Source organism: Nitrospirillum amazonense, assembly GCF_007828035.1.
GTDB classification, from domain to species: domain Bacteria; phylum Pseudomonadota; class Alphaproteobacteria; order Azospirillales; family Azospirillaceae; genus Nitrospirillum; species Nitrospirillum amazonense.
Window position 1 is genome coordinate 738,548 of record NZ_VITV01000004.1, and the last position, 41,624, is coordinate 780,171.

Sequence of the window (41,624 nt, forward strand, 5' to 3'; positions counted from 1 at the left end):
TCGACAGAGGATTGGATCGTCGCCACCGGTTTCGATTCCTCGCGGCTGTCGGATGGTTGGCGGAACATCACGATCGACGACCTGGATGAGTTGTTCGATCATGCTCCCGCGGAAAAGCAGAACCCGGTTTTCATCGCGTCGGGGTCGGGTCACACCACCTACGCCAACCGCCGGGTCCTAGTGATGGCCGGCGTGCCCGAATACAACCCGCCCAAGCTGGAAGGGGGCAAGATCGCCACCTTCTTCGAGGACGGTAAAGATACCGGCCGCACCTCCGGCATCTTCATTGAATATCCCGCCCAGAAATATGTCCTGGGTGCGCTCTCCAGCAGTGGTCACACGGGCTTCCCCGAGGACCCGACCACGCTGGGCGTGAATGTGGCCGAGATTCTGTACACCGCGCTGGCCAACGGCAACACCATGGTGAACGAGGCGGCGCTGGGCATCGCGATGGGCGCCGCCGATATGGAGAAGGCGGCCATCGACGCGGTGTCGCTTTTCACGGCCCGTCCCCGCTTCGCCAGCGCCCGCTATGTCAGCCAGTACCTGGTGGGCGACCATCAGGTGCACTGGCAGCACCCCGACCTGACCGACCCCATGTTCCTGCAGCAGGCCGTCAAGCTGTTCGCCGATGGCTCCAACCAGGGTGTCACCGGGTTGCAGCGCGAACCCTACACCCCCTGGGCCATCCTGCAGACGGAGCGGGACTATCTGGGCTTTGACGTGAAGGGCAACCAGAACCTGCCCGTCAGCGGGTTGGCCGCCTTGGTCGGCCCCGCCAATGACGCCGGCTGGCAGGTCATCACCCACGCCAACGGCGACGCGGCCATCGACAACATCCTGGCGGCTTACCAGAAGTCGAAGGAGGACAATCCAGCGTCCGCCGCCCTGCGCAACCGGGTGGAGCACTGCTCCATCCTGCAGGATGACCAGATCAAGCGCATGAAGGACCTGGACGTGGTGCCGTCCTTCCTCATCCAGCACGTGGCGGAGTGGGGATACGTGCTGAAAAAGCTGCTGGGCGACCGCGCCGACCTGCTGGACCGATGCGCGTCCGTGGAAAAGGCGGGCCTGCGCTTCTCCTTGCACAGCGACTACACCGTCAGCCCGCTGGAGCCGCTGCGCCGGGTCCAGACCGCGGTCACCCGCATCATGGACATGGACCCCGACCACGGGGTGCTGAGCCCCGATGAACGCATCAGCGTGGTATCGGCCCTGAAGGCCCAGACCATCGACGCCGCCTGGCAATGCCATGCCGACCAGTATGTCGGGACGTTGCAGGCGGGGAAGTTGGCTGACCTGGTGATCCTGGACAGCGACCCCTGCACGTGTGAACCGACCCGCATCGGGGACATCAAAGTGAGTGAGACCTGGGTCAACGGTGCCAAGGTCTTCCCGCTGGTCCCGCAAGGCGAGGTTCCGGCGGCGTAAGTCTGACTCAGGAACGGCGGGCCGCGCGCCAACGGTCGGCGCGCGGCCCGTCCGTTCGCGGAGCCCTCAATCAGTTCTTCAGCGGATTGATCTCTTCCGTGCCCAGCGCGTCGGCCAGGCGCAGCTTGGCGCTGCCGCGGCGTAGGGGTTTCTGCTGGCTTTCGTCGGGGGCCCAGCCGGCCAGATACAGCACTTGGAAGCTGGCCTCGATGCCGCCCTCGCCATCGGGATACAGGTCCTGGTAACGCTCTGCGGCCCGGGTGAACAGGTCGCTGGGGCTCACGGCCTTGCGGCTGTCCAGCACGGCGTTGGTCTCGCCCATGCCGCGCAGGTCCTGGATCAGGCGGAAGGCGTGGGGGTAGCTGACGGTCAGCATGTCGCTGTCCACCACCGGCAGGGCGAAGCCGGCGCGCTGCAGCAGGCCGCCGGCGTCGCGCACCTCGGCCATGGGGCTGATGCGGGGCGATAGGCCGCCCAACAGGTCCATCTCGGCCTCCATCAGGCTGCGGCGCAGCTCGAACAGCGTCTCGCCGCCCAGGATGGCGCCCAGGAACAGGCCATCGGGCTTCAACGCGCGGCGCACCTGGATCAGGGCGCCAGGCAGGTCGTTGACCCAATGCAGGCTGAGGGCGCTGACCACCAGGTCGAAGCTGCCCTCGGCGAAGGGCAGGAACTCCTCATCAGCCGCCACGGTCGGTAGGCCGGGCATGCGCTTGGCCGCCTCGGCCGCGAAGCGGGGGGACAGGTCCGTGGCCACCACTTGGGCGATGCTGGGCACGGCTGCCAGGGCCCGCGCCACCTCTCCGCCATGGCAGCCCAGGTCCAGGGCCACGCGGAAGTCGCGCTTGATGTCGGCCAGGCGTTCCACCAGGCGGCCGACCACCTCGGCCTTCAGGAAATCGAAGCCGGTCCACCCGGCGGCGGCCCGGTCGCGATGGGCCCGCACGCGGCGGCGGTTGAAGACGGTCATGCTGTCGGCGTCGCTCATGGGGCCGGTATAGGCCCTTCCTGGGCCGGAGCAACAGGAATTTACGGGGTACGCGCGGCTTTGCGCTATCATGGCGCGTGCTTCTTGGAGGACATGCGCGTATGGGCGATTGGGGGCGGGCGATGGGGGCCAGGGTGCGCGACACCGGCGTGCGCCTGCTCGACCTGGTGCTGCCGCCGCGCTGCCTGGGCTGTGGCGAGGCGGTGGCCGCTGCCGGCACGCTGTGCGGCGCCTGCTGGCGGGGCGTCAGCTTCATCACGGCGCCGCAATGCGCCGCCTGCGGCCGGCCCTTTCCCCATGACATGGGCGCCGATGCCCTGTGCGCCATCTGTGTCGCTGCACCCCTATCCTTCGGCCGGCTGCGCGCCGCCGTGCTGTACGACGATGCCAGCCGCCCCCTGATCCTGGGCTTCAAGCATGGCGACCGGACGGAGGCCGTCCCCCTGTTCGCCGGCTGGATGGCGCGCGCCGGGGGGGAACTGCTGGCCGGGGCCGATCTCGTGGCGCCGGTGCCGCTGCACCGCTGGCGCCTGTTCGCCCGGCGCTACAATCAGGCGGCCCTGCTGGCCGCGCGGCTGGGGACCATCAGCGGGGTGAAAGCGGCGCCCGACCTGCTGGTCCGCCGCCGCCGCACGCCCAGCCAGGGCAGTCTGTCGCGGGGGGGACGGGCGCGCAACGTGGCGGGCGCCTTCGCCCTGCGCCCCGGCCGCTCGGTCAAGGGGCTGCGCGTCGTGCTGGTGGATGACGTCTACACCACCGGCGCCACGGTGGCGGAGTGCGCCCGCGTGCTGCTGCGGGCGGGTGCCGCCGGGGTGGAGGTGCTGGCCCTGGCCCGGGTGCTGAAGGCCGAAGATATTTAGAAACACTCTAAACTCAGGGCTGGGTTGCGCACCCACCCTTGGCGCTGCGCCGCCGATGCGCCAATATTTCAGGTAAATCATTTCCTCAGGAGTTTGGGCCCATGCCCCGCGTTGAGATCTACACCAGCCCCTACTGCCCCTATTGCCACCGCGCCAAGCGCCTGCTGGACAGCAAGGGCGTGCAGTATGAGGAGATCGACGTCATCGCCAACCCGTCGCGCAAGCCGGAGATGATCCAGCGCGCGGATGGCCGCACCACGGTGCCCCAGATTTTCGTGGATGGTGAGGGCCTGGGCGGCAGCGACGACATCCACGCCCTGGACCGCGCCGGCAAGCTGAACGCCAAGCTGGGCCTGGACCAGTTGGCCTCCGGCACCGCCTGACGCGCATGACGGCGGCCCCTTCCTCAGGTGTCCTGCGCGCGGCAGTCCTGCAGATGACCGCCGGGCCGGAGATATCGGCCAACATGGATGCGGTGGCCGACCTGCTGCGCCAGGCCAGGGACCAGGGGGCGGCGTTCGCCACCCTGCCGGAAAACGTGGCCCGCATGGTCCAAGGCCGCGAGCGGGTGCTGGCCGGCGCTTATGAGGAAGAGGCGCATCCGGCCCTTGGCCGGTTCCGCGACCTGGCGGTAGAAACCGGGCTGTGGCTCATGACCGGCACCCTGGCCTGTCTGACGAAGGATGGCCGCGCCGCCAACCGCTGCTTCGTCATCGACCCATCGGGCCAGGTGCTGGCCCGCTACGACAAGCTGCACATGTTCGATGTGGAGCTGGCGAATGGCGAGCGTTATCGCGAAAGCGCCACCTTCCGCCCCGGCGACACCGCGCGCGTGGTCGATACCCCGTGGGGCGGGCTGGGCCTGACCGTCTGCTACGACGTGCGCTTTCCCCAGCTCTACCGCGCCCTGGCCAAGGCCGGCGCCCGCATCATCACGGTACCCTCGGCCTTCACCGTGCCCACCGGCCGCGCCCACTGGCATGTGCTGCTGCGCGCCCGCGCCATCGAGACCGGCTGCTGGGTCCTGGCCCCTGCCCAGGTGGGCACCCACGACGGCGGCCGCCAGACCTACGGCCACGCCCTGATCATCAGCCCTTGGGGTGAGGTAGTGGCTGACGCCGGTGGCGAGGCCTCCGGTGTGCTAGTCGCGGACCTGGACCTATCCAAGGTGGATGAGGCGCGATCCATGGTGCCCAGCCTGTTGCACGACCGGGCGTTCCAGGGACCTTAGAGCTCCCGCCCCATGGCCGCTCCAAAGTCCAAACAAAAAGGCGGCACCCTCGCGGATGCCGCCCTTCGTTTCGTTACAGAAACAGACCTTATTCGGCGACCTTCAGCACGCCGCGGCGGATCTGGTCGCGCTCCATGCTGACGAACAGGGCGCGGAAGTTGCCTTCGCCGAAGCCCTCGTCGCCCTTGCGCTGGATGATCTCGAAGAAGATCGGGCCGATGGCCGTCTCGGTGAAGATCTGCAGCAGATAGCGGTTGTCCTTACCGTCCAGCAGGATGCCGCGGCTCTTCAGTTCTTCGACCGGCTGGCCGTGGCCGGGCAGGCGCTCTTCCAGCATCTCGTAGTAGGTGTCGGGCGGCGGCGTCATGAACTTCACGCCGGCGGCCTTCAGCTTGTCCCAGGTGGCGATGATGTCATCGGTCAGCAGGGCGATGTGCTGGATGCCCTCGCCCTTGTAGGCCTCGATGAACTCCTGGATCTGGTCCAGCTTGTCGGCACCCTGCTCGGACTTCGACTCGTTGATCGGAATGCGGATCTTGCCGCAGGGGGCGGTCAGCGCCCGGCTGGTCAGGCCCGTGTACTCACCCGTGATGTCGAAGTAGCGGATCTGGCGGAAGCCGAAGATCTTGCCGTAGAACTCCGAGATCGGGTCCATGCGGCCCTTGCGGACGTTATGGGTCAGGTGGTCGATCAGCTTCAGGCCGGCGCCCACGGGGTTCTGGTCCGCACCCTCGATGGGCACGAAGTCGATGTCGTAGATGCTGGGGCTGTTGTACCGGTCCACCAGGTACAGCAGGCTGCCGCCGATGCCTTCGATGGCCGGGATGTTCAGCTCCATGGGGCCGACCGTGCCCTTCACCTCCTTGGCGCCCTGGGCCACGGCGTGCTTCAGGGCCTCGCCCGCGTCCTTCACGCGGAAGGCCATGGCGCAGGCGCTGGGGCCGTGCTCACGGGCGAAGCGCTGGGCTAGGCTGTCCGGCTCGGCGTTCACGATGAAGTTGATGTCGCCCTGGCGGTACAGCACCACGTTCTTGGAGCGGTGGCGGGCCACCTTGGTGAAGCCCATGGCCTCGAACAGGCGGCCCAGGGCCTCGGTGTCCTCCGCCGTGTATTCCACGAACTCGAAGCCATCGGTGCCCAGCGGGTTCTCCCACAGGTCGCCGCCGGCGACGGCTTCGGCGACGGGCCCAGAGGAGGACGGGGAGGAGGGGGTGGTCGGGGTGGACGCGGTCGGGGTGGACATGGCGGGTCGCTCTCCCTGTTAGAAGCAACAATCCCCCTGATGATACGCCCGGCGCCCGGGCATTTCCTTGCGAAGTCTGCCGCATTTGTTCAAGATTGAGCAACGTTGTGCTCAAGAAACCCTTAAGGCGGCATCACTATGGGTAAATCCAGTCTGGACGCGGCAGATCTGCGCATCCTGGATACGTTGCAGCGCAACGGGCGCCTATCCAACGTCGACCTGGCGGAAGCCGTGGGCCTGTCGCCCTCGCCCTGCCTGCGTCGGGTGAAGGACCTGGAGGACCAGGGCTACATCCAGGGCTATGCCGCCCTGCTGGACCGGCGCCTGTTGGGCCTGGGGGTCGTCGCCTTCGTCGAGGTCAAGATCGATCAGAACGCGGAAGGCGACGCCGTGTTCCGCCGCCTGGTCAGCCAAATCCCCGAGGTGGTGTCCTGCTTCGTCATGACCGGCACCATGGACTATCTGGTGCAGGTGGTGGTCAGCAACCTGGAGGCCTTCGCCGAGGTCTCCATGAAAAAGCTGCTGCAGATCCCGGGCGTGAAGGACGTACGCTCCAGCTTCGTGCTGGACGTGGTCAAGCACTCCACCGCAGTACCCTTGCCGTCGGTCGCCGAACTGGCGCGGGACTGAAATTTCTTCCCGGCACAAGATTGCTAAACCGGTCGTTCAAACGGCAGGAAGTGGTTTTGAGCTAGGGCTAACGGGGCATGATCGCAAGGAAATGGTGCTGATCCAGCGATAAAATGGTTTCACAAACCCAGCCAGGGAGATGGAGCCATGAGCAGCAGCGCGCCGGTCAACACCACGGGCAAGTCCGACACCCCCCTGCGCGGCGACTACAGCGCCATGGCGGCTGACTACACCGTGCCCCAGGGCTGGGAAAAGATCACGGCGGAGGAGCACGCCCGCTGGCGCACGCTGTATGAGCGTCAGTCGGCCCTGCTGCCCCGCTATGCCGCGCCTGAGTTCATGGAAAGCCTGGCCCGGCTGGACGCCCGCGACGGGGTGCCCCATTTCAATCGCGCCAGCGAGGTGCTGCACAAGGCCACGGGCTGGACCCTGGTGGCCGTGCCCGGCCTGCTGCCCAACGACGTCTTCTTCAACCACCTGGCCGAAAAGCGATTTCCGGTGACCAACTGGATCCGCCGGGCGGATGAGATGGATTACCTGGTGGAACCGGACGTGTTCCACGACTTCTTCGGCCATGTGCCCCTGCTGATGCATCCGGTCTTCGCCGACTATCTGCAGGCCTATGGCAGGAAGGGCGCCGAGGCCGAAGCCCACGGCGGGCTGGAGCGCCTGGCCCGTCTCTACTGGTACATGGTGGAATTCGGCCTGATCAATACGCCCCAGGGCCTGCGCGCCTATGGCGCCGGCATGCTGTCCTCGCGGGGCGAGACGCAGTACTGCATCGAAAGCCCCGAGCCCAACCGCGTGGGCTTTAATCTGGAACGGGTGATGCGCACCCGCTATCGCATCGACGACTACCAGGAAACCTACTTCGTCTTGGACAGCTTCGAACAGCTGTTCCAGGCCACGGCGCAGGATTTCGCCCCGCTCTATGCCAAGCTGGCCGCCCTGCCGGATCTGCCGGCCGACCAGATCCAGCCGGGCGACACCGTGTTTACCGCAGGCCGCAAGGCGGCTTAGGCTTAGCCCAGCAAGTGCCCTAGGGGCTGGGTCGCAGCGTTTGCCCGATCATGGCATAGGCGTCGTCGCTGGCCAGGAAGACGTAGGCGGGTGTGATGCCAGCCCAGTCTTCCTCCTCGCCATCCGCGTCGGGCGGCAGGTGGCCCGGGCACACGCAATTGGCGGTGATGTCGTTGTCGCCGAACTCATGCACCAGGCTGCGGGTGAAGCCCAGCAGGGCGGAGGCCGCGGCGCCGTAGGCGGTCATCCCGCGCGCCCCTTCCATGGCGGTGCTGTCCACCGTGGTGACGATGCGGCCATAGCTGCGCGCCCGCATCAGGGGCAGCAGATGGCGCACCATCAGGAAGGTGCCGCCCATGTTGGCGGCCATGGTGGCCTCGAACAGTTCCAGCGTCATGCCGTCGAAAGGCTGTTTCAGGCGGAAGCCGGCGTTGTTGACCAGGATGTCGACATGGTCGAAGGCAGCGATGGCCGCTTCGGCCACCGTATAGGCGCCGGCCGGCTGGGTGATGTCGGCCTGCACGACGATGCCGGTGCGGCCCAGGGCCTGCACCTGGCGGGCGGTTTCCGTGGCCGCCGCCTGTTCATCGGGCAAAAGGTGGTGGAGGACGACGTTGGCCCCCTCCTGCGCCAGGGCGACCGCGACGGCGCGGCCCAGGCCGGACGCCGCCCCCGTCACCACCGCTGTCCGGTTCGCCAAACGCCCCGCCCGCTGCATCGCCGTTCCCCAAAACCCCGAGTTCAGGCCCGGCGGATCAGCTCCGCGGGCGTGGACAGGATGAGGTCGCGGGGGGCCAGCTTCTCCAGGAAGGCGGCGAAGCCACCGTCCTTACCCCCGCCCCCTGAATTACCGCCCCCCGGGCCCGCCCCGTCGCCGGCCGCGTCCGCCTGTCCCGTCTCATGGTAGGCATCGAACAGGTCTTCGTACAGGCGCAAATCCTTCAATATTGCAATCTTCTGCTGCAGCGAGGCCTGGCTGACCAGCGCCAGGTGCAGCAGCACGAGGCCGTTCGGTGTCCAGTTGGGCTCGCGCATCAGGGGCAGCAGCGCCAGGGTCTGGGCGCCGCTGGCCCCGCCCGACAGCACGCCCCGGCCCAGGCGCAGGGCGCGGCGCTTGCCGCCCGTGGCCGGCGCCGGCTGGTCGTGGCGCGAGGCGACGCCTTTGGCCCGCCCGCTGCGCTCCACCGCCTGCAGCAGCGGCGTGCCATCCGCGCCCTCGCCTGCAGGCCCGCCGGCTGGGTGATAGCGCACGCCACCCTCCACCCCGATGACCAGGGTCGACAGGGCGATCAGCAGCTGGCGCTCAGGCTCCGCCAGGTCGGCAGGGGTGGCGCCCAGGTCGGCCAGGGCCGCCAGCAGCAGGGGGCTGATCTCACGGCCGGGGCGGGAGATGCCCACGGTCACGGTCTTGGCTTGGTGGCGGATGGTGTCGATGGGGCGCGACGTCTCTTCGAACACCAGGCGCAGCAGGTCCTGGCCTCGCGTGATGACGACCGTCCGCTCCGGCTTGCCGCCTGGCGTGTCCAGCATGGGCAGGGCGGAGGTCAGCTTGGCCAGGCGGGCGGTGTAGCTGGCGGGCAACGCGGCGTCCAGCTGCCCATCGGCGATGCGGTCGATGATGGCGGCCAGACTGGTGGCCACCGGCGTCACCGGCCGCTCCGGGTCGGCCAGCGCCTGGTCCAGCACCGCCGACACCTCGCGGAAGGGGCGGGATTCGGCGTCGATGGCCAGGGCGGCGTGGAAACCCCACAGGTGGCCCGCCACCGTGGCCATGATGAAGTCCAGGCCGGCGCCGGCGGAGGGCAGGTGCACCACCGCCTCGGCGTAGGGGGCGAAGCAGGTCTCGCCCTTGGCGGCGAAGACGATGGGCTTGCCGTTGTGCGCCTTGAAGATGGCCACTTCCTTGGCGGTGTCCTGGGCCAGCAGGGGGGCCAGGTCGTTGGCCACCACCAGGGTCAGCGGCTCGGTCGACAGGTCGATGTGCTTCTTGTCCTCGGTGTAATCGACCGGGATGGACTTGTAGCAAAGCTCCGACAGCTTGATGCGGATCTCTTCGGCCGCGACCTTGTTGGCGCCGTTGCCCACCACCGCCCAATAGCGGTTGCGGGGGGCATAGGCCCGGGCGCAGGCGGCAATGGCCCCCTCGTCGTCCAGCACCTCCTGGATGCGCTGGGGCAGGGCCTCCAGCGCCACCATCTCGTCATGGATCTGCTGGGCCGGCAGGGTGCCCAGCGCGTCGGCCAGGCACAGGGCGGTCAGCTTGCCCGCCGCCACCTGGCTGTAGAAGGCCTTGGTGGAGGCGACGGCCATCTCGATGTCGCGGCCGTCGCTGGTGAACAGGTGGCTGTCCGACTTGCGCACCAGGGGGCTGTTGCGGCGGTTGACGATGGCGTGGATCCAGGCGCCGGCGGCGCGGGCGAGGTCCACCGTGCGGTTGGTGTCGGTGGTGGTGCCGCTCTGGCTGATGGCGATGACCAGGGCGTCGTCCAGGCTCTTGCCGTCCAGGTTGGTGGACAGTTCCGAGGCCTTGGCGCTGGTCACCGTCACCGGCGCCTTGTCCAGCGCCAGGCGGATCAGGTGCTCGATGCCCATGGCGGCGATGGCGGCGGTACCCTGGCCCGTCACCAGGATGCGGCGGATGGGCGGCTTGGCCGGATCGGCCAGGCGGGCGCGCAGGCCGGCCCACGGCCCCGTGTCGGTGCCCCCGGCGAGGCTGAGGTCGAAGCTGACGCGCCGGTCCTGGCGGCGGTAGCGGCCCGTCAGGGTCTTGCGCACGCTGGCCGGGGCCTCATGCACCTCCTTCTCGAAGAAGTGGTCGTGGCGGCCGCGGAAGATGTCGCGGGAGAAAATCTCGATGGCGTCGGCCTTCAGGCTGGCCGGGGCGCCGTCGTCCACCGTGCGGGCGGTCAACGCCGGCTCGCCCGCCGCCGTCGACAGGACGACGGCCAGGCCGCCGCGCTCTACCTGCGCCAGGGGAATGGACCGCCGGGCGCGCGGCGCCAGGCCGTAATTCTCAGACGCGACGATCAGGCCATCGTTCACCTCGGCCACGAACAGGCTCTGCCCGCTGCCCTTCTGGCCAAGTTGCAGGCGCTCCGGATCGGTCGGGTGCTGCAGGATGATGGCCATGGACCCGTCCAGCCGCCGGAGGGTAGCCAGGAAACGGTCGGCGTTACCGCCGCCGTTACCCGTCGCGCCCTCCAGACGGAACAGCACGGGAATGACCTTGGTGTCGGTGGTGGTGTCGGTAGGCAAGGCGTGGCCGGTGCCCTCGATGGCGCTTTCGGTCAGGGCCCGGTAATTGTCGATGTCGCCGTTCAGGGCCACCATGGCGTCGGCATCGGCGTCCAGTGCCGTGGCGGCCTTGCCGGTGCCCGTCTCATTCAGCAGCCGGGCGTTCAGCGGATGGCAATTGGGCAGGCTGATGGCGCCGTGCGAGGCCCAGCGGGTGTGGGCGATGGCGCTGAAGCCGTCAGCGTGCCGCGCCACGGCCCACAGCACGGCGTCGGCGCGCATGCGGGCGCGCAGGAAGGCGCCGTTGTCGCCCAGGCGGCCGATCAGGGTGGCCACCTTGTAAGTGAAGCGCACGGTGGTGCGGCCGTCGGGCAGGATGTGCAGCGCCAGGCCCTCGTGCCGGTCGCCCACGGCCAGCCGCTCGGCGGCGCCGGCGCGCAGGGCCGCCGGCAGGTCGTCCAGGGTGTAGCGATGGTCGATGGTGATCTGCAGGGCGATGCCGGCGCTGTCCCGCCCGCGCACCTCCAGCCGGTCCAGATTCTCCAGCACCTGTTCGGCGGCCCAGGCCACCGCATGCTGCGGCCGGGTTGCGGCGGCACCGTCCGGCAGCAGGGCCAGGGTGCGGCCGATGTTGCCCAGAACCTCGGTCCGCAACTGCCAGGAATAGTCGCGCAGGCGCTCGGCCGTGCGCTCCACCGCCACGTCGCGGGCAGCCTCGCCGGACCGGAGCATCGTCTCCAGCGCGTCGATGCGATCGGCCACCGCCGTCAGCAGGGCGGTGGCAGCCGTGTCGGCCACGGCGGCCATGTGGGTGGGAAAGGCCATCAGGTCGGTGAAATGCGCCACCAGATCGTCTAAGGCGGCATCGATGGCGGCGGGCTCGCCCGCCTGGGCCAGCCGGTCGGCCACGGCCTTCAGCCACGAAAGGTCCGCCGTGCGGGTCCAGTTGCGATTACCCAGGAAACCGGCGATGCCGCACATCGTTCACCTCACTCAAGCAAGATCGCAGTCATAGTCCAGGCCGGGGCTGGGGTGGAAGGCTGAAAATGTAACGTTACACGTGGCCTGACTTGGGCGTCCGACTTGGGGAGCCGGCCTGGGGGGCCGGCCCTGCCTTTCCGGCGGATGGCCTCTTGCCGGGCGCGCGGCTATGGTGCCCGCTTCCCGCCAACCCACCCTGGAACCATCGCCCATGATCGTGACCCTCTGGCACAACCCCAAATGCTCCACCTCGCGCCGGGTGCTGGCCGATCTGCAGGCCGGCGGACATGAGGTCCAGGTGGTGGAATACCTGAAGACCCCACCCGACCGCGCCGCCCTGGTCGACATGCTGGCCGCCCTGAAGGCCCGCCCGGCCGACATCCTGCGCCGCCGCGGGAATGATGACCTGCTGGCGGGCGAGCCCGCTGGTGGCTTTGGCGACGAGGCCCTGCTGGACCTCATGGTGAAACACCCCATCCTGATCGAACGCCCCATCGCGCGCAGCCCCAAGGGCGCCGTGCTGTGCCGCCCGGTGGAACGGCTGGCCGAGGTGCTCTGATTTCCCCGTCTGCCAGGATGGCCAAGCCAGCGGATGCTGCCGCCCGGCGATCGAGGGCGTGCCAGTTCAACGCGGGGCGGCGGCCAGCGGCACCGTGAAGCTGACGGTGGTGCCCGCGCCCGGCTGGCTGTCGATGGCCAGGACGCCGCCGTGGCGGGCCACCAGGTCGCGCACCAGGGTCAGGCCCAGGCCGGTGCCGACCTCCCCCAGGGTGCCGGGGCGGCTGTCCTGCGCCTCGCGGCGGTACAGCTGGTCCAGCTGTTCGGGATCCATGCCGATGCCCCGGTCGGACACAGCGATCTCCAGCCGGTCGCCCAGCGCCCGCGAGGTCACCTGGACACCCTGGTTGGGGTGGCTGAACTTGATGGCGTTGGCCAGCAGGTTGCGCAGGATGGCCAGCACCATGGTGCGGTCGGCCAGGATGTGGCGGTCGCCCGAGGCGTCGAGGATGCGGATGCCCTTGGCATCGGCCGTGGGGCCCAGGTCATGGATGGCGGCGGCCACAACCTCGCCCAGCGGCATGACCGACGGGCTGAAGGGCGTGCCCGACATCTGCACCCGCGACCAGTTCAGCAGGTTGTCCAGCAGGGTGTGGGCGGTGACCGCGCTCTGGTGCACCGACGCGGCGAAGTCGGCCACATCGGCCGGTGCCATGCGGGTACCATAGTCTGCCAGTTCCTTGGTCATGCCCAGCAGCACGTTGAAAGGACCGCGCAGATCGTGGGAGATCAGCGAGAAGAAGCGCGTCTTCTCCCGGTTCAGGAAGTCCAGCTCATCATGGGCGGCGCGCAGCTCGGCCAGGGCCTGTTCCGTGGCCGCCCGCGCCTCCCGCTCCGCCGCGGCGGAGCGTTCCTGAGAGCGCACCATGCGCCGCACCACCATGTTGAACAGCAGCACCACCGCCAGCAGCACGCTGGAAAACCCCGCCATGGACCCGGCGGTGTGCATGACCAGTGACCAGGTGAGGGCCGCGCGCGGGGCCACGTGCACCAGGCGCCAGGGGGCGTTGGCCAGGGGGCGGGTGGTGATGAGATAGCCCGCATGCTCGGCCGTGGCCGCTGTTTTGCCCATCACCGCCGCCAGACCGACGGGGGTGGGCCGGCCCTGCTGAAACAGGTCGGCGGGCGGGGTGCCGGCAGCCGACAGCAGGCGATCATCCGATCCCAGCAGCAACACGGCGCCGCCGGCGGCGGTATTGGCCGTGGGCAGGGCCAGCAGGGCGGGATCCAGGTCGAAGGCCACCACGCCCAGGAAACGCCCCTGGTCATCGATGGGGGCGGCGACGGTGGGCAGCGGCTGGGCTGGCGCCTCATCCCGCGCCGCTCCCTGCGGCGGCGGGGCGGGCGTCTCGGTCCACAGCACGCGGCCGGCGGGGTTGGCGGCCAGGGTGGACAGGCGATAGGCGCTGCGCTCGAAGACACCCGTCATCAGCCCATGGGCATTGTCGGCGGCCCGCCAGGGCGCCACCGCCACCAGGCCGGAGGTGGCGATGAAATAGCCGCGCCCCAGGCCTGGCTGGGTGCGCACGTCCAGCGCCAGTTGCTGGGCCAGGGCCACGGCGGTTGCCACCTCGGCCCGCCAATGGGCGCGGTCGGGGCGCGACAAGCCCTCATGCCGAGCCAGGCCCCGGTTGGACAGGGCCAGCAGGGCGGCGGGCAAGGGGCCGTCCAGCGGATTGGCGTCGGCCGGGCCGACGCGATCCAGCATCGGCACCTCATCCGCGCCGGCCTGATCCACCCTGTCCAGAAAGGCATTCAGTTGCGGGGTGTCGGCAGGCGGGGCCAGCAGCGCCCGCCGGGTCCACTCCCGCAGGCGCTCCACCCGGCCGGAGATGGCGGCCAGCGTGCCGTCCAAGGCGATGGCCTGGGTATCCATGGCCTGGCGGATTTCGGCACGGCGGGCATTCAGGCCCCGGGTAAATTCGGCGTGGACGAACACCAGGGACAGCACGATGCCGGCGGCCAGCGAGATATTGATCAGGCGGCCCGGCCCGATGGATTTCATCCACTCCGCCAGCCGTCTCATAACCCGCCGTCCCGCCATGCCGTGCCCAAGGGCGCCCCGCCGCCTTGTTCGTCCCGCCCGGTGGGCCCCCGCCCGTCCCGGCATTGCCCGGAAGAGGGCGGGCCCATCCTTCCGCGACGCTTATCATGGGGGCGCGGGCCTGGCAATTGATGGCCGGCTGCGCGCCAGAAACGGAACGGGCGGGGACCGGAACGGGGCGGTTCGCGCGTGACAGGGTGGGCCCCGTTGACGGTTCGCGCGTGCCCGGCGTCATCAGGACACGCAAGGCGTGCCTTTCCAGCTTGGATAGGGCATGGTTGCGCCAGCCACGGGTTAGCGGACGGATGATGGGTGTACGGAGACAGGGCGCGGGACGTGACGGGATGGGCTGCCGCCTACGGGCGGTGCTGGCCGTCCTGCTGTTCCTTGCGTTCGCGCCACTGGCACCCGTGGCGGCCCGCGCGGACACGGTTACGGCGAACACGGTGACGGTGGATGGCCCGGACTTGTCCCTTGGCGGCCATCTGGAGTTGCTGGAGGACAAGGGGCGGGACCTGACCCTGGCCGACGTCACGTCGGGCCCAGCGGCCACCCGCTTCACCCCGGCCACCCGCGATACGCCCGGTTTCGCCCGCACCCATTCCGCCTATTGGGCGCGCATCACTCTGGACAACCCGACCGATGGCACGATCGACCGGCTGCTGGTCTTCGCCTATCCCTATTACCGCAGCCTGGATCTCTACGTGTTTTCCGGCGATGGACAGATCCCGGTGGCGCAGCGGCACGTGGCCGAGGGGGCTGCGGCGCGGGGTACCGACATTCCCCACCGCTACCCTGTTTTCACCTTGGCCCTGCCGCCGGGGCGCACGGTGCTGTACATGCGGGTGGAGCACTACTTCGCCTCCTTCGCGCTCTATCTGCGCAGCAGCGACGCCCAGGCCCAGGTGGACCGCCGCGACATCCTGCTGCACGGCCTGACCTTCGGCGTCCTCATCATCGCCGCCGCCTATCAGTTCGCCCTGGTGGTGATGGCGGGGGTGGAGGTGGGGGTGACCCTGCTGTTCTATGCCCTGATCACCCTGGCCTACATCTACGGCCAGCTGGGCTATCCCTGGGAACACCTGCCGGCCGACTTGGCCAGCCATTATTACCGCGAGGTGGTTGGCACCCTGCCCGTGGCCGTGGGCCAGATCTTCGCCGTGCAGTTCCTGGATCTGAGGCGGCGCCAGCCCTGGATCGCCCGGCTGCTGCTGCTGTCCACCGGCCTGCTGGTCCTGGATACGCCCCTGCATTACCTGGACCCGGCGCGGGGCTCGGGCATCGCGCAGGCGCTGGCGCTGCTGGGCTCGGCCCTGACGCTGACGGCGGCGGTGCGCGACCTGCGGCGTTCCGTCAACGCCCGCTTCTTCCTGCTGGGCTTCCTGCCCATCGTGGGTGTGGCGGTCGTTTGGTCGCTACGCGCCAGCGGCGTCCTGCCGGCCGCCATCTGGACCGAGGCGGCGCTCTACGCCCCCAACGCCATCGGCCTGGTGCTGCTGACCTTCGGCGTCGCCTACCGCATCGGCAAGGAGCGGGAGGAGCGCGAGCGGGCGCTGGAGGCCAGCGAGGCCGCCCTGCGCCGCGCCAATGACGAGCTGGAGGACCGCGTGCGCACCCGCACGGCGGAACTGAGCGACAGCCTGGAAAAGCTGAAGCGGTCGCAGGATGCGCTGGTGCAGGCGGAAAAGCTGGCCTCGTTGGGCCAGCTGGTGGCCGGCGTGGCGCATGAGATCAACACCCCCATCGGCGTGACCCTGACCACCGCCTCCCATGTTTCCGAGCGGGTCACTGCCATCGATCACCTGGTGCGCGACGGCCGTTTGCGCCGCAGCGATTTGACTGACTTCATGGGCGAGCTGGCGGAATCCTCCCGCCTCATGCTGTCCAACATCGGCCGGGCCGCCAGCCTGATCCAGAGCTTCAAGCAGGTGTCGGCCGACCAGAGCTCGGAGGAGCGGCGGCGGGTGGAGCTGTGCGCCTACATGGAGGAGGTGCTGTCCAGCCTGGGCCCCAACCTGCGCCGCAGCGGGCACACGGCGGAGGTCGTCTGCCATGGCCCGGTGGAGCTGGAGACCTATCCCGGCCTGCTGGCCCAGGTGCTGACCAACTTCGTCTCCAACTCCATCCTCCATGCCTATGAGCCGGGCGTGCGCGGGCGCATCACCATCACCGCCCGCCGCCTGCCGCCGGGGGAGGGCCCGGGAGCCCAGGGGGACGGGCACGCCGGCGGGGCGGAGGTGGTGTACCAGGATGACGGCCGGGGCATCCCAGCGGCCATCCTGCCGCGCATCTTCGACCCCTTCTTCACCACGCGTCGCGGGGCGGGCGGTACGGGTCTGGGCCTCAACATCGTCTACAACCTGGTGACCCACCGCCTGAAGGGCACGGTCACGGCGGCCAGCGAGGCCGGGGCCGGCACCCGCTTCACCCTGGTCCTGCCCGACCTGCGGGGCCGCGACCTGGAGATCGACGACCTGACCGCCCGCGGGGATGCCCGTGGGGATGAGAGGGCGGCGGACGCAGGGGGTCGACCCCATACACCGGATACCCTGGTGGCGACGGGGTTGGCGCGCTAAGCTGAAGCGTCTGATCCTTACAGGGATATCGCCCCAATGCGCATGAAGAAGGAGGTCAACCACGGCGCCCTGCTGCGTGAGCTGGCGGGATCGCTGTCGTCCACGGTGACCTCTTTCGAGCAGATGTCCGGCCGCCCCGCCCAGTCCTTCCCGGACTACAAGAAGGCGCGCGCCGTCTATCACGAAATCCAGGCCATGATCTTCACCATCGGCGACAAGGCCGAGAGCCGTCCCAACGACGCGCCGCGTGAACTGAAGTCCTGGCTCATCCGCATGCGACTGCGGTCCATCGCGGCCTTCACCCGCGTCAGCCTGGCCTTCTTCCGCAATCCGCCGCAGCTGCTGGTCCACGCGCTGGGCGCCTATGAGATCCTGCAGCATGAGCGCGAGGCCTTCACCAAGGTGCTGGCCGACTACGACATGATGCTGTTCGAGGCCGGTATCGACGACAAGACGGCGGACGAGCTGGACCGTGTGCGCGTGAACATGGAAGAGGTGGTGGAGCGGCTGGAGAACCTGCTGAAGACGGCGCCGCCGCAACTGACCGTCTTTTAAAACGACTTTTATTGGGCAAGCAAAAGCGCCAGGGGGAAGGCCAAGAGAAGCGATTGCCGCGACCGGCTGTTGTCGCGGCCGCATCGGTCAAAAAATTTCATGAGGAGCGGCGGACGGAATCCCGCCTTAAGCCTTGATCTCACCTGGCAATTGCTTTCTTGTCGCACCTAACGGCAGTGCTGTGGCCGCGGGTCCCTGGGGCATCGGAAATGGGGGCCCGGCAACACGCCTCGTCACAAGAGGCTAAGGGAGATGTGCCCATGGAACATGTGAAAAAGCCCTGGTACTCGGTCCTCTACTTCCAAGTCATCATCGCCATCATCCTGGGCATCATCGTCGGCAGCATCTGGCCCAATTTCGGCGCCTCGCTGAAGCCGCTGGGCGACGGGTTCATCAAGCTGGTCAAGATGATGATCGCGCCGGTCATCTTCTGCACCGTGGTCAGCGGCATCTCCGCCATGACCGACATGAAGAAGGTCGGCCGCGTGGGCGGCAAGGCCCTGATCTATTTCGAGGTCATCTCCACCTTCGCGCTGGTCATCGGCCTTCTGGTGGGCGAGGTGGTGCGGCCAGGCAACGGCATGAACGTCGACCCCCACACCCTGGACGCCAAGGCGGTGTCGACCTATGTCGACAAGGCCGCCAAGGACACCGTGGCCGACCACATCCTGGGCATCATCCCCGACACCTATCTGGGTGCGCTGGGCGGCGGCGACCTGCTGCAGGTCCTGCTGATCGCCATCCTGACCGGGTTCGCCATCGCCCACCTGGGCGACTACGGCAAGCCGGCCACGGTGGTCATCGAGCGCATGTCGAAGATTTTCTTCCGCATCATCCACATGGTGGTGCGTCTGGCCCCCATCGGCGCTTTCGGCGCCATGGCCTTCACCATCGGCAAGTACGGCATCGCCGCGCTCATCAACCTGGGCATGCTGATCGGCAGCTTCTACCTGACCAGCCTGCTGTTCGTGCTGGTGGTGCTGGGCATCGTCGGCTGGATCTGCGGCTTCTCCATCCTGCGCTTCATCAACTACATCAAGGCCGAGCTGCTGATCGTCCTGGGCACCTCCTCCTCCGAGACGGTGCTGCCCCAGATGATGGAGAAGATGGAACGCCTGGGCTGCGCCCGCCCCGTGGTGGGCCTGGTCATCCCCTCGGGCTACAGCTTCAACCTGGACGGCACCAACATCTACATGACCCTGGCCACCCTGTTCCTGGCCCAGGCGACCAACACCCACCTGACCTTCGGGCATTTGGTCACCATCCTGCTGGTGGCCATGCTGACGTCCAAGGGTGCGAGCGGCGTCACCGGCGCCGGCTTCATCACCTTGGCGGCCACGCTGGCCGTGGTGCCGGACATTCCCATCGCTTCGCTGACCCTGCTCATCGGCATCGACCGCTTCATGAGCGAATGCCGCGCCCTGACCAATCTGGTGGGCAATGGCGTGGCCACCATCGCCGTCAGCAAGTGGGAAAAGGAACTGGATACCGAGGTCCTGCACCGGGAACTGGCGAACGGACCGAGCGCCGCCTGAGCCTTGGAATTCAGCCGGCCCGACTTCAGCCCGGCCGATAGCAAGACAGCATGCCATGAAACGCGACAGGCCCCGGATCGTCCGATCCGGGGCCTGTTCGCTTTCGGGACTCAGTTCCTCACGCAGCTTTCCGTGCCGGTGTTCCCGCCCTTGTAGGCGTCTTCGTAATAGAACTTGTCGAAGCGCACCTTGCCGTCCTTGGTCCGGCTCACTTTGGCGATGCCGGTGCCGTAGTCCTGGGTGGCCGGGTCCTCGTGCGCGAAGGTGATGGCCAGGGCGTCGCCATCGGCGGTAGCGACACCGCGATAGGTGCCGTAGCCCGGCACCTCCATCCTGAAATGATAGCCGGCGCGATTCCCGTGGGATTGCGCCCTGTCCATCTCCAGCGTCACGGTGGAGGTGTAGGCACCCTCATGCCCATCCACGCCGGTGCAGGCGTAGGTGCCGCTGAGGTCGCGGCCGGTGAAGGGGGCCGGTGCCGGTTGCGCGACGGCCGTGGACGCGATGGTGAAGATTATGGCGGTTGACATCGCCAGACGCACGCGCATGAGCTTGGGTTCCCCTCAAGGTCTTCCGAGGGGTGTTTGTCTCATGTCGGCAAATAGGGGAACAACCCCGTCCTTAGACCCATGGCGTCACGCGCCCGCCGTTACGCCCACTGGCGGACGCGGCCGGTGTCGACGTGGACGAAGTTGGACTTGGGATAGTAGCCGACGCCGCCCTGCTTCAGCTCCACCGCCACTTGGCGGATGCGGGCCAGGGGCTTGCTGGCCAGGTCCAGGTCGATGGCCTTGCCTTCCATGTGCATGCTGTGGCTGGCCACCCCTTCGGAGTTGGCCGCCAGCATGGCATTGGTCTTGGGGCAGCGATAGCCGCAGATGACCTGGATGGTCTCGTTGGTGTGCAGGCGGTGCTGCATCTGGAACATCAGATCCAGCAGCTTGGGATCCATGGCGATGGTCTGGTTGGTCCGCCAGTCGCGCAGGATGGAATTCACGTCGTGCAGGGCGGTCGGCAGGTACTTGCCGTCGGCCCAGTAGGTGACCTTCAGCTTCTCGCCGGTGTGCAGGTGGTTGAAGGCCAGGACGCGGCGGTTGTCCGACAGCGGCCGGGTGGCGGCGCGGGCGTTGGACCAGTCGCCATGCATCAGGTTGCCGTGGGCGGCGCTGTGGCCGTGGCTGGCGCCGCTGTGGTGCTTGGTGGCGGCCTTGGCCAGCGCCGGCAGGGGGCTGGCGATACCACCCACCAGGGCGGCGCCGGTGGCCAGCTTGGCGAAGCCGGCCAGCAGGCCGCGCCGGGTCGGGGCCGGAGCGGAAGAGGCAACCAGGGACGCATCAGAGGCACTGGGGGCGTCGCAGGCAATAGTAAGCAAACGCGCCGCGGCGTGCCGTTCGTCCATTCCGGATGTCCCCATCTGTCTTGCCACAGCCCCGCGTCACCAGCAGGGCAGGGCTGCAGTCTGTGACAACGGGGTGTGAATAAGCAAGCCCCAAATGAGGCAAAAATTTGATGAACGTGTGACCGCTACCGTGCGTCGGCCTGGGCATCCGCCTTTGCAACCGCTTCCGAAACGGTCACAATTGGGCGGGCGGCCCCCATTCGTCAGCGCGCCGGGTTGGCATTCGCCGGGGCGGGGGTGGTGGCTGGCACCGGTGCCGCGGCCGGTGCCGGTGTAGCGCCCGTGCGTGCGCCCTGGACCGAAGGCTTTGGAGTCTCAGCCGCTTTCGGCGCGTCGCCCGACGCGGCCGGCACCGTGTTCGGCGCGGCGTTGGGCGCGCTCCCGGGCGTGGGGGCGGCGGCCGGCACGGCGGCGGGCACCACCGGCTTGCGCGGCCGGGGACCGTTCAGGGCGGCCAGCACGCGGGCGTCGCGGCCATAGACGTCGGTGCGGAAGTCGATGCCGCCGTCCGGGTCGGTCACGGTGGTGATGTAGGTGATATGCACCGGCAGGCGATTCTTCAGGCGAATCGTCTGGTGCTTCAGGCTGTCGCCCCCGATCTCCGCCCGCAGCTTCTCCTCCGGCCAGCCGGGGGTGTCGGTGAGGGCCAGGATGGCCAACGCCAGATTGGGCGGGTCCTGCACCCGGATGCAGCCGTGGCTGAAGGACCGCACCGCCCGGTCGAACAGCCGCTTGGACGGCGTGTCGTGCAGGTAGATGTCGAACTTGTTGGGGAACATGAACTTGATGCGGCCCAGCGAATTGTCGTTGCCCGCGTCCTGCCGCACCCGCCAGTGGAAGTTGCGCTCCGTCACGGTCGCCCAGTTGATGCTGCTGGGGTCCACCGGCACGGCGTTGGATGTCCAGTCCGACAGCAGCGTGTAGTGGTTCTTGACGACGTAGCTGTGGTCCTTCTTCTGCTTGGGCAGAATCTCTTCCTTGGCGATCTTGGTCGGCACGTACCAGTAGGGGTTCAGCTCCATATAGCTCATGTTGCCGATGAACACGGGCGTGCGGGTGAAGGGCGCGCCCACCACCACGCGCATGGTCATCTGCACGTCCATGCCGCGCATCAGCGACAGGGTATAGTCGGCCAGGTTGACCACCAGATAGGGCTGGTCCGCCGGCTCCCGCTCCCACCGCCAGCGTTCCATGTTGACGATGATCTGGTTGATGCGCTGATCCACGGTGGCGTTCAGTTCCACCAGGGTGCGCTTGCCGATGGCGCCGTCCGGTTCCTGTCCCTGGCGGCGCTGGAATTCCTTCACGGCCGTGGCCAGGGCGTCGTCGTACAGTTCCGGATTGGTGCCCTTGGGCAGCGGGACGGGCAGGGGCTTGGCCTCACCGGTGGCCACTAGGCGGGCGCGCAGGGCCGGCACGCGCGGGTCGATCATGCCGGGCTTCAGCGCATCGCTGGTCTTTTCCGGCTTGGGCGCAGGCGCCGTGGGATTGGCGGGATCGGCCGGCGGTGGCGGCGGGGCCGGGGGCGCCTTGGGCGCCGGCGGGATGGTGGGCCAGCCACCGGCGGCCTTCATCTGCCGATAGTGGGCCAGCGCGGCCTTCAGCGCCGCGTATTCCGGCCGGTGCGGCGCCAGGCCGCTCAGCAGGGTGCCCAGGTCCGTGGCGGAGGCGACGCCGCCCAGGAACTGCGCCCGGTCGAAGGGCGGCCGGTCGATGACCAGTTCCGGGTCGGCCAGGGTGGGGATGATGCGGCCCACCGACACGTCGCTGGCATAATGCACCAGGCCCAGGGTCAGGTTGGTTTCGAATGCGGCCTGCGCCTCGGGGCTGTCCAGATGGCCCTGCTGCGCCGTCAGGCTGGCGGGCGCGTAGTCGTTGGGGTTCAGCCCATCCTCATCGGCATGACCCAGGACGGTCAGGACGGTGCGGGCGGCGGCGTTGGCCTCGCCGTGTTCCACCCACAAGGGCTTCAGTCCCCGGCCCCGGTAGAACCGCGCCAGCACGGTCTGGTCGCTGTCGTCCGGCGTCGCCTCACCCTGCGCCACCGGGAAGCGCTCCTTCATGAGGTCCGCGAGGTCGCGCGCCTGGCCGCCTGCCTGGACGCCCAGAGGAAGCAGGAACAGCACGGTGGCCAGTAGCGCGGCGGTGGAGGCGTTGCGGCGCCGCATCCCGGTCCGCGCCCCATTCCGATCATTCGGGGCGACAGCCCCCATCGACAACCCCATGCAAACCCCGCCTGGCTCACGCCCTTGGACCCCCGGGACGTCCCGGGGGAAACCCATATCAACGACGGCAAGGGTGCCCCCCTGTGCAGCCGCATCCCGACCTGCCAACGATAACAGCCGCATCGTTCGATCGGTTGCGGACTATGCCAGCAGTTAGCGGCAAGAAAAGGGCGAAACCGTTCCATGCGGCGCGGGGCGCCCTTGACACCCACCGGCCGTTGCAAAAACGCCATGCCCCGCATCGGTTTCCCGGGCGGGGCATGAACAGGGTGTAAATAAATGAGGCGATTGACCCTTTAGGCCAGCCCCTTCTCCACGAACGTCGCCAGGCGGCGGCCGAAAGCCACCGGATCCGGCAGCGGCTCGCCCTCCAGGATTCGCGCCTGGTCCAGCAGCAGCCAGGCTGCATCCGCCAGGGCCTCACCCTGGGCGCCGCTGGCGCCATTGGCCTTGGCCAGGTCCGCCAGGCGGCGGATCAAAGGGTGGGTGGGGTTGACTTCCAGGATGCGCTTGGATGTCTCATCCAGGCGCCGGTGGGCCTTCAGCATACGCTCCAGGTGGATGTCCATGTCGCCCTCGTCCGCCACCAGGCAGACAGCACTTTCGCGCAGGCGTTCGGAGGTGCGCACGTCCTTGACCGCGTCGCCCAGGGTCAGCTTGGCCAGCGCCACCAGATCGGCCACGCTGTCCTCCGGCGCCTTGGGCTCCTCCGCCTTGTCCTCAGCCGTAACATTGGCTAGGTCGGCGCCGCCGCGGGTGACGGACTTGAAGGCGTGGTCCTTGTACTGGGTGACGGACTGCAGCCAGAACTCGTCCACCGCGTCGGTCAGGAACAGCACCTCCACCCCCTTGGCGCGGAAGCCTTCCAGGTGCGGGCTGCGGGCCAATGCCGCCTTGTCCTCGCCGGTGATGTAGTAGATGGCGTCCTGGCCCGGCTTCATACGGCCGACATAGTCTTCCAGGCTCACCAGCTCATCGCCGTGGGTGCTCCCATGGGTACTGTATGCGCGCAGCAGCTTCAGCAGGGTGTCGCGCTGCTCCCGCTCCTCATACAGGCCTTCCTTCAGCACGGCGCCGAAGTTTTCCCAGAAGCGCGCGTAGTCCGCCTTGGAGTCGGCGTCGTCGGCTTTGCGGGCCAGATCGCCCAGCACGCGCTTGGCGATGCCGGTGCGCATCTTGGCCAGCATGGGGTTGTGCTGCAGCATCTCGCGGCTGACGTTCAGCGGCAAATCCTCGCTGTCCACCACGCCGCGCAGGAAGCGCAGGTAGGCCGGGATCAGACCTTCCGGACCCTCGGTGATGAAGACGCGGCGGACGTACAGCTTCACCCGGTGCTTGCGCTCCGGCTCGAACAGGTCGAAAGGCTTGGCCTCGGGAATGAACAGCAGGTTGGTGTATTCCAGCACGCCTTCCGCCCGCCAATGCAGGGTCAGCCAGGGATCGTCGAAGGCGTGGCCGACGTGATGATAGAATTCCTTGTACTGCTCGGCCGTGATCTCGCTCTTGGGCCGGGTCCACAGGGCGGAGGCGGCGTTGGCCGGCTTTTCGTCATCGCCCACCAGCACCGGGATGCTGATGTGGTCGCTGTACTTCTTGACGATGCTCTGCAGGCGGTAGGTCTGGAGGTAGTCGTCTTCGCCGTCGCGCAGGTGCAGCACGATGCGGCTGCCGCGCGCCGGGGCATCGTCGCTCTCGCCCACGGTGAACGAGCCCTTGCCGTCCGAGGTCCAGCGCCAGCCCTGGGTTTCACCGGCCTTGCGCGAATAGACCTCGACCTCGCCCGCCACCATGAAGGCGGAATAGAAGCCCACGCCGAACTGGCCGATCAGCGACACGTCCTTCTCGCCGTCCTTCTTGGCCTCGGCCTTCTGGGACAGGGCGGCCATGAAGTTGGCGGTGCCGGAGCGGGCGATGGTGCCCAGGTTTTCCACCAGGTCGTCCCGGTTCATGCCGATGCCGTTGTCGGCGATGGTCAGGGTGCGGGCGGCCGTGTCCGGCGTCAGGGTGATGCGGAAGTTGGCGTCCCCGGCCGTCAGTTCCGGCTGGGTCAGGGAGGCGTAGCGCAGCTTGTCGCAGGCGTCCGAGGCGTTGGAGATCAGCTCCCGCAGGAAGACCTCCTTTTCCGAATAGAGCGAATGCGCGACGATATCCAGCAGCCGGGAAACTTCGGCTTGGAAGCTGAGTTTTTCCTCACTCATGGGCGTGTTCCGTCCTTCTTTCTGGGCGGCCCTGTCGTGGCGCCGCCGACGTGGTGAACCTGGCTCCGACGCGCCGCCCATTAGTGGGCCGGCCGTCGCGCCCCGATATGAGGGGCGGGCGCGACGGACGCAAGCCCCTCCGTTGGGGCAGGGCCTGAATTCGGCATGACCGCGACAGGGGCAAGGGGTACGGGGGCAGGGTGATGGCATGGTTCGGAAAATCCGGCGCCAGCGGCGGCGGCGCGGTGGTCGATCTGGTGGCCCGCCGGGATGAGCGCGAGGCCCTGGTGGCAACCATCGCCCGGCGCATGCGGGCAGACCGGCCCCTGGGCCTGCCGGCCTTGAGCCCGCGCGTGGCCGCCGCCCTGATGGGCACGCCGCGTGAACTGTTCACCCCGGCGGACCAGGCCCCTTACGCCTATCATGACCAGGTGCTGCCCCTGGCGGCGGGCCAGACCCTGTCCCAGCCCTCCCTCGTGGCGCTGATGACGGAACTGCTGGACGTCCACCCGGGCGACCGGGTGCTGGAGGTTGGCGTCGGTTCCGGCTACCAGACGGCGCTGTTGGCCCACCTGGGCGCCACGGTCTTCGGGCTGGAGGTCATCGCCGATCTGGCGCAGGCGGCGGAGCGGCGGCTGGCGGCCCTGGGGATCAGGAACGTCACCTTGCGCATCGGCGACGGCCATGGCGGCTGGCCCGAGGCGGCGCCGTTCGATGCCATCCTGGCCGCATGCGCCACGCCTGCCGTGCCGCCGGCCCTGGTGAACCAACTGCGGCCGGGTGGGCGCCTGTTGCTGCCGGTGGGGCCGGCAAGGGGCGCGCAGCAATTGTGCCTGGTGGAAAAGGGACGGGACGGCCAGGTGCGGGAGCGGCCGCTGCTGGCGGTCGCCTTCGTTCCCATGGTTGAGGGTTAGGGTGCTACGCGCAGGCGGCGCAGGCCGCCGAAGCCGGACACAGCCTTGCCGAACTTGCCCGCCAGGGCCAGCGTCAGGATGAAGGGCCACAGGTTCAGGCGGATGAAGCGCGACACCCGCTGCGGCAGGCTGGCCGAGGCCATCTGCTCCGCCTCGCGGATGGCCTGTTGCACCTCCGGCGGGGTTTGGTGGCGGGTTTCCTGGATCGACTGCAGCAGGTCGATGTGGCGCTGCTTGGCGGTGGCATCGGTGGGCCGGGTGGCGCAGAAGGACAGCAGGGTGAACAGCTCCTTCGCGAACTCCCCCTCCGAGCCTAGCAGCTTTTCCACCGCGGCGTATTTCTCCGTCGGCACGGCGGACAGGATGCGGTCATGGCTGGTACCGATCGCCTCCGCCAGGGCGGCGGTTTCCAGGGCGGAGGCCTCGTTGCGTTCCACCGCCAGCAGCCGCTGCTTCACCAGGGCGTAATCGTCCGTGCCCACGCCGCTGTTCAGCGCCAGATGGTCCACCAGCTGGTAGGCCCGCTGGCAGAAGTCCTCTTCCTTGCGCGCGCGGTCGGCGGGAACCGCCATGGTGCCGGCGTCGAACTGCTGGAAGTCGCGCTTGATGAAGCTGGCGTGGCTGGTGTGGGGGGCGCAATCCAGGCTGGGCGCCTGGCGGCACAGTTCGCCCAAATCCTGCTCTGCCTTCAGCGCCTCATAGCTTGCCCGCCAGTGGTCGGGGGAGGAGGCGGGCAGCACCGGTATGGCGGGCACGCCCGTGCCGGCGCTGGGAAAGGCCGAGGCCCAGTGCCGCTCGATCTCCCGCTCCTTCTCCTGGATGCGCAGCATGGCACGGTTCAGGTCTTCCGACACGAACAGCAGGATCACGCCGAAGACGCTGAGGGAATAGTAGACGATATCGATCCACTTCCAGACGGGATGGTCATGGAAGAAAATTCCGCAGCCCAGCGCGAACAGGAACGAGCTCACCGCCACGACGACGATGGAAATATCGATTTCCGCCACTTCGCTTCTTTCTTTTGGGCGCCGCCCAGCCCTTCCGGGGGCTTTGCCCGGGCCGGCGCCTGTCCCCCTTCGGGCTGGACAGGAGTTATGAAAGCGGTGCCTTGAAAGGGAAGTGTATTTTTTATGTCATTCGGGGAGCGCCCCGCAACCTGGGGGCGTCCTCAGGGAAGCTTGGCCAAGCCAGTCATCAGCAGGGTGACGTCGCTGCCGTTGAGCTTCACATGGCCATCGGGTCGGAAATCCAGGCTGAAGCGGCGGCCCTGGCTTTCGGGCGCCCCCATCGACTGCAGGGCGAAGAAGCCCAGCATGGCGCCGTTGCCCACGCCATTGGCCGGCAGGTGGTCCAGGCCGCGCATCAGCAGTGACAGGGTGCCGGTCAGGCCGCGCGGGTTGGCGGCGTCGAACACCAGGGCGGCGTTGCCCACCAGGGCCGCGTCGGGCGCCTGGAAGTCCAGCTTGTCGATGGTCAGATGGCTGCCGGCTTGGCCCAGGGCGGTCAGCGTGCGGTCCTTGATGGCGCGGTTACGATGCTTGGCATCGGGCGGCAGGGTGGTCCAGTCGGCCTCCGCCAGGGTGCGCGCCGGCAGATCGCTGATCTTCAGGTGCAGATCGCCCTTTTCCGGGATGGGGTCGGCCTGGCCGTTGACGGTCGGCTTGACCAGGCCCCGGTGGCTATAGTCTAGGGACAGCACGCCGTGATCGCCGTCCATGTTGTCGGCGGTGACGGTGGCGTTCAGGGTCTTCAGGGAATAGGGATGGCCCTCGTCGTCGTGGCTGGCATAGCCGTCCAGGCTGAGGGTGCCCTTCATGCGCGACAGCACGGCGCCGGCGGGGCCGGGATCCGTGCCGCCGCCCACGCGCAGCAGCGCACCTTGGGCCATGTTGAAGTCCGTGACGTCGATGGCCAGCAGACCGCGCAGCAGCCGGGTTTCCTCCGCACCTTCCGGCGTCCTGGTCTCCAGCTTGTTCACCTCCATCCGCAGCGGGCCGCTCCACCGCCCACGCGCCTCGTCCTCCGGCATGAAGCGCACGGTCAGGGCGTCCATGGACACGGCGCCGTGGCCGGGGCGGGGGATGAAACGGATGTCGCCCGCCTTGGCGTCCAGCAGATCCACCGTCTGGAAGTCGGGGGTCCAGCGGGCATGCAGGCTCTGGCTGCCCAGGCGCACTTCGCCGATGCGCATGCCCTGGCCGTCGAACACGCCCATGGGGCTGGGCAGGGCACCGGTGGCGTCCCAGTGGCCGTCGGCCGTGGGGGTGACCGCCAGCACCAGGGTGCCCAGGTCCAGCACGCTGTCGTCGCCCAGGTGCAGCTGCGCGCCCGGCAGGCTCAGGCGGTAATGATCCCCCTCGCGCGTGGCGCTGGCGTGGCCGTTCAGGGTCAGGCGCAGGCTGCCGTCCTTGTGCGGGTTGGCGGGCTTGGTCAGCTGCTGTTCGGCCAGCCGGGCCAGCTTGTCGGCACCTTCCTGCGTCACGGGCGCCGCCAGGGCGGACGTGCCCAGCAGCAGGGGGATCAGCGTCAGGACGGCGAGACGGGGGCGGACGGGCATGGACGGGCCTTCAAGGGGACGGTGTTGCGCCTAGGTGATACGGGAGTATTGGCCGGAATCAAGCGGCGTGCCTGTCGGGCCGGTACCCTATATAAGGATGGCCCCACATTATGTCCGCATTGGGGGCGGGGTTTTTCCAGGGCCACTTGGCCGCGGCCAGCCGGGGGTCCACTGACGGGGGGCCACTGACGGGCTCCACCTCGGAACCGTGCTCCTCGGGCGCGGTTCATGCGGAGGCCCTCAAACACGCCGTCTTGTTTTTGGGGGCCGCCACCCCAACACTGAGTGTCATGAGCGACCGTCCCCGCCCCTCTCCAGCCTCCGCCCTGCCCGCTCCGCGGCGGGCCGCCGACAGCGTGGGCGCCTTGCCGGGCGGGCGGGTCGTGGCGGTGCTGGGGCCCACCAACACCGGCAAGACCTACCTGGCCATGGAACGCATGCTGGCGCATGCCAGCGGCATGATGGGCTTCCCGTTGCGCCTGCTGGCGCGGGAAAACTACGACAAGGTGGTCAAGGCCAAGGGGGCGGGCCAGGTGGCCCTGGTGACGGGGGAGGAGAAGATCATCCCCCCCGGTGCCCGCTATTGGATCTGCACCGTCGAATCCATGCCGCTGGACCATGTGGCGCAATTCCTGGCGGTGGACGAGATCCAGCTGGCCGCCGATCCGGAGCGCGGACACATCTTCACCGACCGCCTGCTGCACGCGCGCGGGACGGAGGAGACGATGTTCCTCGGCTCCGACACCATCAAGCCCCTGCTGCAAAAGCTGATCCCGAAGGCGGAGTTCGTGTCGCGGCCCCGCTTCTCCAGCCTGACCTACAGCGGGCACAAGAAGCTGACCAAGCTGCCGCCCCGCGCCGCCGTGGTGGCCTTCTCCGCCGCCGACGTCTATGGCCTGGCGGAGCTGCTGCGCCGCACGCGCGGCGGCACGGCGGTGGTGCTGGGGGCGCTCAGCCCCCGCACCCGCAACGCCCAGGTGCAGCTTTATCAAGAAGGGGCGGTGGATTACCTGGTGGCGACCGACGCCATCGGCATGGGCCTGAACATGGACGTCGATCATGTGGCCTTCGCCCGCCTGTCCAAGTTCGACGGCCAGCAGCCGCGCCGCCTGCGCGCGCCGGAGGTGGCGCAAATCGCCGGCCGCGCCGGCCGCCACCTGACCGACGGCACCTTCGGCACGACGGATGAGGCGCCGCCGCTGGATCCTGAGCTGATCGACGCGGTGGAGAACCATAAGTTCGAGACGTTGAAGACCCTGATGTGGCGCAACGTCGACCTGGACTTCCGCAGCCCCCAGGCCCTGCTGCGCGCGCTGGAGGAACGGCCGCCGTCGCCTGTGCTGATCCGCGCGCGGGAGGCGGACGACCATCTGGCCTTGCAGGCCCTGGCGCAGGACGCCGACCTCATGCGCCTGGCCAATAATCCCCTGGCGGTGCGCCTGCTGTGGGAGGTCTGCCAGATTCCGGACTTCCGCAAGGTGCTGTCCGACGCCCATACCCGCCTCTTGTCCCAGATCTTCAAGTATCTGCGCGACGGGCCGGCCGGCACGCTGCCGCTGGATTGGGTGGCGGCCCAGGTGGCCCGCCTGGATCGGGGGGAGGGCGACATCGATACGCTGGTGTCGCGCATCGCCCATATCCGCACCTGGACCTACATCTCCCACCGTCCCGGCTGGCTGGACGATGCCGTCCATTGGCAGGAGCGCACCCGCGCCATCGAGGACCGGCTGTCCGACGCCCTGCATGAGCGCCTGACCCAGCGCTTCGTCGACAAGCGTTCGGCCGGCCTGGTGAAGCGCCTGGCCGATGGGCGCGACCTGATGGGGGCGGTGGACCGTGATGGCCGCGTGCTGGTGGAAGGCCACCCGGTGGGCCGGCTGCACGGCGTGGCCTTCCAGTTGGACGCCGACGTGCCGGCGGCCGATGCCAAGGCCATCACCACCGCCGCCCGTCGCGCCCTGGGCGACGTCATCAATCAGCGGGTGCGCGCGCTGGAGGCGGCTCCCGACGCCGCCATCACCCTGGACGGCGGTGGCGAGCTCAGCTGGGATGGCGCCGTCATCGGCGTGCTGGCGCCGGGGCCAACGCCGCTGGCCCCCCTGGTGCGCCTGGTGGGCGACGATTTCCTGCAGACCGGCCAGCGCGAACCGGTGCGGGCCCGCCTGACCCGTTGGGTGGAGGCGCACGTGGCCCGGGTGCTGGCCCCCCTCGCGGCGCTGGCCGCGGCGGCGCGGGGCGGGGAATTGTCCGGCGCCGGCCGGGGCATCGCCTTCCAGGTGGCGGAGGCGCTGGGTGGTCTGCCCCGAGCCGCGCTGGAACCGTTGATCGCCACCTTGACAAAGGAGGATCGGCGGCGCCTGGCGGCCCTCGGCTTGCGCCTGGGCTTCAGCCAGGTGTTCCTGACGGCGCTGACGCGGCCGGCGGCGGTGGCCCTGCGCGGGCTGCTGTGGTCGGTGGCGCACGCCACGCCCGTGGCCGTGCCGCCACCCGGACGTGTGACCTTGGCCGTCGGCGACCTGCCGCCGGATTTCCTGGCCGCCATCGGCTACGTTCCCCTGGGTTCCCGCGCCATGCGCATCGACATGGTGGACCGGCTGGAGAAATCCCTGGCCGGCCGGGCCAAGGCCGGGCCGCTGGTCGCCGTGGATGATCTGGTGCTGAGCCTGGGCGTGCCCCGGTCGGAGGTGCCGTCCCTGATGTCCGCGCTGGGCTACCGTATGGGGCAACCCAAGGCGGAGGGGGAGCCGGCCCCCTGGCTGCGACGGCGACCCAAGCCCAGCCGGGCGCCGGCTGTGTCGCCCTCTGCGGCCCATGCTGCGGCTCCCGGGGCGGCCAAGCCCGGCAGGAAGGCGGCGCCCGCGCCCCAGCCCGTGTCGCCCGGTGACCATCCTTTCAGTATTCTGCGGACCTTGGTGGAGGTGCCCTGATGGGGGGTGTGGCGGTGATGGCAAAGGCGGCGGCGCGACATGGCTAAGGGAAACGGCAAGGGTGTCGGCCCGGATGACGAGGATGCGGCCGACTTGGCCGAAGGCCGGCTGCGACTGGACAAATGGCTGTGGTACGCCCGTTTCCTGAAGTCGCGCAGCCTGGCCGCCAAGCTGTGCAGTTCCGGCGCCATCCGCTGCGGCGGCACCCCCATCACCAAGGCGCACCACACCGTGCGGCCGGGCGATGTGTTGACCTTTCCCCTGGGCAACCATATCCGCGTCATCAAGGTGGTGGCGCTGGGCACCCGCCGCGGCCCGGCACCGGAGGCCCAGGCGCTCTATGAGGATCTGGCGCCGCCCACGCCGGAGTCGCGCCTTCCCAAGGCCCTGTAAGATTTAGGTGAACTGGTTCTATCCAGATCGGCTTCCGCCTTCTACGCTGTCGGTCAATAAGCGCCGCCCAGGGGGCGCGGCGCGCAAGGATCGAGGCTGGTTATGAAGGTTTGGGGACAGGGCATGGGGGCGGCGTTAGCCGTGGGTATTTTGGGCGCGGCGCTGGGGGCCTGCTTGGTCCCGGTGGCGGCGCACGCCGCGGCGTTCGACCCGGTGGCGGCGACGCAGGCTTATCTGGACACGGTGCCTGCCGACGCGCGGGCCAAGTCGAACGCCTATTTCGAGGGCGGTTATTGGCTGCAGCTGTGGCGCTTCCTGGTGTCGCTGGCGGTGGCGGCCATATTCCTGGCCGGCGGCCTGGCGCGGCGCCTGCGGGACCGGCTGGCCGGCCTGGGCCGCTTCGCCACGCCGGTGTTCTTCATCGCCTACACCGTCATCGACTATGTCCTCAGCCTGCCCTATGTCGCGTATGCCGACTGGTACCGTGAACGGCAATACGGCCTGATGAACCAGACCTTTGGCGACTGGTTCGGCGACCAGATGATCCAGCTGGCCATTTCCAGCCTGATCGGCGCCCTGGTCGTCTGGGTGTTGTATGCCATCGTCCGTCGTCTGGGCCGAAGCTGGTGGGTGTGGGCCAGCGCCTTCGGCGTGGTGGTGCTGGTTCTCATGATCGTGGTGACGCCGGTCTTCGTGGCGCCGCTGTTCAATAAATACGAACCGATGAAGCCGGGCCCGGTGCGCGAGGCCCTGCTGTCCATGGCGCGGTCCAATGAGGTACCCGCCACCGACGTCTATGAGTTCAATGCCTCACGTCAGTCCAACAAGATCAGCGCCAATGTCAGCGGCCTGTTCGGCACCACCCGCATCTCCCTGACCGACACGCTGCTGCAGCGCTGCACCCTGGCGGAGATCAAGGCGGTGATGGGGCACGAGATGGGGCATTACGTCCTGAATCACGTCTTTGTCCTTCTGCTCTACCTCTCCCTCCTGGTCTGCTTCGGCTATCTGTTCGTGGACCGTGTCTTCGGCCGTCTGACGCGTGGCGGACGCTGGGGCGTCACCGGCTTAGGCGACGTGGCGGGCCTGCCCCTGGTCGTCATCCTGTTCACCGCCTATTTCTTCGTGCTGACGCCCGTGCTCAACACCATCATCCGCACGCAGGAAGCGGAGGCCGACGCCTTCGGCCTGAACCTGTCGCGCGAGCCGGACGGCTTCGCCACCGTGGCGCTGAAGCTGGCCGAATATCGCAAGCTGCAGCCGGGCGCGTGGGAGGAGATCGTGTTCTACGACCATCCCTCGGGCTACAACCGCATCCTGCGCGCCATGCGCTGGAAGGCGGAGAACCTGCCAGCGGCGGAAGCTCCGGCACCCGCCGAACCCGCGCCCGGTCATGCCCCGGCGGAGCCCAAGCCGTGACCGACGCCTCTTCGCTCCCGGACTCCCCCTTGGCCGATCTGCTGGCCCATGCCCTGACGTATCCCGAGGCGTGGGAGGATTACCCCTGGGGGGAGACGGTGGTGAAGGTGCGGCAGAAGATCTTCGTCTTCCTGGGCCGGGACGGGGCGGCCGGCTGCCACGTGACGGTGAAGCTGCCTCGCTCCGGCCCCTTCGCGCTGGACATGGCCAACTGCGCGCCCACGGGGTATGGCCTGGGGCGCGTGGGTTGGATCACCGCCACATTCGGCGTGGGCGAGGACGTGCCGCTGGATCTGCTGCGGGCCTGGATCAAGGAAAGCTACCAGGCCGTGGCGCCCAAGAAGCTGGCGGCGCGGCTTGATGCCCAGGCTTCAGGCTGACTGCTGGCCCTCCAGCAGCGCGCGGCGGGCGACCAGACCCTGGCCGACGACGTCGAAGAAGGCGCGGACGCGCGCCGTGTTGCGCAGATCGCGATGCGTGATCAGCCACAGCTCGCGCGTCAACGCACCCTCGGGACCGGCAACGCGCACCAGGTCCGCTTCCGGATCGCCCAGGTAACAGGGCAGAAGGGCCAGCCCAATCCCGGCCTTCACCGCCATCATTTGATTGATGAGGCTGCTGGAGCGATAGACGATGGCGGCCCCCGGCACCATGTCGGTGAGCCAGGTCGCGGCGGCGGCGGTGGCGGCGGTGTCCCAGCCGATGAAGCTGTGTCCCGCAAACCCCGGCGCCACGGGGGCGGGCTTGCCGGCCAGATAGGCCGGACTGGCATACAAGGCCCAGGCGGTGTCCGCGAGGCGCCGGCCGAACAGATCGCCTTCGGCGGGCCGCGTGGCACGGATGGCGATGTCCGCTTCCCGCCGCAGCAGGTCCAGCTGCCGGTTGTCGACCAACAGTTCGATCGAAATCCCATCGTGCCGGGCGCGGAATTCGACCAGCAGGTCGTTCAGCAGCCGGTAGGCCAGGCTTTCCGAGCAGGTGATCCTGAGGTTTCCGGACAGGCGGGCATCCCGCCCGGTGATGTCCCGGTCCAGCGCCAGGGCCTCCTCCTCCATGCGTTCGGCCGCCAGCAGCATGCGCTCCCCCGCGTCCGTCGGGCGGTAGGTGCCGGCGTTGCGCTCGAACAACTGGACCTGGAACGTTGCCTCAAGGGCGTTCAGCCAGCGAAAGATGGTCGAATGATCGTGCCCCAGCGTCTTGGCGGCGCCTTTCAGCGATCCCGTCCTGCTGATCGCCAGGATCAACCGGAAGCTGTTCCAGTCCATGGGGCTTGTCCCTGTGCAAGATTGTCCGCCAAAACCCCCGCGTCTTTGCGTGGGTGCAAAATAAGGCGCCTGTGACGGCCCTGGCAACGCCGCCGGATTTGCGTCGGCGCAAGCGGGCCTTGCCAAAGGCCAAGCCGGCTTGGCGCCGGCGAAAGCCTATGGTGCCCGCCGTTGACCTGAGCTGCTGATCTGAAGGGACCCATGCCCCATGTTCAAGATGTACGGCTTCTGGCGTTCGGCCGCCGCCTTCCGTGTGCGTGCGGCGCTGAACCTCAAGGGCCTGGCGGTCGAGGAGACGATGATCGATCTCGACGCCGGGGAGCAGAACGCGCCGGCCTTCCTGGCCGTCAACCCGGCGGCGGCAGTGCCCGCGCTGTTCGTGGATGGCGGGCCGCCGTTGACCCAATCGCTGGCGATCCTGGAATATCTGGAGGAGCTGTATCCCGACCCGCCGCTGCTGCCCGCCGGCGCGCGCGACAGGGCCCGGGTCCGGGCGCTTGCGCTCAGCTTCGCGGCCGACCATCACCCCTTGATCGTGCCGCGGGTGCGGCGCCATCTGGCCGCCGCCTTCGGTGTGGGTCACACCGATTGGGTGCGGCACTGGTTTCGCGAGGGGCTGGCACAAGGGGAGGCCCGTCTGGCCGGTGATCCCGCCGTTGGCCGCTTCTGCCATGGCGACAGCCCCACGATCGCGGACCTGTGTCTCATGAGCCACGTGACGGGTGCCCAGGGGTTCCAGGTCTTCTCGGTGGACTATCCGACCATCGACCGGATTTTCAACGCCTGCATGGAGATCGACGCGTTCGCCAGGGCGGCGCCGCTGCGCCAGCCCGGGGCGCCGCGCTAGGCCTCAACCACCGTGACGGTGTCGCCCGGCCGTACCGTCCCGCCCTCGATGACGCGGGCGTAGACGCCGCAATTGACGTGGCCGTAGCCGTTCATCAGGGATTTCAGCACGGGCATGTCGCGCTCGCCCGTCACCGGGTTGACCTCGGTGGCGGCGCAGCGGCGGATGTTCTTGAACACCTCCAACAGGGTTTCGCCCACGCGCAGGCGCTTGCCCACCCACTGCGCCTCCGCCCAGGGGGCGAGGTCCGAGAGCAGCAGGTTGCCGCGGAAGCGGCGCGGATCCACCGGCGCCTGGGTCACCCGCTCCAGATCTTTGCAACTGGCGAGGTTGATCAGCGACACCGCCTTTTCCTCGATGTCGCTGAACATGTGGCCTGGCGCCTCGATCACTTTGTAGGGCGGCGGCACGGCCGCGTCTTTCATATAGGCGGCCAAGAATTGCTCAATCAGCAGGCGGCCGGTGGGGGTGTCGATGCGCCCCTTGGCCACCTGCCTGCCGTTGCGCAGCAGCACCAGCGTGCAGCTGGCGGCGTCGTAGCGCGCGTCCAGCGTGGCCAGCCGCTCATCCCGCATCAGGGCCAGGAAGTTGCTCTTGGGCCGCCAAGCGGGGCTGACCACGTCGAAGGTGGTGGCGCCGTGGGTGATGGCGAAGCGCCGGTCCTGCGGCATGCCTTGGCCGGGCGTCAGCGTCACCGCCTCCAGGGTCTGGGCGGACAACCCCTTGACGGGGAAATAATGCAGGATGGAAACGGTCGTCGTCATGGGGCCAGTCTAAGGGATCGCCCCCGCCGCTTGTCAACGAACGGTCGGGGACAAGTTGACGACAATTAGATGTAGGGATGGGGAGATGTAGGGATGGGGGCGGGATCGGGCTTGCGGCTTGCGGGATCAGGCCCCATATCGCTGGTGCATCCTTCGGATCGCACAATTGTCGTGGATCATGGCTGGAACGGGCTGCCTGGCGGACGCTCCGGTCGACACTAGGAGCTTTTTGCGATGGACTTCGAGAAGTTCACAGAGCGCAGCCGTGGCTTCGTGCAGGCGGCGCAGACGCTGGCGTTACGCGGCGGCCACCAGACCTTGAACCCTGAACACCTGCTGAAGGTGCTGCTGGACGACAGTGAAGGCTTGGCGGCCAACCTGTTGCGCTCCTCCGGCGCCGATCCCGCCCGCGCCCTGTCGGGTGTGGAGGCGGCGCTGGCCAAGGTGCCGGTGGTGTCCGGCCCCGGCGCCGGGCAGATCAGCCTCAGCCGTGAGCTGGCCAAGGTGTTCGACAGCGCCCTGCAGCTGGCCCAGAAGGCGGGCGACAGCTTCGTGACGGCGGAACGCCTGCTGTTGGCCCTGACCATGGCCGAGGGCACGACGGCCGCCAAGGTGCTGGCGGAGGCCGGTGCCAAGCCGCAGGCCCTGAACCAGGCCATCAACGCCTTGCGCAAGGGCCGCACCGCCGACAGCGCGTCGGCGGAACAGAGCTATGACGCGCTCAAGAAATACGCCCGCGACCTGACCCAGGCGGCGCGCGACGGCAAGCTCGACCCCGTCATCGGCCGGGACGAGGAAATCCGTCGCACCATCCAGGTGCTGGCCCGCCGTACCAAGAACAATCCCGTCCTGATCGGCGAGCCCGGCGTGGGCAAGACCGCCATCGTGGAAGGTTTGGCCCTGCGCATCGTCAACGGCGACGTGCCGGAAGGCCTGAAGAACAAGCGCCTGATGGCGCTGGATCTGGCTGGCCTGGTGGCGGGCGCCAAGTTCCGGGGTGAATTCGAGGAACGGCTGAAGGCCGTGCTGCAGGAAATCCAGTCGGCGGCGGGCGAGGTCATCGTCTTCGTCGATGAGCTGCACACCCTGGTGGGGGCCGGCAAGGCCGACGGCGCCATGGACGCCTCCAACATGCTGAAGCCGGCGCTGGCGCGCGGCGAGCTGCATTGCGTCGGTGCCACGACCCTGGACGAATACCGCAAGTACATCGAGAAGGACGCGGCCCTGGCCCGGCGTTTCCAGCCCGTCTTCGTGGCCGAGCCGACGGTGGAAGACACCATCTCCATCCTGCGCGGCCTGAAGGAGAAGTACGAGCTGCACCACGGCGTGCGCATCACCGACGGCGCCATCGTGGCCGCCGCCACTCTGTCCAACCGCTACATCACCGACCGCTTCCTGCCCGACAAGGCCATCGACCTGGTGGACGAGGCCGCCAGCCGGCTGCGCATGGTGGTGGACAGCAAGCCCGAGCAGATTGACGAGCTGGACCGCCAGATCATCCGCCTGAAGATCGAGCGCGAGGCGCTGAAGCGGGAGACCGACCAGGGCTCCAAGGACCGGCTGGTCAAGCTGGAGACGGAACTGGCCGAGCTGGAGGAGCAGTCGGGCAACCTCACCGCCCAGTGGCAGGCGGAGAAGGACACCCTGTCCAGCGCCCAGAAGCTGAAGGAACAGCTGGAGCAGGCTCGCGCTGAGTTGGAAAACGCCCAGCGCACCGGCAACTGGGCGCGGGCGGGCGAGCTGACCTACGGCGTCATCCCGGAGACGGAGCGCCGCCTGCGCGAGGCGGAAGAGGCCGGCGGCAACCGCATGCTGAATGAGGAGGTGCGCGACGGCGACATCGCCGCCGTGGTCAGCCGCTGGACCGGCATTCCCGTCGACAAGATGCTGACGGGCGAGCGCGAAAAGCTGCTGCGCATGGAGGAGAAGCTGCACAGCCGCGTGGTGGGCCAGGACGAGGCGGTGGTGGCCGTGTCCAACGCGGTGCGACGCGCCCGCGCGGGCCTGCAGGACCCCAACCGCCCGATCGGCAGCTTCCTGTTCCTGGGCCCCACCGGCGTCGGCAAGACGGAGCTGACCAAGGCTTTGGCCGAATTCCTGTTCGATGACGAGACGGCCATGGTCCGCCTCGACATGTCGGAATACATGGAGAAGCACTCCGTCGCCCGCATGATCGGCGCCCCTCCGGGCTATGTCGGTTATGAGGAGGGCGGGGCCCTGACCGAGGCGGTGCGCCGCCGGCCCTACCAGGTCGTGCTGTTCGACGAGGTGGAGAAGGCCCACCCCGACGTGTTCAACGTGCTGCTGCAGGTGCTGGACGACGGCCGCCTGACCGACGGCCAGGGCCGCACGGTGGACTTCCGCAACACGCTGATCATCATGACGTCCAACCTGGGGTCCGAGGCCTTGGCCTCGCTGGCCGATGGGGCGGACGCGGCGGCGGTGGCCACGGCGCACGCCCATGTGCTGGAGGTGGTGCGCGGGTCCTTCCGGCCGGAGTTCCTGAACCGGCTGGATGAGATCCTGATCTTCAACCGGCTGTCGCGGCCGCATATGGCCGGCATCGTCAACATCCAGCTGGGCCGCTTGCGGCGCATGCTGGCGGAGCGCAACATGACGCTGGAGCTGGACGACGCGGCCCTGCGCTGGCTGGCCGACGCCGGCTATGACCCGGCCTATGGCGCCCGGCCCTTGAAGCGGGTGATCCAGCGGGAACTGCAGAACCCCTTGGCCACCCGTATCCTGGAAGGCCGCATCAACGACGGGGAGACCATCACCGTCTCCGCCGGGCCGGAGGGCCTGGTCCTGAACGGTGAGGCCATCAAGGTGCCGCCGGCCGGCGAAAGCCTCTGGGGCCAGCCGCCCACCGTGCATTGAACGGCACTGTTCTGATACCAGCGGCACGAGACGGGGGCTTGTGCCGCTGTAGCCCGCGACTGCGGGCGCCGGGGATTTCTGGGGAGCCGAAGGCGGACTGGAAATCGAGGATAAGCCAAGCGGCCGGCCGGATGGCCGCGCCTGGCGCCTGAGGGGGCATGTGGGCGGTCACGATCAAATGCCACACGTATGAACGCTGACAGGCGAAGGGCCGGTCCCCCGGGGGACCGGCCCTGAACTTTGTGGGCCGGGGCTTTTATGCTCAGTGCCGCTTCACGGCGGCCTGGACCACGTGACCTGTGCCGGGCTTGACGGCGACCAGGGTGCTGCCGTTGCCGCCCTGCAGATCGCGGAAGGCCTCCTGGTCCTCGGCGACGATGGCTTGGAACTGCTTCAGATCCTTCCCGTCCAGCTTGCGGCCGGCTTCGATCTTGGCCTCCTTGCTGTCGGGATTGATCTGCTGGTTGCCGCGCAGCACTTCGAAATGCAGGTGCGGGCCGGTGGCCCGGCCGGTGGCGCCGACATAGCCGATGACGTCGCCCTGGGCCACGCGCATGCCGGCGCGCAAGTTCTTGGCGATACGGCTCATGTGGCCGTAGGCGGTTTCCATCTGGTTGCCGTGGCGCAGCTTGACGTAGTTGCCATAGCTGCTGAAGGGACCCGCCTGCTCCACCACGCCATCGCCGGCGGCATAGATGGGGGTGCCCACGGGGGCGCCGAAGTCCTTGCCCTTGTGCATCTTGCTGTAGCCCAGCACCGGGTGCATGCGCATCCCATAGCCGGAGGTGACGCGGGCGCCGTCGATGGGGGTGCGCAGGATGGCGCGGCGGATGCTCTCGCCCAGGGCGTTGTAATAGTCGGGCGTGCTGCCGGACGCCTGGTAGCGGTAGATGGCCTTTTCCTTGCCCGACAGGGTCAGCGAGGCGAACTGGATGTCGCCGTCGCGGGCGGGCTGGCCGTCCTCGGTATAGTAACGCTCGAATAGGATTTCAAAGGTGTCGCCCGGCTGCAGGTCGCGCTGGAAGTCGACATCGTAGGCGTAGCGCTTGATGAAGGCGTCCAGCACGGGGTAGGGCACGCCGGCGGCACTGGCCGCCTCCGACAGGCTGCTGGTGATGCGGCCGCGGGCGGCCATCAGCTTCTTCTCCAGCGGCTTGTCCACCTGGCGGGCCTGATAGCGGCCGCCATTGAAGGCGACCGACACGGCGCGCTCGGCGGCCGGCTGGAATTCCAGGCCGATGAACTTGTCACCCTCGCTGTGGTCGAACAGCACGGTGATGCCCTGGCCGGCCTTCATGCGGCGCACGTCATAGACGCCGCTCAGCGCGCTGACGGCGTTCTGGGCGCTGTCGGCCGGCACGCCGCCGTCCATCAGCACCTGCATCAGGGTGTCGCCCCGGCCGACATTGACGTGGCGACGCTCCACCGGGTCGACCGACAGGGGCTTGCCAGCCTGCGGCGCCGGATCGGCGGCGGCAACCGCAGTCTGCTGCGGCACCTGCTGGTCCTTGGGCGCCGCAGCGGCGGCGGCGGCCAGGTCGGGATCCACGTCAGACGGCGGGGCGGGGGGCAGCGCCTGGGGGGCGACGGCCACGCTGCCCGTGTCGTCCAGGGACGCCAGGGAGACGACGCCGCCCAGGGTCAGGGCGACGGCCGATGTCACGGCGATGCGCTTCAGCAAGGCCCCCACTCCCCCAAATCAAACCGCATCGTCAAAACCCTCAACCTCAAAGGCTACATGGGCCCCATCGGGCGCTGTTTCCCGGGCACCTGCTTCCAGGGCGCGGGCACGGTGTCGACGGGCCGCCCGGTTGAACGGCCTTGGCCGTGGTGCCGACGCACCACGAAAATCCTCATCAACCGGTCCCGCCCTTGCGTGACGGGGCCGATGTCGAGGGAGAGGAACTGACGACTGGAAACGCCGAAATCCGGTTCATTGCCCGGGGATCCGGCAGGTCGTAACGCCCCAGCTTCTTCTCGTCCGATGGGCCTAGGTTCACCTGCCAAAAGGCGCGGAAAGCCTGGCCACCGGTTAGGCCAATCCTCGCGTGACGCGATTGCCACTGTCAACGGGAACATCCTACGTACGACACGTTAATAGGACTTGAAAGACGATGGCGTTTGAGTCCGTCCCTGCGGGGGCAGGCTGGGTACCGCCGACGGGCCGCCTCCTATCCGGCGGTGGTGGCGAAATTGGGGCAAGGTGGCGGCGCCCCGTCTCCACTGCAGGCCTGGGGTGGTTAAAGCGCCTGACAGACATCCTGTCTACGCGCGCGCACGAGCATATATAGGGGATGTACGGCGGCAACGGTGGTGCCTCCGGCGGGGTGGTCTTGGTTCGGTAAAAATCGTCATGTGACTGCAAAATTCCTGTAGACAGGGCGTGGGTGAGGTCACTATAACCCCGTTCACCGACGCGGCGGGCGACAACGAACGGCGCGACGGCGAAGCGATCCCTGAGTTCTGGCGGTGACGCTGGTGGATGATGGGGTTGCGGACCAGGCGGTAAGCCCTAGCGATGGGGTCGCGGGTCGATACGGAATTTGCCCTTCCTGTCCGGGTTTGGGTTGGTCCTTACGGGGATCGGCCAGGGACGGGGTTGTGGTTGTCGGCGCTATTTGCGTTTGGGCCACGGGTTCTTGAACAAGTGAACGTCTTGAGAAGGGATGCGCAGACGGCGGTTCCGATGCTGGGTCCAGTACGGGCACACAATGGAAACGATCGAAGCGCATCTTAAGAACATGCTCTGAAAATGTCCCTTCAGCGATGAGGGGAACAGGAACGGACTTGGGTTTGAGGTGCCGACTGAGGTTGGTTTCCGTCGAGGTTCTTGTTTGCCGGCAACGGCGAACGGGATACCGCATTGAACCTGAGAGTTTGATCCTGGCTCAGAACGAACGCTGGCGGCATGCCTAACACATGCAAGTCGAACGAAGGCTTCGGCCTTAGTGGC

Annotated in this window: 31 protein-coding genes and 1 rRNA gene (1 of these 32 cut by a window edge); 18 read left to right on the forward strand and 14 right to left on the reverse strand. The window is 68.3% G+C overall.

What is annotated here, in order from left to right; translation table 11 throughout:
• Window positions 1-1,431, forward strand: partial view of an amidohydrolase gene (locus FBZ87_RS14985; protein WP_186454760.1) — the 3' portion only. Its footprint begins 483 nt before the window's first position; the window shows 1,431 of its 1,914 coding nt (coding positions 484-1,914); its start codon lies beyond the left edge, outside the window; its stop codon occupies window positions 1,429-1,431.
• Between the two features lie 70 nt (window positions 1,432-1,501).
• Here the strand turns inward: FBZ87_RS14985 and FBZ87_RS14990 are convergent, their stop codons facing one another.
• A complete protein-coding gene (locus FBZ87_RS14990) occupies window positions 1,502-2,419 on the reverse strand; it encodes a methyltransferase domain-containing protein (protein WP_145611051.1) in 918 nt (305 codons plus the stop codon).
• Window positions 2,420-2,520: 101 nt separating this feature from the next.
• Between FBZ87_RS14990 and FBZ87_RS14995 the strand changes: the two genes are divergently transcribed.
• The 3 genes from FBZ87_RS14995 (at window position 2,521) to FBZ87_RS15005 (ending at window position 4,510) form a co-directional block, all read left to right on the forward strand.
• A complete protein-coding gene (locus FBZ87_RS14995; protein WP_246134405.1) occupies window positions 2,521-3,279 on the forward strand; it encodes a ComF family protein in 759 nt (252 codons plus the stop codon).
• Window positions 3,280-3,380: 101 nt separating this feature from the next.
• Complete coding sequence (gene grxC / locus FBZ87_RS15000) at window positions 3,381-3,662, forward strand: glutaredoxin 3 (protein WP_088872197.1); 282 nt, start codon at window positions 3,381-3,383, stop codon at window positions 3,660-3,662.
• Window positions 3,663-3,667: 5 nt separating this feature from the next.
• Window positions 3,668-4,510, forward strand: a complete 843-nt coding sequence (locus FBZ87_RS15005) for a carbon-nitrogen hydrolase family protein (protein ID WP_145611053.1) — start codon at window positions 3,668-3,670, stop codon at window positions 4,508-4,510.
• A gap of 88 nt (window positions 4,511-4,598) precedes the next feature.
• On the opposite strand, the gene hppD is transcribed toward FBZ87_RS15005, so the two are convergent.
• Window positions 4,599-5,753, reverse strand: coding sequence for a 4-hydroxyphenylpyruvate dioxygenase (gene hppD / locus FBZ87_RS15010; RefSeq protein WP_246134406.1), 1,155 nt, complete (start codon window positions 5,751-5,753; stop codon window positions 4,599-4,601).
• A gap of 138 nt (window positions 5,754-5,891) precedes the next feature.
• On the opposite strand from hppD, the gene FBZ87_RS15020 reads away from it, so the two are divergent.
• Together FBZ87_RS15020 and phhA are read left to right on the forward strand one after the other, a co-directional pair.
• Window positions 5,892-6,383 carry an Lrp/AsnC family transcriptional regulator gene (locus FBZ87_RS15020; protein ID WP_040848442.1) on the forward strand — a complete coding sequence of 164 codons (492 nt, stop codon included), beginning with the start codon at window positions 5,892-5,894 and terminating at the stop codon, window positions 6,381-6,383.
• 147 nt (window positions 6,384-6,530) lie between these two features.
• Complete coding sequence (phhA, locus tag FBZ87_RS15025; RefSeq protein WP_145611054.1) at window positions 6,531-7,403, forward strand: phenylalanine 4-monooxygenase; 873 nt, start codon at window positions 6,531-6,533, stop codon at window positions 7,401-7,403.
• A 19-nt stretch (window positions 7,404-7,422) separates the two neighbouring features.
• Here the strand turns inward: phhA and FBZ87_RS15030 are convergent, their stop codons facing one another.
• Entirely contained in the window at window positions 7,423-8,103 is a 681-nt protein-coding gene (locus FBZ87_RS15030) for an SDR family NAD(P)-dependent oxidoreductase (RefSeq protein ID WP_186454761.1), read from the reverse strand.
• A 41-nt stretch (window positions 8,104-8,144) separates the two neighbouring features.
• Complete coding sequence (locus FBZ87_RS15035) at window positions 8,145-11,618, reverse strand: SIS domain-containing protein (protein ID WP_211106946.1); 3,474 nt, start codon at window positions 11,616-11,618, stop codon at window positions 8,145-8,147.
• A gap of 211 nt (window positions 11,619-11,829) precedes the next feature.
• Between FBZ87_RS15035 and FBZ87_RS15040 the strand changes: the two genes are divergently transcribed.
• Window positions 11,830-12,177 (forward strand): arsenate reductase family protein, encoded by a 348-nt coding sequence (locus tag FBZ87_RS15040; RefSeq protein WP_145611056.1) that lies wholly within the window; start codon window positions 11,830-11,832, stop codon window positions 12,175-12,177.
• A 66-nt stretch (window positions 12,178-12,243) separates the two neighbouring features.
• Here the strand turns inward: FBZ87_RS15040 and FBZ87_RS15045 are convergent, their stop codons facing one another.
• Complete coding sequence (locus tag FBZ87_RS15045) at window positions 12,244-14,202, reverse strand: sensor histidine kinase (protein WP_145611057.1); 1,959 nt, start codon at window positions 14,200-14,202, stop codon at window positions 12,244-12,246.
• A 362-nt stretch (window positions 14,203-14,564) separates the two neighbouring features.
• Between FBZ87_RS15045 and FBZ87_RS15050 the strand changes: the two genes are divergently transcribed.
• The 3 genes from FBZ87_RS15050 (at window position 14,565) to FBZ87_RS15060 (ending at window position 18,886) form a co-directional block, all read left to right on the forward strand.
• Window positions 14,565-16,796 (forward strand): sensor histidine kinase, encoded by a 2,232-nt coding sequence (locus FBZ87_RS15050; RefSeq protein WP_186454762.1) that lies wholly within the window; start codon window positions 14,565-14,567, stop codon window positions 16,794-16,796.
• A gap of 36 nt (window positions 16,797-16,832) precedes the next feature.
• Entirely contained in the window at window positions 16,833-17,351 is a 519-nt protein-coding gene (locus tag FBZ87_RS15055) for a hypothetical protein (protein WP_004273874.1), read from the forward strand.
• A gap of 260 nt (window positions 17,352-17,611) precedes the next feature.
• The gene (locus FBZ87_RS15060) at window positions 17,612-18,886 is read left to right on the forward strand and encodes a dicarboxylate/amino acid:cation symporter (RefSeq protein WP_145611060.1); all 1,275 of its coding nucleotides are present in this window, start codon (window positions 17,612-17,614) and stop codon (window positions 18,884-18,886) included.
• Between the two features lie 110 nt (window positions 18,887-18,996).
• Here the strand turns inward: FBZ87_RS15060 and FBZ87_RS15065 are convergent, their stop codons facing one another.
• From FBZ87_RS15065 to htpG, 4 genes are all read right to left on the reverse strand, one after another.
• Window positions 18,997-19,434 carry a hypothetical protein gene (locus tag FBZ87_RS15065; RefSeq protein ID WP_246134407.1) on the reverse strand — a complete coding sequence of 146 codons (438 nt, stop codon included), beginning with the start codon at window positions 19,432-19,434 and terminating at the stop codon, window positions 18,997-18,999.
• Window positions 19,435-19,535: 101 nt separating this feature from the next.
• Window positions 19,536-20,285 carry a peptidoglycan L,D-endopeptidase MepK gene (gene mepK / locus FBZ87_RS15070; RefSeq protein ID WP_246134408.1) on the reverse strand — a complete coding sequence of 250 codons (750 nt, stop codon included), beginning with the start codon at window positions 20,283-20,285 and terminating at the stop codon, window positions 19,536-19,538.
• 203 nt (window positions 20,286-20,488) lie between these two features.
• Window positions 20,489-22,453, reverse strand: coding sequence for a L,D-transpeptidase family protein (locus tag FBZ87_RS15075; protein ID WP_145611061.1), 1,965 nt, complete (start codon window positions 22,451-22,453; stop codon window positions 20,489-20,491).
• Window positions 22,454-22,806: 353 nt separating this feature from the next.
• Window positions 22,807-24,708: a molecular chaperone HtpG gene (gene htpG / locus FBZ87_RS15080; protein WP_145611062.1), complete on the reverse strand. Its 1,902-nt coding sequence runs from the start codon at window positions 24,706-24,708 to the stop codon at window positions 22,807-22,809.
• A gap of 203 nt (window positions 24,709-24,911) precedes the next feature.
• Between htpG and FBZ87_RS15085 the strand changes: the two genes are divergently transcribed.
• Window positions 24,912-25,622 carry a protein-L-isoaspartate(D-aspartate) O-methyltransferase gene (locus FBZ87_RS15085; RefSeq protein ID WP_211106947.1) on the forward strand — a complete coding sequence of 237 codons (711 nt, stop codon included), beginning with the start codon at window positions 24,912-24,914 and terminating at the stop codon, window positions 25,620-25,622.
• Here FBZ87_RS15085 and FBZ87_RS15090 read toward each other — a convergent pair.
• Both FBZ87_RS15090 and FBZ87_RS15095 read right to left on the reverse strand, forming a co-directional pair.
• Window positions 25,619-26,629, reverse strand: coding sequence for a hypothetical protein (locus tag FBZ87_RS15090; RefSeq protein WP_145611063.1), 1,011 nt, complete (start codon window positions 26,627-26,629; stop codon window positions 25,619-25,621). The genes FBZ87_RS15085 and FBZ87_RS15090 overlap by 4 nt on opposite strands.
• A 161-nt stretch (window positions 26,630-26,790) precedes the next feature.
• Window positions 26,791-28,179 (reverse strand): DUF2125 domain-containing protein, encoded by a 1,389-nt coding sequence (locus FBZ87_RS15095; protein WP_145611064.1) that lies wholly within the window; start codon window positions 28,177-28,179, stop codon window positions 26,791-26,793.
• Between the two features lie 290 nt (window positions 28,180-28,469).
• On the opposite strand from FBZ87_RS15095, the gene FBZ87_RS15100 reads away from it, so the two are divergent.
• The 4 genes from FBZ87_RS15100 (at window position 28,470) to FBZ87_RS15115 (ending at window position 33,298) form a co-directional block, all read left to right on the forward strand.
• Window positions 28,470-31,106: a helicase-related protein gene (locus FBZ87_RS15100; RefSeq protein WP_145611065.1), complete on the forward strand. Its 2,637-nt coding sequence runs from the start codon at window positions 28,470-28,472 to the stop codon at window positions 31,104-31,106.
• Between the two features lie 39 nt (window positions 31,107-31,145).
• Window positions 31,146-31,499: an RNA-binding S4 domain-containing protein gene (locus FBZ87_RS15105; protein ID WP_145611067.1), complete on the forward strand. Its 354-nt coding sequence runs from the start codon at window positions 31,146-31,148 to the stop codon at window positions 31,497-31,499.
• A gap of 123 nt (window positions 31,500-31,622) precedes the next feature.
• Window positions 31,623-32,918, forward strand: a complete 1,296-nt coding sequence (locus FBZ87_RS15110; protein WP_186454763.1) for a M48 family metallopeptidase — start codon at window positions 31,623-31,625, stop codon at window positions 32,916-32,918.
• On the forward strand, window positions 32,915-33,298 hold the full coding sequence (locus FBZ87_RS15115) for an MmcQ/YjbR family DNA-binding protein (protein WP_211106948.1): 384 nt from the start codon (window positions 32,915-32,917) through the stop codon (window positions 33,296-33,298). Before FBZ87_RS15110 ends, FBZ87_RS15115 begins: the two co-directional genes overlap by 4 nt.
• On the opposite strand, the gene FBZ87_RS15120 is transcribed toward FBZ87_RS15115, so the two are convergent.
• Window positions 33,290-34,183 carry a LysR family transcriptional regulator gene (locus FBZ87_RS15120; RefSeq protein ID WP_145611069.1) on the reverse strand — a complete coding sequence of 298 codons (894 nt, stop codon included), beginning with the start codon at window positions 34,181-34,183 and terminating at the stop codon, window positions 33,290-33,292. The genes FBZ87_RS15115 and FBZ87_RS15120 overlap by 9 nt on opposite strands.
• A gap of 208 nt (window positions 34,184-34,391) precedes the next feature.
• Between FBZ87_RS15120 and maiA the strand changes: the two genes are divergently transcribed.
• Window positions 34,392-35,030: a maleylacetoacetate isomerase gene (gene maiA / locus FBZ87_RS15125; protein WP_145611070.1), complete on the forward strand. Its 639-nt coding sequence runs from the start codon at window positions 34,392-34,394 to the stop codon at window positions 35,028-35,030.
• On the opposite strand, the gene FBZ87_RS15130 is transcribed toward maiA, so the two are convergent.
• A complete protein-coding gene (locus tag FBZ87_RS15130) occupies window positions 35,027-35,794 on the reverse strand; it encodes an MOSC domain-containing protein (RefSeq protein WP_145611071.1) in 768 nt (255 codons plus the stop codon). The two genes, maiA and FBZ87_RS15130, sit on opposite strands and share 4 nt — an antisense overlap.
• A gap of 234 nt (window positions 35,795-36,028) precedes the next feature.
• Here FBZ87_RS15130 and clpB point away from each other — a divergent pair, with 234 nt between their 5' ends.
• The gene (gene clpB / locus FBZ87_RS15135; RefSeq protein WP_145611072.1) at window positions 36,029-38,671 is read left to right on the forward strand and encodes an ATP-dependent chaperone ClpB; all 2,643 of its coding nucleotides are present in this window, start codon (window positions 36,029-36,031) and stop codon (window positions 38,669-38,671) included.
• Between the two features lie 262 nt (window positions 38,672-38,933).
• Here the strand turns inward: clpB and FBZ87_RS15140 are convergent, their stop codons facing one another.
• Entirely contained in the window at window positions 38,934-40,361 is a 1,428-nt protein-coding gene (locus FBZ87_RS15140; protein ID WP_145611074.1) for a peptidoglycan DD-metalloendopeptidase family protein, read from the reverse strand.
• A 1,175-nt stretch (window positions 40,362-41,536) separates the two neighbouring features.
• Here FBZ87_RS15140 and FBZ87_RS15145 point away from each other — a divergent pair.
• Window positions 41,537-41,624: ribosomal RNA gene (locus FBZ87_RS15145) — 16S ribosomal RNA — on the forward strand; the annotation flags it as partial.

Coding starts and splice junctions, on each gene's coding strand:
- FBZ87_RS15105 (WP_145611067.1), top strand. CDS start 31,146: ATGGCTAAGGGAAACGGCAAGGGTGTCGGCCCGGATGACGAGGATGCG.
- FBZ87_RS15035 (WP_211106946.1), bottom strand. CDS start 11,618: ATGTGCGGCATCGCCGGTTTCCTGGGTAATCGCAACTGGACCCGCACG.
- FBZ87_RS15120 (WP_145611069.1), bottom strand. CDS start 34,183: ATGGACTGGAACAGCTTCCGGTTGATCCTGGCGATCAGCAGGACGGGA.
- maiA (WP_145611070.1), top strand. CDS start 34,392: ATGTTCAAGATGTACGGCTTCTGGCGTTCGGCCGCCGCCTTCCGTGTG.
- FBZ87_RS15060 (WP_145611060.1), top strand. CDS start 17,612: ATGGAACATGTGAAAAAGCCCTGGTACTCGGTCCTCTACTTCCAAGTC.
- clpB (WP_145611072.1), top strand. CDS start 36,029: ATGGACTTCGAGAAGTTCACAGAGCGCAGCCGTGGCTTCGTGCAGGCG.
- FBZ87_RS15085 (WP_211106947.1), top strand. CDS start 24,912: ATGGCATGGTTCGGAAAATCCGGCGCCAGCGGCGGCGGCGCGGTGGTC.
- FBZ87_RS15020 (WP_040848442.1), top strand. CDS start 5,892: ATGGGTAAATCCAGTCTGGACGCGGCAGATCTGCGCATCCTGGATACG.
- FBZ87_RS15130 (WP_145611071.1), bottom strand. CDS start 35,794: ATGACGACGACCGTTTCCATCCTGCATTATTTCCCCGTCAAGGGGTTG.
- FBZ87_RS15045 (WP_145611057.1), bottom strand. CDS start 14,202: ATGAGACGGCTGGCGGAGTGGATGAAATCCATCGGGCCGGGCCGCCTG.
- FBZ87_RS15100 (WP_145611065.1), top strand. CDS start 28,470: ATGAGCGACCGTCCCCGCCCCTCTCCAGCCTCCGCCCTGCCCGCTCCG.
- FBZ87_RS15055 (WP_004273874.1), top strand. CDS start 16,833: ATGCGCATGAAGAAGGAGGTCAACCACGGCGCCCTGCTGCGTGAGCTG.
- FBZ87_RS15095 (WP_145611064.1), bottom strand. CDS start 28,179: ATGCCCGTCCGCCCCCGTCTCGCCGTCCTGACGCTGATCCCCCTGCTG.
- hppD (WP_246134406.1), bottom strand. CDS start 5,753: ATGTCCACCCCGACCGCGTCCACCCCGACCACCCCCTCCTCCCCGTCC.
- FBZ87_RS15065 (WP_246134407.1), bottom strand. CDS start 19,434: ATGCGCGTGCGTCTGGCGATGTCAACCGCCATAATCTTCACCATCGCG.
- FBZ87_RS15050 (WP_186454762.1), top strand. CDS start 14,565: ATGGGCTGCCGCCTACGGGCGGTGCTGGCCGTCCTGCTGTTCCTTGCG.
- FBZ87_RS15110 (WP_186454763.1), top strand. CDS start 31,623: ATGGGGGCGGCGTTAGCCGTGGGTATTTTGGGCGCGGCGCTGGGGGCC.
- FBZ87_RS15005 (WP_145611053.1), top strand. CDS start 3,668: ATGACGGCGGCCCCTTCCTCAGGTGTCCTGCGCGCGGCAGTCCTGCAG.
- FBZ87_RS15075 (WP_145611061.1), bottom strand. CDS start 22,453: ATGCGGCGCCGCAACGCCTCCACCGCCGCGCTACTGGCCACCGTGCTG.
- phhA (WP_145611054.1), top strand. CDS start 6,531: ATGAGCAGCAGCGCGCCGGTCAACACCACGGGCAAGTCCGACACCCCC.
- FBZ87_RS15040 (WP_145611056.1), top strand. CDS start 11,830: ATGATCGTGACCCTCTGGCACAACCCCAAATGCTCCACCTCGCGCCGG.
- mepK (WP_246134408.1), bottom strand. CDS start 20,285: ATGGACGAACGGCACGCCGCGGCGCGTTTGCTTACTATTGCCTGCGAC.
- FBZ87_RS14990 (WP_145611051.1), bottom strand. CDS start 2,419: ATGAGCGACGCCGACAGCATGACCGTCTTCAACCGCCGCCGCGTGCGG.
- FBZ87_RS14995 (WP_246134405.1), top strand. CDS start 2,521: ATGGGCGATTGGGGGCGGGCGATGGGGGCCAGGGTGCGCGACACCGGC.
- htpG (WP_145611062.1), bottom strand. CDS start 24,708: ATGAGTGAGGAAAAACTCAGCTTCCAAGCCGAAGTTTCCCGGCTGCTG.
- grxC (WP_088872197.1), top strand. CDS start 3,381: ATGCCCCGCGTTGAGATCTACACCAGCCCCTACTGCCCCTATTGCCAC.